Here is a 45,481-nt window from a genome sequence, read left to right on the forward strand (position 1 = left end):
GCCGGCGGCGGCCGGGGTGCCGGCACGCCGGCGGCCCCGCACCCGGCCGTCCGGGCCGACCAGCGCGGCGAGGGTCTTCGTCCCGCCGATGTCGACGCCGACCCACGGGCCGGGGGCGGTCATCCCTTCAGGCCGGTGTGTGCGAGGCCCTCGACGAACTGCTTCTGGGCGACGACGAAGACCACCAGCACCGGCAGGGCGGTCATCGAGGCGGCGGCGAGCTGCACGTCCCACATCGGCCCGCCGTACGCGTCGACGAACTGGGTGAGCGCCTGCGGCAGGGTGAACTTCTCCGGGGAGGAGAGGAACACGATCGGCTCCAGGTAGAGGTTCCAGCTGTGCAGGAAGGTGAAGATGGCCACCGCGCCCAGGGCGGGCCGGGACAGCGGCAGGGCGATCTTCCAGAAGGTGGCGAACCGGCCCAGCCCGTCGACGCGGGCCGCCTCCTCCAGCTCGCCGGGGAGCGCGATGAAGAACTGCCGCATGATGAAGGTGGCCAGCACGCTCGGCGCGCCGAAGATCGGCACCAGGAGCAGCGGCCAGTGGGTGTCGATCAGGCCGAGCTTGAAGAACATCTGGAACAGCGGCACGATCGTCACCTCGCTCGGGATGAGCAGGCCGGCGAGGACCACCAGGAACAGCACGTTCTGCCCGCGGAACCGGATCCGGGCGAACGCGTACCCGGCCAGCGCGGACACGGCGAGCGTGCCGACCGTGACCACCAGGGCGATGTAGAGGCTGTTCAGGTACTGCCGGCCGAACGGCTGCAGCTCGAACACCCGGTGGTACGCCTCCAGCCGCGGGTTGCTCGGCCAGAGCTGCGGCGGGAAGGCGAAGATGTCCGCCACCGGCTTCAGCGACGAGGTGACCATCCACCAGGTCGGGAAGACGAACGGGACGGCGAGCACCAGCAGCACCCCGTAGAGCACCAGCTTGGCCCGGGGCGACAGGTCACGACTCATGGAAGACCCACCTCCTGCGCATCTGCCACTGCAGCACGGTGAGCGCCAGGACGATCGCGAACAGCACGATCGACAGGGTGGCGCCGTAGCCGAAGTGATGGAACTGGAACGCCTGCTGGTAGAGGTAGTAGACGAGCACGGTGGTGGAGGTGCCGGGCCCGCCCTGGGTGAGCACCGCGATCTGCGCGAAGACCTGCAACGAGCCGACCACCGTGATGATCGAGGTGAGCAGGATCGTGGGGCTGATCAGCGGCACGGTGATCCGCCAGAACTGGCGCAGCCGGCCGGCCCCGTCGACCTCGGCGGCCTCGTACAGCTCGGCGGGCACGCCCTGGAGCGCGGCCAGGAACAGCACCATGTTGAGGCCGACGTTCTTGAACACCTGCACGACGATCACGGACACCATCGCGGTGCCCTCGCCGCGCAGCCAGTTCGGCCCGTCCACGCCGAGCGTGTCGAGCAGGCCGTTGATCCCGCCGTTGTCCTGGAGCAGGAAGCCCCAGACGATGGTCCAGGCCACCAGGGAGACCACCACGGGGGAGAAGAACAGGGTGCGGAACAGGATCGTCCCGCGCAGTTTCTGGTTGAGCAGCACGGCGAGCAGCAACGCCAGCGCGAGGTTGCCCACCACCAGCCCGACCGAGAAGACCCCGGTGGCCCGCAGCACCGGCCCCAGGTTGGGATCGTCGGCGAGCGCGGTGTAGTTGTCCGCGCCGACGTAGTCGAACGTGCCGGCGAGCACGTTCCACTCGTGCAGGCTGTACCAGATCACCAGGATCAGCGGCAGGATCACGAAGACCGCGCTGCCGAGCAGTTGCGGGGCGACGAAGAGGTATCCGGTGAGCTGGTCCCGGCGCCGGGTGGTCCACCAGGGGCGCCGGGTCCGGCCCGGGGCGGGGCGGGTCTGCGCGACCCGCCCCACCCGGGTGTCCGTCCGGGACATGGTCACTTCGCCAGCAGCGGCTGGATCTTGGCGCAGACGCCGTCGAGCACGGCCTTGACGTCCGCGTTCGGCTGCCACAGCGGGTCCAGGCCGGCGCGGACCTGCTGGCTCAGCTCGGCCTGCCCGGCGTGGTTGGGCTTGACCACACCGTTGGTGATGCCGTCGATGACGACCTTCTGCAGCTGCTCCGGCTTGAGCTTCGGGTTCGTCTTGGCGAGCGTCTCGGCGGTCAGCTGCGACTGTCGGGGCGGCGGGAAGAACTGGGCGAGCTTCGCCGAGTTCGTGGGGTTGGTGAGGAAGGTCAGGAAGTCGGCCGCCTGCTTGGCGTGCGGGCTCTTCTTCAGCACCCCGAGGCCGGCCTGGCCGACCACCGCGTAGTCGCCCTTCGGTCCGGCCGGCAGCGGCACCAGGTCCCACCCGAAGCCGCCCTCCTTGAGCAGCGAGGCCCGGGAGATCTGGGTGATGGTCATGGCCGCGTCGCCGGCGAAGAAGTCGGCCGTGGTGCCCGGGCCGGGCAGCGCCTTGCCGGTGAAGATCGCCTTGTGGAGGGTGGTCATGGCGTCGACCATCTCCGGCGAGCCGAACCCGCAGGACTTCCCGTCCTCGGACCACGCCTGGGCGCCCCAGCCGGTCCAGAAGGTGGACAGGTTGTCCCAACCCTTGTAGTCGAAGTCCCGGATGACCAGCCCGGCCTTGCCGGACTTCCCGGCCGTCGCGGCGGCGGTGGCCAGGGCGTTGTCCCAGGTCCACTGCCCGGCCGCGATCAGCTCGGCCGGGGTCTTCTGCCCGGCCTTCTTGACCAGGTCGGTGTTGACGAACACCCCGAACGGCGAGGTCGAGAAGGGGTACGCGTAGAGCTTGCCGCCGTCCTGCCAGAGCTTGAGCGTGGCGGGGGAGAGGTCGTCGTACTGGTAGCCCTCGGCCTTCTTGAGCGTCTCGTCGAGCGGCAGCAGCGCCCCGGAGGCCACGAAGTCGGGCGCCGAGTTCTCGAAGATCCACGCCAGGTCGGGGGCGTTGCCGCCGGCGATCTGGGTGGTCAGCGTGGTGGTGTAGGTGTCGAACGGCAGCGGGTCGAACTTGATCTCCGCCACGTCCGGGTGGTTCTTGCGGTACTCGTCGGCGATCTCGTTGAACAGCTTGAGGTGGGCCTCGTTGGCCGACCAGACGGTCATCCGCAGCTTTGCCGGACCGCTGTCGGCGGCCTCGCCACCGCCGCCGCAGGCGGTCAGGGCGAGCGCGCCGGCCAGCGCAACGGCGACGCCGCGCAGGGCCTTTCCTGATCTCACAATCTTCTCCTCATCGGGGGTGTGTTCAGTAGCCCGCGATCCGCGGCCAGCGCTGTTCCACGCCGGCCGCGGTGAGGCGGTCCTGGAAGTCGGCCAGCAGACGGGGGGTGTTGCGGACCGCGCGCGGGGACTCGCCCCGCGCCAGACAGAAGTCGGCGAGCAGGCCGGCGACCTCGCCGACGTTCCACTCGACCGGGTGCAGCCGGTAGCTGCCGTTGGTGACGTGGGTGGTGCCGATGTTCTTGCCCGCCGGCAGCAGGTTCTCCATCCGCCGCGGGATCAGCGCGCCGAGCGGGATCTCGAACGGGCAGGAGCCGACGTCGATGTAGTTGTCGCCGCCGGTCGACGGGTGCAGGTCGATCCGGTACATGCCCACGCCCACCGCGTCCGGGTAGCTGACGGCGCCGTGGTCGCCCCGGACGGCCAGGGACAGGTCCTGCTCGACGACGGTGTACTCGGCCCGGATCCGGCGGGACTCGCGGATGTACGGGGCCTGGGCCAGGCCGTCGGCGCTGCCGGTCACGTCGCCGCGCAGCCGCAGCCCGGGGAAGCCGGTGCCGCCGTCCGGCCGGGGCGCCTCGGTCTGCAGCCAGTACAGCACCGAGTACGACAGCTCCCGCGCCTTGGCCAGGTGCCAGGAGGCGTTCGGCACGTCGATGACCGGTGCCTCGAAGTAGTCGATCATCGGCCAGTTGACCAGCGTGATGTCGCTGCCGTACGCGCCGTCGACGAAGTTGCGCCGGGCGGCGATGCGCCGGAACGTCCAGAGGTTGCCGTCGCCGGGGTTGACCCGCTGGTCGGCGTTGACGGCCAGCGGGTCGTCGTCGGGGTTCGGGGTGAAGCTGCGCTCGACGATCTCCAGCGTCCGCGGGTGCGGCGAGCGCCAGGACAGCATCCGGTCGCCCCAGAAGTCGGGCTTGTAGTCGCGCCAGAAGTCGTACCCGGCCGGGCGGTCGATGGTGTGGTCGCCGTCGACGTGGTCGATGGCGAAGCAGACGGAGACGGCCTGCATGTTCATCGGCTGGGCCTCGGCGGGCGCGCTCGGCTCGCCGGTCTCCTCCCGCGACTCGAACCCGGTCACGTACTCGGTGCCGGACAGCGGCAGCAGCTCACCGGTCTCGGTGGCGTCCAGCGTGTACGGCGCGGTGATCTCGATCCGCTGGTCGCCGTCGCGGTGCGCCACGGTGACCCCGACGACCCGGTCGCCGTCGGTCGCCACCGCCACCGGCCGGTACGGCTGGAGCACGGTCAGCAACCCGGCGCCCCGGTACGGCGCCAGCATCTCCTCGATCACCGCGACGGCCACCCGCGGCTCGTGGCAGAGGCGGCTCACCCAGCCGGCGCCCGGGTTGAGGTCCGTCCAGCGGCGGGAGCGCTCGGTCAGCGGGTAGTGCCGGCGGTAGTAGTCGCGAATCCCGGTGCGCAGCGCCCGGTAGCTGGCGGTGGCGCCGAACTGCTCGATCCACGAGTGCTCGTCCGGCGGTACCGCCTGGCTGGTGAGCTGCCCGCCCAGCCAGTCGAACTCCTCGGTCAGGACGACGGACCGGCCCGCGCGGGCGGCGGCGAGTGCCGCCGCGACGCCGCCGAGCCCGCCGCCCACAACGAGGACGTCCGCACGCATCTGTGCCACTTGCTTCCTTCCAGTTGGCGGTCGCCGCTCAGCGGCGCTCGACCGCCGGATCGGGGGTGCCGAGGGTCTCGCCCTCGACGGGTTCGCAGGGGAGAAGTCGCTGCGGCAGGCCGGTGGCGCTGCCGTCGATCACGCCGGCCAGCACCTCGACCGCCTGCCGGCCCATCTCCTCGCGGGGGATGTGGAAGCCGCTGAAGGTGATCTCGGTGGGCACCGGCGTGGTGGGGTCGCCGAGGGTGAGCACCGACAGGTCGCCGGGCACGCTCAGCCCGCGCCGCCGGGCGGCCAGGTCCAGCGCGACCGCGGTGGCGTAGTCCTCGGCGAAGACGGCGGTGGCCCGGTCGTCGAGCAGTTCGTCGAGGATCCCCTCGACCTCGCGTCCGGCCGCGCTGAGCTGCCGGGCGCTCTCCGCGTCCGCCGCGTGTTGGACGAAGCCCCGGCGGCGGTCCTCGGAGGACTCCGCGGTCGAGCCCAACCCCAGGTAGGCCAGCCGGCGGTGGCCGTGGGCGAGGGCCCGCTCGACCGCCTCCCCGACGGCGCTGGCGTAGTCGGCACCGACGTAGGGGACCGGGCCGCCCGCGTCGTCGCGGCGCCCGACCGCCACGTACGGGTAGCCGTCGCGGTTGAGCCGGTGCAGTTCCGCGGCGTCGATCTCGCGACCGAGCAGGATGCAGCCGTCCGCCAGCCGGAGCCGGTTGTCCTGGTGGAAGATCCGCCGCCGGCCGTCGACCACCGGCGCGCTGGTGAACAGCAGCAGGTCGCAGCCGGCACGTTCGGCGTACTCCTCGATGCCGACCAGGAACGGGTGGAAGAAGTCGCGGCTGCCGCTCGGGAAGGCCGGTTCGTAGGTGAAGACGCCGATGATCCGGTTGAACCGAGCGGCCAGGCGGCGGGCCACCGGGTCGGCGGCGTAGCCGGTCTCCGCGATCACCCGCAGCACCCGGTCGCGGGTCCCGGGCGCGATGCGCACGTCCGCGTCGGCCCGCTTGTTGAGCACCAGGGAGACGGTCGCCTGGCTGACACCGGCCAGCCGCGCGATGTCACGCTGTGTGAGGCGCTTGGGGGTCGAGGTCACGGGGGCCTTCCCGGTCGGGTTAATGCGTATTAACGAACGGCGTCGGGAGGAAGCCTCGCGGTCCGGGGAGTGCGGTGTCAAGACCTGGCCGGAACATTTCCGGGGGATGAACTCCCTGAACTAATGCGGATTAGCGATGACCAGCGGGAAGTCGGCAAGGCCGCCGTGCGCGGCGACCGGATGCGCGGAGGGCGGTCTTGACAGCTGCCGCCCGGGGAGGGCAGCATCCGAAAGGAATTAAGGCTAATACGTATTATCAGGGTCGATCGGCGCCCCCGCGTCGACGATCATCGCGCCGCTCCTCCGCCGACCGTCACCGTGCGTGCCTACGGTCGGCGTCGCTCCACCGTGGACACCCCCACCGCCGTCAAGGACAGGAAGGCCGACATGCCGACTGCACCCGGTTCGTCCCGCCGCCGCGCCGCCGTGGCCGCGGCCGGCGCGGGCCTGCTCGTCGCCGCGCTCGGCGGCGCCGCACCCGCCGCCGCCGAGCCGACGTTCGAGTTCCCGCACTTCAGCTACGCCGGTACGGCGTTCGACAAGAGCGCCCTCGCCTACAACCCGACGAACGAGTTCATCTTCCCCAGCGTGATCCGGGCCGCCGACTACTTCGCACACCCGCTCGGCACGTACTACCTCTACTACGCCCCGCACGAGCGGCCCGGCGGCATCGCCCTGGCGTACGCCGACTCGATCGACGGCCCGTGGACCGAGTACCGGGCCAACCCGCTGGTCAGCAACAACTGGCCGCCGTACTACTCCGCGGTCAGCCACATCTCGTCGCCGCACGCGATCTGGGTCGAGGGGGAGCGGAAGCTCTTCCTCTACTTCCACGGCGAGAACTCGATCACCCGGTACGCCACCTCCACCGACGGCATCCACTTCGACTACGGCGGCACGGCGGTCAGCCGGGACGCCACCACCGGCGGCGAGACTTCGTACGCCCGGGTGTTCGAGCAGTCGGTGCCCCGCCTGGGCAGCCGGTACCTGATGCTGTTCATGGACAACCCCACGGCCGCGGCGCCCGGCCCGACCGGCCCGGTCTCCCGGCGGATCCGCTGGGCGGTCTCGCCGGACGCGCGCACCTGGACCATCCAGCCCGACCCGATCGTCACCCCGCAGGGCAATGAGGGCCCGAACGCCTCCGGACCGTTCTTCCTCCGCTGGCAGGGACGCAACCTGGTGATCTTCCACGCCACCGACGGCAACATGCACGCCGTGGACGTCGGCGAGGACTTCGACCGGGAGGTGCACCTCGGGACCGTGCACGACTCGCTCGACGTGGCGCCGGACCTGGGCCGCTCGGCCGCCCCGACCTTCTACTTCGACGGCCGGACCGCGCACATGTACTACGAGGCCGGGGGCCGGCTGACCGCGACGATCGGGCACGCCGTGGCCACCCTGCCCGAGCCGGTGCCCACCCGCCCGCTGGACTGCGCGGTGGACCGGCCGGTGCTGTGGCCGCCCGACCACCGGATGGTGGACATCGCCGTGTCGGTGGACCTGCCCGACGGGGTGCTCGGGCCGCACGCCCTGACCCTGGCCGAGGTGACCGGCGGCGACGGCGCCGACATCGAGGGCTTCGTCGCCGGCGCGCCGGGCACCACCGGCCGGCTCCGCGCGGAACGGCCCGGCGACGGCGGGGACCGCGTCTACACCCTGCGGTACGCGGGCCACGACGAGATCGGCCGGCCGGTCGGCTGCACGGTGACCGTCACCGTGCCGCACGACCAGCGAGCGGGCTGACCGTGACGACGGCCGCCGCCCCCCACGCGGGGGTCGGCGGCCGTCGTGGTCCGGACTCAGCGCAGGCCGGCGGCCGCGAGCAGGTTGCCCTCGGGCAGGACGGGCCGGGACCGGCCGAGGGCCATCCGCTGCTCGGCCCGCTCCGCGGTGAACGCGGCGTCCTGGGCGATGGCGGCGGCGTACGCGGCGGCGGTGCGGGACGCGATGGCTGACCAGCCGTACCGCTCGTGGACCATGGCGCGGGCGCGCCGGGCGAGCAGCCGGGCGGTGTCCCGGTCGGCGAGCAGCGCGTGCACCGCCTCGGAGAGCCCGTCCGGGTCCTGCGGGGCGAAGGTCAACCCGGTGACGCCCGGCTCGACGATCTCGGCCAGCCCGCCGGTGCGGGACACCGCGAGCGGCGCGCCGGCGGCGGCCCCCTCCAGGGCCACCATCCCGAACGGCTCGTAGATGCTCGGCACCGCGAAGCAGTCGGAGGCGGCCATCACGGCGGGCAGCTCGGTGCCGCCCAGGAAGCCCGGCATGCTCACGGTGGCGCCCAGCCCGAGCCGGTGCACCTCGGCCTCCAGGGTCGCCCGGTAGGGCCCGTCGCCGACGATCACCGCGCGCAGCCCGGGGTGCCGGTCGCGCAGCCGGGGCAGCCCGGCCAGCAGGTGCTGCACACCCTTCTCGTAGACCAGCCGGCCCGCGAAGGTGACCAGCGGGCCGTCCCCGGCGAACCGGGCCCGGGCGGCGGCGACCGCCGAGCCGGGCACCCGCCAGCGGTGCGGCTCCACCCCGTTGGGGACCACGTCGACGCGGGCCGGGTCCACCCCGAACAGCGCGCCCACCTCGTCGCGCATGTAGCCGGAGCAGACGATCACCCGGCCGGACTCGGTGGCCAGCCAGTGCTCGACGCCGTGGATGGTGCGGTTCATCTCCTCAGGCAGCCAGCCCTGGTGCCGGCCCGCCTCGGTGGCGTGGATGGTGCTGACCAGCGGGACGTCCAGGTGCTCGCGCAGCGTCATCGCGGTGTGCGCCACCAGCCAGTCGTGGGCGTGGATGACGTCGTACGCGCCGGACTCGGCGGCGCGCAGGGCGGCCCGGGTGAGGGTGTGGTTGAACGCCATGGTCCAGGCCAGCAGCGAGCCGGTGGCCAGCGGGAAGGTGACCGGATCCTCGGCGGCGCGGACGATCCGCACGCCGTCGGCGTACTCCTCCAGCGGCGCGCCCTCGGCGTGCCGGGTGACGACGGTGACCTCGTGGCCGGCGGCGGCGAGGGCGACGGAGAGCGCGTGCACGTGGCGACCGAGGCCACCGACGAGCACCGGCGGGTACTCCCACGACAGCATGAGGATGCGCCGCGCCCGGGGCGGCACGCCGGGCTGCGGTGGGATGGTCGGGCGGGAGGTGAGGGTGGGCCGGTGGGTCCGGTCCGTCGCGGTGGCGGGCTGCGCGCCGACCCGCAGGGTGGTCACATCGATCTCCGTCCAAGCGTGCTGGTACGCGCCGCCGTCACTGGCGGCGTGGGGCGCGTGGTGGGGACGGCCGAACGGCCGGGCGGGACCGCGCGCGGGCACGCGCGTCCGGGATCCAGGAAAAGCCATCCGGCGCGAACCCGCATCCCGAAAAGGGCGATCGTGACGGATGACACCCGAAGGTCCAGCCGGCCTCAGGTGGGTGGATTTCGGTTACGGTCCGAACGGGTGGATTGGCGGAGCGTGGGGCGGGGCATTAGCGGCGTGCGCACCGGCGGCCCGCCCGTCCGGTGCGCTCATGATCATGGCGAAGGAGCGACATGCAGGTCTGGCCGGGCGAGAGCTACCCCCTCGGCGCCACCTACGACGGGATGGGCACCAACTTCGCGATCTTCTCCGAGGTGGCGGACAAGATCGAGCTCTGCCTGTTCGACGAGTGGGACACCGGCGCCGAGCTCCGGGTCGAGCTGCGCGAGGTCGACGCGTACGTCTGGCACGCCTACCTGCCGGGCATCGAACCCGGCCAGCGCTACGGCTACCGGGTGCACGGGCCGTGGGACCCGGCCAACGGGCTCCGGTGCAACCCGCACAAGCTGCTCCTGGACCCGTACGCCAAGGCCGTCGACGGGGAGGTCAGCTGGGACCCGGCCGTCTACGACTACGAGGTGGGCGGCGACCCGGACCGGCGCAACGACTCCGACTCGGCGCCGTTCATGCCGAAGTCGGTCGTGGTGAACCCGTACTTCGACTGGGGCAACGACCGGCCGCCGCGCACGCCCTACCACCATTCCGTGATCTACGAGGCGCACGTGCGCGGGCTGACCATGCGCCACCCGGACATCCCGGAGGAGCTGCGCGGCACGTACGCGGCGATCGCCTCACCCGTGATGATCGACTACTTCAAGCGGCTCGGGGTGACCGCGGTCGAGCTGATGCCGGTGCACGAGTTCGTGCACGACCACCGCCTGGCCGACCTGGGGCTGCGCAACTACTGGGGCTACAACACCATCGGCTTCTTCGCCCCGCACCACGGCTACTCGGCGCTGGGCCGGCTCGGCCAGCAGGTGCAGGAGTTCCGCGGCATGGTCAAGGCGCTGCACGCCGCCGGCATCGAGGTCATCCTCGACGTGGTCTACAACCACACCGCCGAGGGCAACCACCTCGGGCCGTCGCTGAGCTTCAAGGGCATCGACACCCCGAGCTACTACCGGCTCTCGCAGGAGGATCGCCGCTACTTCGTCGACTACACCGGCACCGGCAACAGCCTCAACGTGCGCAGCCCGCACTCGCTCCAGCTGATCATGGATTCGCTGCGCTACTGGGTCACCGAGATGCACGTCGACGGCTTCCGCTTCGACCTGGCGGCCACCCTGGCCCGGGAGTTCTACGAGGTGGACCGCCTCTCCACCTTCTTCGAGGTGGTGCAGCAGGACCCGGTGGTCGGCCGGGTCAAGCTGATCGCCGAGCCGTGGGACGTCGGCCCCGGCGGCTACCAGGTCGGCAACTTCCCGCCCCAGTGGACCGAGTGGAACGGCAAGTACCGGGACACCGTGCGGGACTTCTGGCGCGGCGAGCCGGCCACGCTGGCCGAGTTCGCCTCCCGGATCTCCGGCTCCGCCGACCTCTACCAGGACGACGGGCGCCGCCCGTTCCACAGCATCAACTTCGTCACCTGCCACGACGGGTTCACCCTCAACGACCTGGTCTCCTACAACGACAAGCACAACGAGGCCAACGGCGAGGAGAACCGGGACGGGGAGAGCCACAACCGCTCCTGGAACTGCGGCGTCGAGGGGGAGACCGACGACCCGGGCGTGCTGGCCCTGCGCGCCCGCCAGCGGCGCAACTTCCTGGCCACCCTGATCCTCTCCCAGGGCGTGCCGATGCTCGGCCACGGCGACGAGCTGGGCCGCACCCAGCGCGGCAACAACAACGCCTACTGCCAGGACAGCGAGCTGGCCTGGGTCGACTGGGAGCGGGCCGACGAGGAAATGGTCGCGTTCGTCCAGCGACTCACCGAGTTCCGGATGCGGCACCGGGTGTTCCAGCGGCGCCGCTTCTTCACCGGGCTGCCGGTCGGCGGCCGGGCCGCCGGCACCGCCCTGCCCGACCTGGCCTGGTACACCCCGGACGGCCGGGAGATGACCGGCGAGGACTGGGGCAACGACTTCGGCCGCTCGGTGGCCCTGTTCGTCAACGGCGAGGGCATCCCGGAACGCGGCCAGTACGGCCAGCGCCACCGGGACGACTCCTTCCTGCTGCTGTTCAACGCGCACGACGCGCCGCTGGACTTCACCCTGCCGCCGGCCGAGTTCGGGCAGCGGTGGGAGCTGGTCATCAGCACCGCGGACCCGGATCCGGAGAAGACCCCGGTGGTCGAGGCGGGCGGGAGCGTCTGCGTCCCCGACCGCTCGCTGCTGGTCCTGGAGAGGACGGCCTGACCCATGCCCGACACCCCCCACCCCCACGACACGACGGCGACGACGACGCGGGTGGGGTCGACCTACCGTGTCCAGGTCCGCCCCGGCTTCGACCTCGACGCCACCGCCGGCCTCGCCGGCTACCTGGCCGACCTGGGCGTCACCCACCTCTACAGCGCGCCCCTGCTCACCGCCACCCCCGGCTCCCAGCACGGCTACGACGTGGTCGACCACCGCGCGGTCAACCCGGAACTCGGCGGCGAGGGCGGCCGGCAGCGGCTGGTCCGGGCGCTGCGCGCGACCGGGCTCGGCCTGGTCGTGGACATCGTGCCCAACCACGCCGGGGTGGCCCGGCCGGCGGCCAACCCGGCCTGGTGGGACGTGCTGCGCCGGGGCCGGGCCTCGGCGTACGCGGACTGGTTCGACATCGACTGGGACCGCGGCCGGCTGCTGCTGCCGGTCCTCGCCGACACCTCCGATGCCCTGGACGACCTAAAGGTGGTCGACGGCGAGCTGCGCTACCACGAGCACCGCTTCCCGATCGCCGACGGCACCGGGGACGGTGCCCCGCGCGAGGTGCACGACCGGCAGCACTACGAGCTGGTCAACTGGCGGCGTGGCGACACCGAGCTGACGTACCGCCGGTTCTTCGCCGTCTCCGACCTGGCCGGACTCCGGGTGGAGGACCCGGAGGTCTTCCGCGCCACCCACGCGGAGATCCTGCGCTGGGCCGCCGCCGGCGACCTCGACGGCATCCGGGTCGACCACCCGGACGGGCTCCGCGACCCCGCCGGCTACCTGGCCCGGCTGCGCGCCGCCGCGCCCGGTGCCTGGCTGGTGGTGGAGAAGATCCTGGAGTACGGCGAGGAGCTGCCGGACTGGCCGGTCGACGGCACCACCGGCTACGACGCCCTGCCCGCGGCCGGCGGGCTCTTCGTCGACCCGGAGGCCGAGGCGGACTTCACCGCGCTGGACGGCCGGCTCACCGGCCGGCACACCTCCTGGGCGGACCTCACCCACGACACCAAGCTGGCGGCGGCCACCCGGCTGCTCGCCGCCGAGCTGAGCCGGCTCGCCGCGCTCGTCCCCGAACTGCCCGCCGAGCAGGTCCGGGCGGCCCTCGCCGAGCTGGCCGCCTGCTTCCCGGTCTACCGCGGCTACCCGCCGGAGGGCGCCCGGCACCTGGCCGCCGCCCGCGCCGAGGCCGGCCGCCGCCGCCCCGACCTGACCGCCGTGCTGGACGCGGTCACCGCCCGGCTCCGCGACCCGCACCATGAGCTGGCCGCCCGCTTCCCGCAGCTCTCCGGCGCGGTGATGGCCAAGGGGGTGGAGGACACCGCCTACTACCGGTGGAGCCGGTTCGTCGCGCTCAACGAGGTGGGCGGCAGCCCGGCCCACTTCGGCGTGCCGCCGGCCGAGTTCCACCGCTTCGCCGCCGCCCGGCAGGTGCGCTGGCCGGCCAGCATGACCTCGCTCTCCACCCACGACACCAAGCGCGGCGAGGACGTCCGGGCCCGGCTCGCGGTCCTGTCCGAGCTGCCCGGACGCTGGGCCGAGCGGGTGGCCGACTGGATGTCCCGGGCGCCGCTGGCCGACCCGGCGCTGGCCCACCTGCTCTGGCAGACCGCCGTCGGAGCCTGGCCGATCGAGCGGGAGCGGCTGCACGCGTACGCGGAGAAGGCCGCCCGGGAGGCGTCGGTGTCGACCAGCTGGGCCGACCCCGACCCGGCGTTCGAGCACGAGTTGCACGCCCTGGTCGACCGGATGTACGACGACCCGGAGCTGCACGCCCAGCTCACCGCGTTCGCCGACGAGATCACCCCGGCCGGCCGGTCCAACTCGCTCGGGCAGAAGCTGGTCCAGCTCGCCATGCCGGGCGTGCCGGACACCTACCAGGGCACCGAGCTGTGGGAGAACTCGCTGGTCGATCCGGACAACCGCCGCCCGGTCGACTTCGCCGTACGCCGGGAACTGCTGGCCCGGCTCGACACCGGCTGGCGGCCCGCGGTGGCCGCCGACGGTGCGGCCAAGCTGCTCGTGGTCTCCCGCACCCTGCGGCTGCGGCGGGACCACCCGGAGCTGTTCACCGGCTACCGGCCGGTGCCCGCGCACGGCCCGGCCGGCGCGCACGCGGTGGCCTTCGACCGGGGCGGCGCGATCGCGGTGGCCACCCGGCTGCCGCTGCGGCTGGCCCGTGCCGGCGGCTGGGGCGACACGACGCTGGCGATTTCCGGCAACAGTGTTACGGACCTGTTCACCGGTCGGGTCTACAGTGGGTCTGAGCTGCTGATGCACGATCTGCTGAGCACCTATCCCGTCGCCCTCCTCGCTCCCACCGACTCCGTGGAGGCAGCCGCATGACCGAGTTCACGGTGTGGGCGCCCGAAGCCGCCCGGGTCCGGCTGCGCCTGCCCGGCGTCGCCGACCACGACATGCGTCCCGCGCCGGAGGGCTGGTGGCGGGTCGAGGTGCCCGGCGCCGGACCGGGCACCGACTACGCGTTCCTCCTCGACGACGACGAGCGGGCGCTGCCCGACCCGCGGTCGGCCTGGCAGCCGCAGGGCGTGCACGGGCCGAGCCGGCGCTACGACCACGCCGCGTTCGGCTGGACCGACCAGGGCTGGACCGGGCGGCAGCTGCCCGGCAGCGTCCTCTACGAGCTGCACATCGGCACCTTCACCCCGGAGGGCACCTTCGACGCGGCGATCGGCCGCCTCGACCACCTGGTCGACCTCGGCGTCGACCTGATCGAGCTGCTCCCGGTCAACGCCTTCAACGGCGAGCACAACTGGGGCTACGACGGGGTCTGCTGGTACGCGCCGCACGAGCCGTACGGCGGGCCGGACGGGCTCAAACGCTTCGTCGACGCGGCGCACGCCAGAGGGCTGGGGGTGATCCTCGACGTCGTCTACAACCATTTCGGGCCCTCCGGGGCCTACGCGCCGCGCTTCGCGCCGTACCTGACCGAGCAGAGCAACACCTGGGGCCGCACCGTCAACCTGGACGGGCCGCACTCCGACGGGGTGCGCCGCTACATCGTCGACAGCGTGCTCATGTGGCTGCGCGACTACCACGTCGACGGGTTGCGGCTGGACGCCGTGCACGCCATGCCCGACTCCCGGGCCACCCACCTCCTGGAGGAGGTCGCGGCCGAGGTGGAGACGCTCTCCACCCACCTGGGCCGGCCGCTGTCGCTGATCGCCGAGAGCGACCTCAACGACCCGAAGCTGATCACCCCGCGGGAGGCCGGCGGGTACGGGCTGCACGCCCAGTGGAACGACGACGCGCACCACGCGCTGCACACCCTGCTCACCGGGGAACGGCAGGGCTACTACGGCGACTTCGGCTCCCTCGAATGCCTCACCGACGTGCTGACCGGCGCGTTCTTCCACGCCGGCACCTGGTCCAGCTTCCGCAACCGCAGCCACGGCCGGCCGGTCGACCGGCAGCGCACGCCGGGGCACCGGTTCGTGGCGTACCTGCAGAACCACGACCAGATCGGCAACCGGGCCACCGGCGACCGGATCTCCGCCACGCTCTCCGCCGGGCTGCTGCGCGTCGGCGCCACCCTGCTGATGACCGCGCCCTTCACCCCCATGCTGTTCATGGGGGAGGAATGGGCCGCCAGCACCCCCTGGCAGTTCTTCACCAGCCACCCCGAGCCGGAGCTGGCCACCGCCGTGGCGACCGGGCGCCGGCGGGAGTTCGCCGCGCACGGCTGGCCGCCGGGCGACGTGCCCGACCCGCAGGACCCGCAGACCTTCGTCCGGTCCCGGCTCGACTGGGCCGAGCTGGACAAGCCCGAGCACCGGGAGATGTACGACTTCTACCGGCGGCTCATCGCGCTGCGCAAGCACCGTCCCGACCTCTCCGACCCGCGGCTCAGCCACGTCGAGGTACGTCACGGCGACCAGTTCCTGCTGATGCGGCGGGGCGGCTGCCTGGTGGTGGCGAACCTGGCCGGCAAGGCGCAGCGGATCAACCTGCCCGGTGTGGTGCGCCGGGTGCTGCTCGCCACCTCGGAAGGGGTAACCGTCATGCGGGACGGGGTCGAACTGCCGGCGGAGTCGGCCGCGATCGTCGCGCTCTGAGGAGCGTAGGACAATCCTCGGAGAAATCTCGGCGCGCGTGTCGGATCGGGGCGGCGGCGTTCGTAGCAGGGGTGACAGGCGGCCCGACGGGGCGGCCACCCGGCGACAGGAGATGATCCCCATGGCGCAGTACCTGATGTCCGTGCTCACCGACACGGCCGACCTCGCCACCGAGGCGGAGATGGCCGCGATCGACGTCTTCAACGAGCGGCTCCGGGCCGACGGCCACTGGGTCTTCGCTGGCGGCCTCGCGTCGCCCGGCACGGCCACCGTCGTCGACGGCCGGGACGGGGATCCGGTGTTCACCGACGGGCCCTACGTGGAGTCGAAGGAGCACGTCATCGGCTTCTGGATCATCGAGGCGCCCCACCTCGACGTGGCGCTCCGGCTCGCCGCCCTGGGATCGAAGCACTGCAACCGGAGGGTCGAGCTCCGGCCGTTCCTGGGTTGATGACCGACGTCGACGAGGTGATCACCCGGGTCCACCGCGAGGAGTGGGCCCGGGTGGTCGCGACCCTGGCCCGGCGCTTCGGCGACCTCGACATCGCCGAGGAGATGACCGCCGAGGCGTTCGCGACCGCCGTCGAGCGCTGGCCGGTCGAGGGCATCCCGCCGAGTCCCGGCGCGTGGCTCACCACCACCGCCCACCGCAGGGCCATCGACCGGCTCCGGCGTGAGGCCAGGCGCGAGGAGAAGCACAAGGAGGCGCTGATGCTGTCCGACACCCCTGAGCCGCTCGGCGCCATCGACGACGACCGGCTCCGCCTCGTCTTCACCTGCTGCCACCCCGCTCTCGCCATGGAGGTACGCATCGCGCTGACCCTCCGGATGGTCGGCGGGCTCACCGTGCCCGAGATCGCCCACGCGTTCCTGGTCCAGGAGACCGCCATGGGGCGGCGGATCACCCGCGCGAAGGCGAAGATCAAGGCAGCGAGGATCCCCTTCGGCGTGCCGTTGCGTGAGGACCTCCCGGCCCGGCTCACCGGGGTGCTCGCCGTTCTCTACCTGATCTTCAATGAGGGCTACCTGGCCTCGGGCCCCGGGACGGAGGCGGTCCGCGGCGACCTGACCGCCGAGGCGATCCGGCTGACCCGGCTGGTCCGGGGCCTGATTCCGGCGGACGGCGAGGTTGCCGGCCTCCTGGCGCTGATGCTCCTGACCGAGGCCCGCCGGGCGGCGCGGGTGTCGGCGAGCGGTGAACTCGTGACCCTGGCGGAGCAGGACCGCGGCGCCTGGGACCGCGAGCTGATCGCCGAGGGCCACGCCCTGGTCCGCGCGCGCCTCGCCTCCGGCCAGGCGCCCGGGCGTTACCAGATCCTCGCGGCGATCAACGCCGTCCACACCGACGCCCGCGACGTGCGGGACACCGACTGGTCTCAGGTCGTCGCGCTCTACGACCAACTGGTCCGCCTCGACCCCTCCCCGATCGTGCGGCTCAACCGGGCGATCGCGGTCGCCGAGCTCGACGGCCCGGAGGTCGCCCTCGCGGAGGTGGACGGTCTGCCGCTGGACAGCTACCACGCCTTCCACGCCACCCGCGCCGCCCTGCTGCGCCGGCTGGGCCGGAGCGCGGAGTCGCGGGCGGCGTACGACCGGGCCGTCGGCCTGGCCGGCAACACCGCCGAGACGGCGTACCTCATCCGCCGCCGCGACCAGCTGGCCGGCCCGTCGACCGTGTCGCCGTGACGCGGGACCGGCCTGACCGGGCGCCGGTCCCGCACCGCCCGGTCAGGCCCAGGGGGCCGTCGGGTACCAGGGAATGATCTCGCGGCGGGCGAGCAGCCGGACGTCCCAGTAGAGGAACGTGAAGGCGCCGGCGACCAGGAACGCGACAGCGGTCAGCACCGCGAGGCGGCTCGGCCGGGCCGCGAACCAGCGTTGCAGTCGGGAGCCGGCGAACCAGGCCAGCAGCAGGAACAGCACCGCCATGATGACGATGTTGCCGATCGACTGGAGGGTGAACGCCGCCGCGCCGTAGAGCGGGTTGCCGCTCTCGGCGGCGTCGCGGAACATCTGGCGGAACAGGGCGAAGGGCCGTCCGATCAGGAAACCGGCGATCAGCGCGCCCATGAAGACCATCGGCGCGTTCGGGTGGCGCGGCGCGATCCGCGCGAACGGGTCCGGCACCACGCCGAGCGATGCCAGCCCGAGATAGACCATGACCAGCCCGATCACTCCGAACACCGCCATCGACTGGATGCTGCGCGGCGACAGCCCGCCGGGAGTGGTCGGCGCGGTGGAGAACTGCGGCATCGACGTGCCGACGAGACCGACCACGGCGCCGTACGCCGCCGACACCGTCACCATGCCCACCGCCATCCAGCCGAGCGGCCGCAGCGGCGCGGCGAACCGGCTCCACCGGCCGCCGGTGCTCCCGGTCAGCGGGGCGAGGGCGCCGAACGCGGCGATGTTGCACGCGGTGAAGGTGCCGGCGATGCCGGAGACGAAGGCGAACAGCACGCCTGCGGCGATCCCCTGGATCGGCGTCTCCTTCGCGTCGTGGCCGAGCAGGGTGTTGGCGACGTTGTCACCGACGGTCTGGTCCACGAACTCGGCCGACCAGACGACGGTCAGCAGGAACCCGCCGAGGACGGCCAGCAGGGCGACGAGGCCGCGCCGCCGGGGGAAGTGACCGTTCACGAAGGTGGAGGTGCCGACCCGCACGGGGGTGCGGGTGAGCCGGATCTGATCGTCGGGGTGCCGTGGGGGTCGGTGGGTCTGCGTCACGGAGCGCTCCTCGCGGTCGGGGACGGAACCGGACGCGACGCCGACGCCGGTGACGACGACGGTGGAACCAACCGACGGTCGGGAGCACCGGCCACGGCGCCGCCGGGCATCGGCCCGTGCGGGTCAATGCCCGGTCCCATCCTCGGGGCGGACCACCGGCCTGGCTTCCTCCCCCGTGCGGAATCCGGGGGCGCCCGGGGCGGCGGAGCGGGCCACGGGCGGCTAGCGTGCCGGCACCTGGCGCGACGGCTGGCTCTACAGCCGGCTGCGCGACGGCCCGTCCCCGCTCTGATCGGGAACGGTCAGGGCAGCGGCCACTCGTGGACCGGGCGGTTGCTGTGCATCAGGTCGACGTAGTGGCGGACCACCTCGCGCAGCGCCTCCGGCCGGTCCAGGTGGTCGGCGGACTCCAGCCGGTGCAGCGTCTCCACCTGCCAGGTCGCGCCGTTGCGGCCGGTCAGGCAGCGCTGCTCGACGATGCCGAGCAGCCGGTCCCGCTCGGCCGGGTCGAGGCCCCACCGGTCCAGCCCGTGGTGGGCCAGCGGCAGCAGCCGGCGCAGCACCAGTTCGGTCACCGGCAGGTAGCCCAGCCCGGGCCAGAAGACCTGGGCGTCGATGCCGTGGCGGGCGCAGCTGGTGAAGTTCTCCTCGGCCGCGCTGAACGACATCTGCGACCAGAGCGGCCGGTCGGATTCCGCGAGGGCGCGGACCAGGCCGAAGTAGAAGGCGCCGTTGACCACGGTGTCCAGCACGGTCGGCCCGGCGGGCAGCACCCGGTTCTCCACCCGCAGGTGCGGGCGCCCCTTCAGCACGTCGTAGACCGGGCGGTTCCACCGGTAGACCGTGCCGTTGTGCAGCCGCAGCTCGGCGAGCCTGGGCACGCCGCCGGCGGCCAGGGTCTCCGCCGGGTCCTCCGGGTCGCAGACCGGCAGCAGCGCCGGGAAGTAGCGCACGTTCTCCTCGAACAGGTCGAACACGCTGGTGATCCAGCGTTCGCCGAACCAGACCCGGGGGCGTACCCCCTGGGCCTTGATCTCCTCGGCGCGGGTGTCGGTGGCCTGCTGGAACAGCGGCACCCGGGTCTCCCGCCACAACTCCCGGCCGAACAACAGCGGCGAGTTGGCGCCGAGCGCGACCTGGACGCCGGCGATCGCCTGGGCGGCGTTCCAGTAGTCGGCGAACTGGGCCGGGCTGACCTGCAGGTGGAACTGGGTGCTGGTGCAGGCGGCCTCGGGGGTGATGGTGTCCGCGGTGGTGGCCAGCCGCTCCACCCCGCTGATCGAGATCCGCAGGTCCTCGCCGCGCGCGGCGAAGATCTGCTCGTTGAGCAGGGCGTAGCGGGGGTTGGCCGACAGCGTGGCGGCGGTCAGGTGCTCCGGGCGCAGGGTCGGCAGGATGCCGATCATCACCATGTGCGCGCCGACCGCGCGGGCCTTCTCCTCGGCGGCGTTGAGGCTGGCCCGGACATGCTCCTCGAACTGCGCCGTGCCGGTGCCGGTGAGCCGGCGCGGCGCGACGTTGATCTCCACGTTGAACTGGCCCAGCTCGGTCTGGAAGCTCGGATCGGCGATCGCCTCCAGCACGTCCGCGTTGCGCATGGCCGGCTGGGACTCGTCGTCGACCAGGTTCAGCTCGATCTCCAGCCCGGTCATCGGCCGCTCCACGTCGAAGCGGGACTCGCGCAACATCTCGGCGAACACGTCCAGGCAGCGCCGCACCTTGTCGCGGTAGCGGGCCCGGTCCTCCCGGCTGAAGGTGCGCACGCCGACGTCCTCGCCCATGGTCACCACCCTGTCACCGTTGGTCCCCCTAACCTCGCACGTCGCGGCGGGGCGGGGAAAGACCCGAGAGACCCATTACTACCCAGCTCTCGCGCCGGTGATCCCCGTCGCGTCCGGCTTGTGGCCGGTCCGTCCGTCCGGTGCGGGTGGCTACCATGGCCGGATGCGCGAGACGACCATCCGGCTGTTCGTGGCGGCGGCGATCGCCGAGGCCTGCTCCTGGGCCGCCCTGCTGGCCGGCATGGCCGTCAAGTACGGGCCGCCGCGCAACGAGATCGGCGTGCACGTCTTCGGCCCGGTCCACGGCGCGCTCTTCGTGGCGTACGGGCTGCTCGTGCTCGTGGTGGCCCGGCAGCGGCGCTGGTCGCTGTGGCACACCGCGATCGCGCTGGCGTGCGCCGTGCCGCCGTTCGCCACGGTGCTCTTCGAACGCTGGGCCCGCCGCCGCGGCCCCCTCGCCACCCCGGTCCCCACCGACCGCCGGCTCACTCCGGTCGGCTGAGCGGCGCGGCCCACCCGGCCAGGAAGTCGCCGAGCAGGGCGGCCAGCTCCGCCGGGGCCTCCTCGGCCATGTGGTGGCCGGACGGGACCGAGGCCGCCCGCACGTCGTCGGCCCAGTCCCGCCAGATCGCCGCCGGGTCGCCGTACAGGTCGACCATGTCGTCCCGCTCGGACCAGGCGAACAGCACCGGACAGCCGATCCGCCGGCCGGCGGCCCGGTCCGCGTCGTCCGCCGCCCGGTCCGGGCCGAGACCGGCCCGGTAGTCCTCGCACATCGCGTGCACCGTGGCCGGGTCGTGGATGGCCCGGCGGTAGTCGGCGTACGCCTCCGCGCCCATCGCCTCCGGGGAGCCGCCGTACCAGGCGTCCGGGTCGGCGTTGATCACTTCCTCGGCCGGCTTGGCGAGCTGGCCGAGGAAGAACCAGTGCCACCAGCGGGCCGCGAACCGAGCGTCGCAGCGCGCCAGGGCCTCACCGATCGGCACCCCGTCCAGCACGCCGAGTCGGGTCACCCGGTCCGGGTGGTCCAGTGCGGTCCGCATGGCCACGTACGAGCCCCGGTCGTGGCCCACGACCGCCGCCCGGGGGTGGCCGAGCGCGTCCAGCAGCGCCACCACGTCGCGGGCCATCGCCCGCTTCGAGTAGGCCGTGTGCGCCGGGTCGCTCGGCGGCTTCGACGAACCACCGTATCCGCGCAGGTCCGGGCAGATCACGGTGTGCCGGGCGGCGAGCAGCGGCGCGACCCGGTGCCAGGTGGCGTGGGTCCGCGGATGCCCGTGCAGCAGCACCACCGGCGGCCCGGAGCCGCCGTGCCGGACCCGCAGCCGGACCGGGCCGAGGTCGATCTCCGACAGGGTGAATCCGGGGAACATGAGCGAGCCGGGTGCCCCGCTGGCGGCGGCGGAAACCTCAGCCGAGCGCCGAGCCGGCGGCGATGCCCGCGACCAGCAGCACGCCGAGCACCGCCTGGAGCAGCAGCGCCGGCCCCAGGTGCGACCAGACCGTCGCGGTACGCGGGGTCAGCAGCTGGCCGGTGGTCAGGTTGACGATCCGCTCGATCCGGGGCGGCAGGTCGGCGTCGCGCTGCGGGCGCAGGGTGAGCTGCACGTGGTCGCCGGGATGCAGGGCGCTCTGCGGCAGGTGACCGTGCAGCTCCACCTCCACCAGCCGGTTGGCGGCGTCGCGTACCCGCACCGGGGTGACCAGGAACTCGGGCCCCTGCTTCAGCTCCTTGAAGCTGCGCCGGGCGCCGCCGCCGCCGCTGCTGAGCAGGGCGCGCACCACCCGCAGCAGCAGGCCCACCACACCCGCCGCGGTCAGCACCGCGACCAGCACCGGCTGCCCCACCCGCACCTCGCGGGCATAGCCGTCCAGGAGGCGGACCAGCCGGCCGGTGACGATCCGTTCCGTCGGGTGGACGGCGCGGCGAATGTGCAGCTCCGTGTCCATGTTCACCACCGAGAGTCCCGTCGCGTTCACTCATCGTATCGATTCTCCGAGTTGAACGACGTGAATGAACGCCGGTCACGCGACCCGGTCCACAAGGTGACATCCGGAGTCGCGCGGGTATGCGTGCGGCCGAGCTGGAAAGGGGTCGAGCATGCAGCTGTCCTTCCTGCGCCCGCTCTACGACCGTCCCGGGCCCTGGTGCTCGGTGTACCTGGACGCCTCCCGGGACACCCACGACGCGCGTCCGCAGGTCGACCTGCGCTGGCGCGCGCTCAAGGGCGACCTGATCGGGCAGGGCGCCGACCAGGCGACCGTCGAGGCGGTCGAAGAGGTGGTCCGGCGGCACGACCCGATGCCCGGCGACTACGGCATCGCGGTCTTCGCCACCCGGGGGCGGGTGGTGCTCACCGAGTACCTCTCCGCGCCACCGTTGCGCGACCTGGCGAGCTGGTCCGCGCTGCCGCACACGATGCCGCTGGTCGCCCAGCGCGGCGAGCAGATCGCCTGGGTGCGGGTGCTGGCCGACCGGACCGGGGCGGACGCCGTCGCGGTCAGCGCCGGCGGGGTGCCGCGCCGGGCCTCGGTGACGGGGCGGGAGAGTTGGCAGCTGCGCCGGGTGCAGCCGGGCGGCTGGTCGCAGTCCCGCTACCAGCGGGCCGCCATGGAGGCCTGGCACCACAACGCCGGTGACGCCGCGGCGGCCACCGCCGAACTGGCCGACCGGGTGGGCGCGGACGTGGTGGTGGTTGCCGGGGACATCCGGGCCACCGGGATGATCGCCGCCCAGTTGCCCGAGCGCTGGCAGGACGTGCTGGTCCGCACGGACGCCGGCTCCCGCGACTACATCGGCGCCGACGACACCCTGATGGACGACGTCACCGTGCAGACCATCGCCGAGGTCGCCGACCAGCGGATCGCCACCGCGCTGGACCGCTTCGGCGTGCAGGAGGACGTCGGCGCCGGTCTGGAGGCGGTGGTCTCCGCCCTGCAACGCAACCAGGTCGACACCATGCTGATCGTCGACGACGCGTCCGCGGACGGCGAGCTGTGGGTCGGGCCGGAACCGACCGAGATCGCCACCGACCCGCGGCAGCTGGCGGACATGTCCGTGGCGGACCCGCAGAAGGTACGCGCCGACGCCGCGCTGCTGCGCGCGCTGATCGGCACCGACGCCGAGCTGACGGTGCTCGCGCCGGAGGAGGCGCCGGAACTCACCGACGGGGTCGGCGCCGTGCTGCGCTACGTCGACGCCAGCACGCCCGGGCGGGGCAATGGCTGACCGCACCGTGGCGGACCTGGTCGTCGAACGGTTGCGGGCCTGGCGGGTGCCCCGGGCGTTCGGCTACCCGGGGGCGGCGATCGCCCCCCTTGTCGACGCGCTCGACGCGGCGGGCGGGGACCCGGAGTTCATCCCCGCCCGGCACGAGGAGACCGCCGCGTTCATGGCCACCGGGCACGCCAAGTTCACCGGCGAGATCGGGGTGTGCCTGGCCACCCAGGGGCCCAGCGCGGTGCACCTGCTCAACGGCCTCTACGACGCCAAGCTGGACAGCAAGCCGGTGGTGGCGATCGTCGGCGAGGACATCACCGGGCCGCTGGGCGGGGCGCACGAGGAGATCGGGTTGAGCCGGCTCTTCGGCGACGTCTGCAACCAGTTCGTCCGCTACGGCCGGGCGCCCGACCAGGTGCCGGTCCTGCTGGACCAGGCGTTCCGCACCGCGGCGGCGACCCGCAGCCCGACCTGCGTGGTGCTGCCGTACGCGTTGCAGGTGGCCGCCGTCCCCGACCTGCTGCCGCAGGTGGCCGGCGTGATGTCGGCGACCCCGGGCGAGCCGCTGGCCCGGGTGCTGCCGCACGACGCCGACCTGGACGCCGCCGCCTCGCTGCTCGGCGCCGGCCAGCGGGTGGCGATCCTGATCGGCCAGGGCGCACACGGCGCGGCCGGGGAGGTCGTGGCCCTCGCCGACCGGCTCGGTGCGGGCGTGGCCACCTCGCTGCTGGGCAAGCCGGTGCTGGACGAGCGCCTGCCCTTCCACGCCGGCGTGCTCGGCGAGGTCGGCACCACGGCCGCCGCGCAGCTCATGGGGGGCTGCGACACCCTGCTCATGGTGGGCACCAACAACCCGTGGACCGACTGGTTCCCGATGCCGGGCCAGGTCCGCACCATCCAGATCGACATCGACGGGCGACGCATCGGCACCCGCTATCCGGTGGACGTGCCGCTGGTCGGCGACGCCGCCGAGACGCTGCGCGCGCTGCTGGCCCGGGTTCCGGACCGGCCCAACGCCCAGTGGCGGGGCACGGTGGAGAGTTCGGTCGACCGGTGGCGGGAGGCCGCCGCCGAGCGGGCCGCCGCCCCCGCCGAGCCGATCAACCCGCAGCTCGTGCTGCAGGAACTCTCCACGCGGCTGCCGCGCCGCGGCTCGGTCGCGGTGGACGTCGGCTCGGTCATCTACTGGTACGCCCGGCACCTGGAACTGCCCCCGGGCGTCCGGGCCCAGCTCTGCGGCACGCTCGGCTCGATGGGCTGCGCCCTGCCGTACGCGGTGGCCGCGAAGCTGGCCCGCCCGGACGAGCCGGTGATCGCGCTGCTCGGCGACGGGGCCATGCAGCTCAACGGGCTGGCCGAGTTGATCACCGTGGCGCACCACTGGCAGGAGTGGCGGGATCCCCGGCTGGTGGTGCTGGTGCTGAACAACCGCGACCAGTCCGGGATGGGCGGCGGTCGCCCGCCCGGAGCGTTCGCCGACCGGCGGCCCGACGTGCCGTACGCCGGCTGGGCCCGGCTGCTCGGCCTGCACGGGGTGCGGGTGGACCGCCCCGACCTGGTCGGTCCCGCCTGGGACGAGGTGCTCGCCGCGGACCGGCCCAGCGTGCTGGAGGCCGTGGTCGACCCGGCGGTGCCGCTGGATCCGCCCGAGCCGGCCCTGGCCGACCTGCGCGGGCTGTTCGCCGACGGGGACGCGGCCCGGCGGGTGCGGGAGCGGGTGCTGAAGACGGGGACGGCCGTCGAGGCGGAGGACCTCGTCTAGCGGGACCTGACCGGGCACCAGGTCGGCACCGTCGCCACGGAGGGCGGTGCCGACCGTCGTCGTGGCTCGGCCGCCCGGCCGATCCGCGCCGGCGCCGCGTTCGCCCCCGTTCCGCCCGCGACGGCGGGCCACGGCGGAACGGCTCCGCTGCGTGCCGCGCGCGGTGCCGCCGCCGGCCCGTTGATTAGCCCGACCCGTGGAGGGATGCCCCGTTTAGACCCCAGAGGGACGGGAAGCCGGGCCGCGTGGTGATGCGGAAGGTGCCCGTGGGGTCGACGGCCGACGGCGGGCTGGGCGGCGACCGGGTGGTGGCGCTGGGCAGCGCCGCCCGCCTCCTGGTCGCCGTGACGGCCCGGGCGCTGCGCGGCGACGACTGCGGTGACCTCGGCCACCCGGGCCCGCCGCTGGCCCGGCGTGGTGTTCGGCTCGCCGCACGGCGCGGCGGCCCATCTGGCGGTGGCGCTCGGGGTGCCCTGGCTGCCCGCCGGGTTCGAGGTGGCCGCGCACTGGAACCGGGGCGCGGTGGACCGCCCGGACGCCGCGCTCGACCACGGGGCGGCGCTCGCCGGCCGGCTCCTCGCCGGCAACGCACGGGTGCACATCCGGCAGGTGCACTGCCCGGCCAGCCGGGGCGCGTCGGCGGGCGCCATGGTGACCCTCGCGCTGCGCTGGAGCGCCCTGCCCGCGGCGTACGCCCGGTTCCTGGCCGAGGGGCTGGAGCCCGGGGCGCCGGTGCTGCTGCTGCACGACGCGCGCACCTGGCCGGTACGGGACGACGGGAGCGGGCACAGCTTCCAGGTCGGCTCCCCGGCCAGCGGGCTGGACCCGGTCGACTTCCACCCGGACGCGCACGCGCTGCGCCAGGTGCTCCGCTCGACCGGCGGTGACGGGGCGCGGTGGACGCCGCCGGACGTCACCTCCCCGGCGGCCTTCGCCGAGAACGGCGTGGAGTCCGGGTTCGAACACGACGCCCGGGAGTGGGGCGGCCGGCACGGGCACCCGCTGCACCGGATCGTCGTCCCGCAGCCGGACGTGCTGAGCGCGGCGACCGCCGACCTGTACCGGCGCTGGCTGCGCCGGGCCGGCAAGACCGGCGACCGCCTGGTGGTCGAGTGCGGACGGCTGCTCGACCCGTGGCAGGTGGTCCGGGCCGGGCTGGTGCCCTACTGGTGCGAGAACGCGACCCGCCGGCGGGTGCAGGGCGTGGAGTGGTGGCTCGCCGGCAGCGAGCCGTTCAGCTCGGTGGACGTGCTGCCCGAGCCACCCGGGGTCCGCTCGCCGGCCGTCGCGGGGCTGCCGCAGTGGCTCGCGGTGGCCGGGTTCGGGCGCCGCCGGCGGGCCCTGGACCGGGGCTCGGCGCGCGGCTACCCGGTCGCCGCCGTAGCCACCCGACGTGCCACGGAGGTGTTGCGCAACCAGCCTTACGACCTGCCCGTGCCGCCGCTCCTGGGGATGACCGAGGCCCTCGCCGCGCTGCGCGACGCGGGCGCCCACCAGGGGTTGCTGGTCTCCTGACGCCGGCGTCCGGCGGGTCGCCGGCCAACCTGGCGAAACATCCTCGCGATCCTGCGGTCCGTGATTGAGTACCTACGGAGCGGGAACACCGCTCGCCGCGGAACGGCCCACGACGCCGTGCGGCGGGCGGCCGCCGCTTCCGGCGTTCCGTCACGTAACCCAACTTCCGGCCCGGTGCGTGGCCCGACCACGCGCACGACCGGTTCCGATCCGGGCGGGGGACCTTCCTGAGGGAGGCGCGGATGTTCGGACAGACCACCACAACCACACCACCACCCACCGAGCGGGGCCTGGAGGACCTCGACGCGGCGGCGCTGGCGTACGCGGCACGGATCGCCGGCCTGCCACCGGAGCGGCGGCAGGAGGCGCGGGACGATCTGGTCCGCTTCGCGCTGCCCTTCGCCGGCCGGCTGGCCCGCCGTTACCGGGGTCGCGGGGAACCGCTGGAGGATCTGGAGCAGGTGGCCCGCCTCGGCCTGGTCAACGCCGTCGACCGGTACGACCCGGAGCGGGGCTCGTTCACCGCGTACGCGGCCATCACCATCGTCGGCGAGATCAAACGGCACTTCCGGGACCGCACCTGGGGCGTGCACGTGCCGCGCCGGCTGCGCGACCTGATCCTGGAGGTCGGGCAGGCGACCGCGGCGCTGACCAGCGAGCTGTCCCGGGCGCCCACCGTCGCGGAACTGGCCGAGCGGCTGGAGACGCCGGAGGAGGAGATCCTCGCCGCGCTGGAGTCGGCCGCCGGCTACAGCCCGGCCTCGCTCAACGCGCCGGTCGGCGGGGAGAGCTCCGCCGAGTTCGGCGACCTGGTCGGCGAGTCGGACAACGCCCTGGAGTCCGTTGACGACCGGGTCACGGTCAGCGGCCTGCTGCACCGGCTGCCCTGGCGCGAGCGGCGGATCCTCGCCATGCGCTTCTACGGCAACCAGACCCAGGCGGAGATCGCGGCCCGGTTCGGCATCTCGCAGATGCACGTGTCCCGGCTGCTCTCCCGGGCGCTGACCTGGCTGCGCCAGGCGATGCTCGCCGACGCCCCGCCACCCTGGCAGAACGGCGCGGCCGAGTCCGAGCCGGCCAAGACGAGGATCTCGGTGCGGCAGAACGGCGACCGGGTGGTCGTCGAGGTCGGGGGAGAGGTCGACCGGGACGGCGCCGACCAGCTCCGCAAGGCCATGCTGGAGGCGGTCACCGGGCAACCCCGCGAGGTGGTGGTCGACCTGGTGGGCGCGGGCGGCTTCGACGCCGGCGGGATCGCCGCGCTGATGGCCGGCCGGGACGCCGCCGTGCGTACCGGGGTGCCGCTGCGGCTGACCCGGGTGCAGCCCGCGGTGCGCCGCTCGCTCGCCGCGGCCGGCCTGCCCGCCGCCGACTGACCGACCGACGTACGACGAGAGGAAGGGCCGGCGCCCGACGGCGCCGGCCCTTCCTCCTCCTGTCCTGGCCCCCTCAGCTCTCCGGGGTGTCGCCGTGCCCGCGGGGGTGCTCCCAGCGGGGGTTCGACGGCCTGCTGCGCTGCGGACCCAGCTGGGTCTCCTCCGGCTCGTCGGCCTCCTCGAAGCTGGGCCGGCGCACCTCCTCCGGCTCCGGTACGTCGACCGGCCGCGCGCCGGACTGCGGGGCGGGCTGGTACTCGACGGCCTCGCGGGCGCCGTGCGCGCCCTCGGCGGCCGGCGACTCGGGGAGGTGCCGCTCGTGGTGCAACTCCTCCATGAAGTGCTGCGGGGGCTTGGTGGTGCGCTGCGGCAGGTCGCGGCCCAGGTCGGCGACGAGCGGGCCGTACTTCAGGTCGAAGGCCGGCCGCTCGGAGCGGATGCGCGGCATCCGGTCGAAGTTGCGCAGCGGTGGCGGGCAGGTGGTGGCCCACTCCAGCGAGTTGCCGAAGCCCCACGGGTCGTCGACCGTGACCTTGGCGCCGTACCGCCAGGACCTCCAGGCGTTGTAGATGAAGAACAGGGTGGACGCGCCGAGGATGAACGAGCCGATCGTGGAGATCTCGTTCAGCCCGGTGAAACCGTCCCCGGGCAGGTAGTCGGCGTACCGCCTTGGCATGCCCTCGGCGCCCAGCCAGTGCTGCACCAGGAACGTCATGTGGAAACCGATGAACATCGTCCAGAAGTGCATCTTGCCCAGCCGCTCGTCGAGCAGCCGCCCGGTCATCTTCGGGAACCAGAAGTAGACCCCGCCGAAGGCCGCGAACACGATGGTGCCGAAGAGCACGTAGTGGAAGTGCGCGACCACGAAGTACGTGTCGGAGACCTGGAAGTCGGCCGGCGGGCTGGCCAGCAGCACGCCGGTCAGGCCGCCGAACAGGAAGGTGACCAGGAATCCGACCGCGAAGAGCATCGGCGTCTCGAAGGTGATCTGCCCCTTCCACATGGTGCCGATCCAGTTGAAGAACTTCACGCCGGTGGGCACCGCGATGAGATAGCTCAGGATGCTGAAGAACGGCAGCAGCACCTGCCCGGTGACGAACATGTGGTGCGCCCAGACGGTCATCGACAGCACGGTGATCGCGATGGTGGCGAGCACCAGACCGGTGTAGCCGAAGATCGGCTTGCGGGAGAAGACCGGGATGATCTCGGTGATGATGCCGAAGAACGGCAGCGCCACGATGTAGACCTCGGGGTGGCCGAAGAACCAGAACAGGTGCTGCCAGAGCAGCGGCCCGCCGGTGGTCGGGTCGTAGACGTGTGAGTGCAGTATCCGGTCCGCGCCCAGCGCCAGGAGTGCGGCGGCGAGCAGCGGGAACACGAAGATCACCAGGACGCTGGTGAGCAGCAGGTTCCAGGTGAAGATCGGCATCCGGAACATCGTCATGCCGGGCGCGCGCAGGGTGATGATCGTCGTGATCATGTTGACCGCGCCGAGGATGGTGCCGAGGCCGGAGACCACCAGCCCGACCACCCACAGGTTCCCGCCGACCCCGGGGCTGTGCTGTGCGGTGCTGAGCGGCGTGTACGCGAACCAGCCGAAGTCCGCCGCGCCGCCCGGGGTGGCGAAGCCGCCCAGCACCATCGTCCCGCCGAACAGGTACAGCCAGTAGGCCAAGGCGTTCAGTCGTGGGAACGAGACGTCGGGTGCGCCGATCTGGAGCGGGACGATGTAGTTGCCGAAGGCGAAGACCAGCGGTGTGGCGAACAGCAGCAGCATGATCGTGCCGTGCATGGTGAACAGCTGGTTGTACTGCTCGGGGGAGAGCAGCTGCATCCCGGGCCGGCCCAGCTCGGCGCGGAGCAGCAGGGCCAGCACCCCGCCGATCAGGAAGAAACCGAACGAGGTGATCAGGTACATCAGCCCGATCAGCTTCGCGTCGGTGGTGCGCAGCAGTCGCCACAGCGAGTTGCCCTTGACCGCCTCCCGGACCGGGCCGGGATAGCCGCCGAACTGGGCCGGGGCGAGGATGGCCGGCCCCCGGTCTCGTGGCTCCGTGACTACCCGTTCAGGCATGGCTTCTCACCCCGTGTGACGACAGACAGGACAGGCACGCGTACCCGACCCTCTGCCCATCAAACCAGGCGAGAGTGGAGAATTCGGTCAGTTCGCCGGCAGCATGGCCCAGACCACCTTGCCCGCGCCCGCCGGGCTGGCGCCCCAGCGCTGGGTCAGCTCGCGGACCAGCATGAGGCCGCGCCCGCCCTCGGCGCGCAGGTCCCAATCGGTCGCCGCCCGCGGGCCGGCCGGGCTGCCGTCCATCACCGCCACCCGCAGGTACGGCCGGCGCAGGGTCAGCGTCACCTGCATCGGCGTGCCGGCGTGCCGGACGACGTTGCCGACCAGTTCGCTGAGGACCAGCGAGGCCGGGCCGGCCAGTTCCGGGATGTTCCACCGGGCGCACGCGTCGGTGACCAGCTCGCGGGCCCGCCGGCAGGCCCCGGCCACCGGCTCCAGCCGGGCCCGCAGCCGCGGGGCCGCCGCCGCTCCGGCCAGCGCCGTCGCCTCCGCGCAGTCGCGGCGGACCGGCACCACCCGGCAGGCGGTGGTCTCGGCGAGCCAGGCCGCCGTTTCCGGCGGCGGGGCCGACAGCACCATCGGCACGGCCGGCCAGTCCGCGGCCCGGCGGGCCGCGGCGGCGAAGACGGAGAGGGCGAGCGGGTCCGTGACGTCGAGCTTCTCCAGGTCGACCACGAGGGCGTCCGGCTGCGCCGCCAGGCACCGGTCCAGCACCGTGTGCACCGAGCGCATCGTGCCCAGGTCGAGCGTGCCGGCCAGCCGTACGACGGTGACCGGCGACTCGTCGCGGACCTCGCACCTGATCCGGGTCGACATCCCAGGCCCTCGTTTCCGTCTCGTCGGAGGATCTGGGAAGTACCCGGGCCCGGGGCGGGTGAAACCGGACATCCGCCCTCGGGCGGGGCCCGGTCAGCGGCGACCGCGGTTCCGGGTGGTGAGCAGCCCGAGGGCGATCATGCCGACCCCGAGCAGGAAGTGCAGCCAGTTGTCCGCGCCGTTGAGCGGGATGAAGTTCGCGCCGCTGTTGTGGTCGACCACCAGGCCGTAGAGCCAGAGCACGAGGTAGATCGCCCCGCCGCCGATCAGGAACGTCCGGGCCCCGGAGACGGTCCGGGCCAGCAGCAGTCCGGCGACGCCGAACAGCAGGTGCACGATGTTGTGCAGCACCGAGACCTGGAACAGCCCGAGCAGCTTCGCGTCGGAGTCGTGCCCGGCGAACTTCAGGTCGCTGAAATGGGTGGTGATGCCGGGGATGAAGCCCAGCACGCCGATCACCAGGAAGATCACGCCGACGGTCGCCGCGGCCCGGCGTACCGGTGCCCGGCCGTCGGCCGGGTTGCGTCGCCCACGGGAGTGCGCCATCGAGTTCGTCATGCCGGCCTCCTAGCTGACAGGGACCGGGCGGCTTTCCCCGGCCCGTCGGGGGCAAACGCGCACCCGGCCCGGACCGTCCGGGAACGGTCCGGGCCGGACGCGCTACGGCTCAGGCGAGCTGCAACGGCCGGGCGGCGAGCTGGCGGACCTGCTCGTACAGGTCCACGTAGCGCTGGGCCATCAGCTCCGGGGTGAACCGGGCGGCCGCCTCGTGCCGGCACTCGTCCTCGTCGAGCAGCCCGGCGGCCAGCACCAGTTCGCCGAGCTCCTCCTCGTCGGTGGTGAGCAGCCCGGTCCGGCCGTGCTCGATCAGCTCCGGCAGGCAGCCCCGGGCGGTGGCCACCACCGGCGTGCCCATCGCGAGCGACTCGACCACCGCGGTGCCGCCGGGCTCCTCCCAGCGCAGCGGGAACAGCGAGGCCCGCGCCCCGGCCACCAGGTCGTCACGCTCCTGCCCGGCGACCGTGCCGACCCAGCGCACCAGGTCGCCGTCGACGTGGGGGGCCACCTCGTCGTAGAAGAACCGCACGTCCGGGTTCTGCCGGGCCTCGTCGCCCGCCGCGGCCAGGTCCTCGGGCCGGTGGTACGGGCCGACCGGGCCGGCCAGCACCAGCGGGAAGCCGACCTTCCGGGCCAGCCGGGCGCCCAGGTCCTGCCCCTTGCCCGGGTTGATCCGGCCCAGGATGACCACGTGCTCGCCCTTCTCCGCCGCCGGCCGGCGGTCCGCGCCGACGGCGAGCGGGGTGGACAGGTGCACATGGCCGACCGAGTGCTCCTGGAGGGCCCGCGGCGCCCGGGCGAGCTGCGAGGCGGACACGCCGTTGACCCGCACCCGGTCGCCGCCGTCCAGGTTGCCGTACAGCTCCGGGTGCTTGGCCAGGTCCCAGTGCAGGGTGTGCAGCGCCGGCGGGGCGTCGGGGCCCATGGCGGCCAGGGTGGCCAGCCCGACCGCCTCCACGTGGTCGTGCACCAGGTCGATGTCGTCGCGGCCGTGCAGCGCGCGAACCACCCCGTTCAGGTGCGCCTGGGACACCCCGCAGACCTGGTTGTAGGGCCGTTGCAGGGCGTGGAACTGCCCGTCCGGGAAGACCGAGATCTTCTCGTCGACCGGCAGCGTGCTGCTCTCCACCGAGGCGAGCACCACCCGCACGCCGAGCTTGCGCAGCTCCGGCACCAGGGTGGCGATCACGTTCTCGATCCCGCCGTAGCCGGGCGGCGGCACGGACAACCAGGGACCCGCGTTCATCAGGACGGTGAGAGTCATGCGCTGTCCCTTTCCTCAGCGGCGCTCACGCCGCGACCCGCCGCCGCGGCACCCGGTGGCGCAGCTGCGCCAGCGGCGGCCGCTCCTCGATCGAGACGTCGCTGACCACGATCTCGCGGTCCAGGTTGGGCAGCGCCTCCGAGCCGCCCCGCCGGAACTGGGTCAGCAGGGCGGTCGGCTCCAGGCCCGGCACCGCCCAGCCGCGCCGCTGCAACCGGGACCAGACGGTCAGCATGATCTGCGCCGACATCCGGCCCAGCGCCGCGGTGTCCTGGTGACGGTGCTTGCGCTCACCCAGGTCCACCTGGGCCAACGCGTCCAGCCCGACCAGCTCCAGCAGGTCGATGAGCATGGCGGTCTCCACGCCGTAGCCGGAGACGAAGGGCACCCGCTCCAGCACCTCGCGGCGGCCGGCGTACTCGCCGGCGAGCGGCTGCACGAAGCCGGCCAGCTCCGGCCAGAACAGGTTGAGCAGTGGCCGGGCCATCAGCTCCGTCACCCGGCCCCCGCCGTCGGCCTCCACCCCGGTGGCCCCGACCAGCGGCCGGTGGTAGAAGCCCTTCACGAAGTCGACCGACGGGTCGGTGAGCAGCGGCCCGAGCAGTCCGGTGACGAAGTGCGGCCGGAACTCCCGCAGGTCGGCGTCGACGAACGCGACCACGTCGCCCTCGGCCGCGGCCAGCCCAGCCCAGAGCGCGTCACCCTTGCCGGTGAGCCGGGGCAGCCCACGCGTCATCGCGTCCTGGCTGACCACCTCGGCGCCGGCCGCCCGGGCCACCTGCGCGGTCCGGTCGGTGGACCGGGAATCCACCACGATCAGCTCGTCCACGAGCGACACCCGGTCCATGAGGTGCTCCCGGATCGTCGACACGATCGCCCCGACGGTTGCCTCCTCGTTGCGCGCCGGCAGCACCACGCTGACCCGGCTGGCGCCCTTCGCCCGCAGCAGGCGCCGGGCCGGCCAGTTGTCGGCGGACGTCGTGCGGTACGTGGCCCAGGCCTCCACCACAGGTGAGACGATCGAATCTGTATCCCGCACGGGCACACCCCCAGGTTGTGGCGGAACCACGGGCTTCTGGTTTTCCCAATTCAACGCCCGTGCTAACCGGATCATGCCTAACAGCCTGATCACGACCTGGGTACCGGCCGGTTCCCGCCCGGTGAACGTTTGATTGCGCGTCCGTCCGCGTTTGACCACGGGGCCGCCCGGGGAGTGCTCTCGGCAGACTGTCGTAGCGGCGAGAGGGTCGAGAGCATGCGCGCGTGCCGGGTGGGACTGGTCGGAGCCGGCGGGGTGGCGCAACGCCATGCCCGGGTGTTGACGGGCTTCGACGACGTGGAACTGATCGGGGTGACCGACGTCGCCCCGGACGCCGCGGAGGCGCTCGCCGGCGCGCACGGCGCCCGGACCTTCCGCGACGTGGACGAAATGCTCGCCGCCGGCCCGGACGCGGTCTACGTCTGCGTGCCGCCGTTCGCGCACGGCCCGGTCGAGGAGGCGGTCATCGACGCCGGGGTGCCGATGTTCGTGGAGAAGCCGGTGGCGGTGGACCTGGAGACCGCGGAGCGGGTCGCCGCGCTGGTCGAGCGGCGCGGCCTGCTCACCGGGGTCGGCCACCACTGGCGCTACCTGCACGTGGTGGAGGAGGCCCGGCAGATGCTCGCCGACCGTCCGGTGCGGATGGTCAACGGCGCCTGGTTGGACAAGGTGCCGCCGGTCGCCTGGTGGGCCCGCCGGGACCGCTCCGGCGGGCCGGTCGTCGAGCAGGCCGCACACGTCCTGGACCTGGTCCGGCTGCTGGTCGGCGAGGCGACCGAGGTGACCGCGTACGGCGACGGCACCCCGCCGCCGGTGGAGGGCGCGGACATCGACTCGGTCACCGCGGCCACCCTGCGCTTCGCCTCCGGTGCGGTCGGCACCCTCGCCGCGGCCTGCGTGCTCGGCTGGAAGCACCGGGCCGGCCTGGAGATCCTCGCCGACGGGCTGGCCCTGTCGCTGGCCGAGGACGGCCTGACCATCTGCGACGCCGACGGCGAGCGGCACCTGCCCGCCGACCCGGACGGCGCCCGGGTCGCCGTCGACCGGGCCTTCGTCGACGCGGTCCGGGGGGTCGGCGACGACGTCCGGGTCCCGTACGCCGAGGCGCTGCGCACCCAGCGGCTGGCCCTCGCGGTGGCCGAGTCGGCGCGTACCGGGCGGGCGGTGGCGCTGCCCACCGGGCCGGCCGCGCGGCTGACCGCCGCGGTCGCCGACGCGACGCCGCCCGAGCCGACGGGGGTGACCGTCGATGCGTGAGCGGGTGGTGGTGGTCAGCGGACCGGGCCGGGTCGAGCTGGTCGAGCAGGACGCGGCGGAGCTGCGCGAGGGCACCTTCCGGGTGGAGACCCTCTACAGCGGGGTGTCCGCGGGCACCGAGCTGAGCTACGTCAAGGGCACCAACCCCTATCTCCACGTCACCTGGAACGCCGACCTCGGGCTCTTCCAGCCGGGTGGGGCCAGCACGCCGTACCCGGTCACCCGGCTCGGCTACATGCAGGTCGGCCGGGTGGTGGAGAGCCGTACCCCGGCCGTCGCCGTGGGCACGGTCGGCGCCATGACGTACGGCCACCGCAGCGGGTACGTCGCCGACCCGGTCGCCGAGCGGTTCGTGCCGCTGCCCGACGACCTCGACCCGCTGCTCGGCGTCTACGTCGCGCACATGGGGCCGATCTGCGCCAACGGCCTGCTGCACGCCGCCGCGGACCTGTGCGGCACCGACGTCCGCTCGCTCGGCGACGGGGTACGCGGCCGGCGGGTCGCGGTGGTCGGCAGCGGGGTGGTCGCGCTGCTCACCGCGCTGTTCGCGCGGCGGCACGGTGCCGCCTCCGTGGTGGTCCTCGACCCCACCCCGGCCCGGCGCGAGGTGGCGGAGGCGCTCGGCCTGGAGACCCTCGACCCGGACGCGGACGACCCGGCCGTGGTCCTGAAGACCCGGTGGAACCACGCCGCCGGCGACCGGGGCGCGGACGTGGTCTTCCAGTGCCGGGGCCAGGACTGGGCGCTCCAGCTCGCGCTGCGCCTGCTGCGCCCCCAGGGCACCGTGATCGACCTGGCGTTCTACCAGGCCGGCGCGGACGCGGTCCGGCTCGGCGAGGAGTTCCACCACAACGGGCTGTCGCTGCGCTGCGCCCAGATCGGCCGGGTGCCGCGGGGGCTGGCCCCGACGTGGGACCGGGAGCGGCTCTCCGCGGAGACCATCGAGCTGCTGCGCCAGTACGGCGACCTGATCCGCAAGCACCTCGTCTCCGCGGTGGCACCGCTGGAGGAGGCGCCGGCGCTGCTCACCGGCCTGGCGCAGCGGCGCCGCTCCGAGCTTCAGGTGGTGCTCACCGGCTGAGCCTGGGCCGGCCCGGTTACCGTGCTGCCATGACCACCGACGCCGGGAGCCCGCCCGGGCTCGCCGCCCTGCTGCCGTACCTGCGCGCCCACCGCGGCACCCTCGTCGCGGTGGGCGCGCTGTCGTTCACCGGCGCCGGGGCGGCGCTGGGCCAGCCCCTGCTCACCCGGGGCGTGCTGGATCGGATCACCGCCGGCCGCCCGGCCGCCGGGTTGGTCGTCGCCCTGGTGGCGCTCGTGGTGGTCGGCGCGCTGCTCGGCGGGCTCCGCGACTACCTCCTCCAGCGCACCGCCGAGGGCCTCGTGCTGGGCACCCGACGGCGGCTCGCCGGGCACGTGCTGCGGCTGCCCATCGCCGAGTACGACCGGCGCCGCACCGGCGACCTGCTGTCCCGGGTCGGCGCCGACACCACGCTGCTGCGGGCGGTGGTCACCTCCGGCCTGTTCGAGACCGTCACCGGGGCGGTCATGGTGCTCGGCGCCGGCACCGCCATGCTGCTGCTGGACCCGCTGCTGTTCGGGGTGACCCTGGCCGCCGTCGCGGTCGGCGTCGGCTTCGCCCTCACCGTCGCCCGGCGGGTGCGCGGGCTGGCCCGCCAGGCCCAGGAACGGGTCGGCGAGATGACCTCCGCCGTCGAGCGGGCCATCTCGGCGGCCCGGACCATCCGGGCCAGCCGCGCCGAGCGGCGGGAGACGGCCACCGTGACGCGGAGCGCGACCGAGGCGTACGCGGCCGGGCTGCGGGTGGCCCGGGCGCAGGCGGTGGTCGGGCCGGCCAGCACGGTCACCGTCCAGGGCGCGTTCCTGCTGGTGCTGGCCGTGGGCGGGGCCCGGGTGGCGGCCGGGGCGATCAGCGTGGGCGACCTGGTGGCCTTCGTGATGTTCCTGTTCTTCCTGGTGCTGCCGCTGGGGCAGGCGGTGCACGCGTACACCCAGCTGCAGAGCGGGCTCGGCGCGCTGGCCCGGATCGAGGAGATCCTCGCCGTGCCGGGGGAGGGGGCGGACGACCGGCCGGCCCCGGTGACCGGCCGGCCCGGCGCGACCGGGCCGGCGGCGGTGGAGTTCGACCGGGTCGACTTCGGCTACCCGGGTGGCCCCCCGGTGCTGCACGAGGTGACCTTCACGGTGCCGGCCGGCACCCGTACCGCCCTGGTCGGCCCGTCGGGCGCCGGCAAGTCCACCCTGCTCGCCCTGGTCGAGCGCTTCTACGAGGTGACCGGCGGCGCGTTGCGCCTGGACGGGGTGGACGTGCGCGACCTGCCCCGGGACGCGCTGCGGGCCCGGCTCGGCTACGTGGAGCAGGAGGCGCCGGTGCTCGCCGGCACGCTCCGGGACAACCTGCTGATCACCGCGCCGGAGGCCACCGACGACCGGCTGCGCGCCGTGCTCGACGAGGTCAACCTCGGGCACCTGGCCGAACGGACGGCCGACGGGCTGGACGTGCAGGTCGGGGAGGGCGGCGTGCTGCTCTCCGGCGGCGAGCGGCAGCGGCTGGCCATCGCCCGGGCGCTGCTGGCCGGGCCGCCGGTGCTGCTGCTCGACGAGCCGACCAGCAACCTCGACGCCCGCAACGAGGCCGCGCTGCGCCGGGCCATCGACGCCGTCGCGGTGCGCCGCACCCTGTTGATCGTGGCCCACCGCCTCTCCACCGTGGTGGACGCCGACCAGATCGTGGTGCTGGACGGCGGCCGGGTGGTCGCCGTCGGCACGCACGACGAGCTGACCTCGACCAACCCGCTCTACCGCGAGCTGGCCACCCACCAGCTCCTCGTCGGATGATCAGGAAAAGCGCCCTGACCTGCGGAAACGCGTCGCAATCCGGACACGGCCCGGCGCCCGCGCCGGGCGGGGGTCACAATCGGCTCCGGTTCGCGTACCGTTGCCGCTCATGGGTGTGTCGCAACGTCTGAAGAGCAGGTTCCGGCGGTTCCTCGAGCGCCCGGGGACGACGGTCGACCTGGCCCCGCTGGAGAAGCTGCTGCCGGCGATCGAGGCCCGCGAGGCGGAGCTGGAGAAGCTCTCCGACGCGGAGCTGACCGAGGCGGCCGGGCAGGCCGCGGGCTACGAGGAGATCTGTGCGATCGGCCGCGAGGCGGCCCGCCGCAGCCTCGACCAGCGGCCGTACGACGTCCAGCTGCTCGGCGCCATGGCGCTGCTCTCCGGCAAGGTCGCCGAGATGGCCACCGGTGAGGGCAAGACGCTCACCGCGACCATCGCCGCGTACGGGCACGTCCGGATGGGCAACGGCCCGGTGCACGTGCTCACCGTCAACGACTACCTGGCCCGCCGCGACGCCGAGTGGATGGGCCCGGTCTACACCCTGCTCGGGCTCAACGTCGGTTGGGTCAACGAGGCGTCCACCCCCGAGGAGCGGCGTGCCGCCTACGCCTGCGACGTCACCTACGTGTCGGTCAGCGAGGCCGGCTTCGACTTCCTCCGCGACCAGCTCGTCACCGACCTGGCCGACCGGGTCCAGCCGACGCTGAAGACCGCGGTCGTCGACGAGGCCGACTCCATCCTCATCGACGAGGCCCGGGTGCCGATGGTCCTGGCCGGCGCGGTCCCCGGCGAGCAGGACCCGGTGCACGCCGCCGCCGCGCTGGTCCGGGGCCTGCGCAAGGGCCGGCACTACACGATCGCCGAGGACGGCCGCAGCGTCGCCTTCACCTCGGCCGGCCTGGCCACCGTCGAGGCCAAGCTCGGCGGCATCGACCTCTACGACGAGGAGCACGTCGCGCAGCTCTCCGCGGTCAACGTGGCGCTGCACGCGCACGCCCTGCTGCACCGCGACGTCGACTACATCGTCCGGGACTCCTCGGTCGAGCTGATCGACGAGATGCGCGGCCGGGTGGCCCAGCGCCGCCGCTGGCCGGACGGGCTCCAGGCGGCGGTCGAGGCCAAGGAGGGCCTGGACGCCACCGCCGAGGGCGAGGTGCTCGGCACCATCACCGTGCAGGCCTACATCGCGCTCTACCCCACGGTCTGCGGGATGACCGCGACCGCGGTCCTCGTCGGCGACCAGCTCCGCGAGTTCTTCGGCCTCGAGGTGGCGGTGATCCCGCCGAACACCCCGTGCATCCGGGAGGACGAGCCGGACCGGATCTACGCCACCCGGGCCGAGAAGGAGGAGGCGCTGATCGACGAGATCAGGCGCTGCCACGAGGCCGGCCGCCCGGTGCTGGTCGGCACCCTCGACGTCAAGGAGTCCGAGGGTCTCGCGGCCGGCCTGCACGCCGCCGGGGTGCCCTGCGTCGTCCTCAACGCCAAGAACGACGACGAGGAGGCGGGGATCATCGCCGAGGCCGGCGCGTACGGCGCGGTGACCGTCTCCACCCAGATGGCCGGCCGGGGCGTCGACATCCGGCTCGGCGGCAGCGACCAGGCCGACCGGGAGCGGGTCGCCGAGCTGGGCGGCCTCTACGTGATCGGCAGCGGCCGCCACGACAGCCGCCGGGTCGACGACCAGCTGCGCGGCCGGGCCGGCCGGCAGGGCGACCCGGGTGGCTCGGTCTTCCTCGTCAGCCTGGAGGACGACCTGGTCGTCCGGCACGCCGGCGACACCGTCCCGCCGTCGCCCCGGATGAACGCCGACGGCCTGGTCACCGACCCGCAGGTCGACTACGCGGTGGAGCACGCCCAGCGGGTCGCGGAGGGCGTCAACCACGAGATCCACCGCAACACCTGGCGCTACAGCCAGGTGATCGAGCAGCAGCGCAAGGCGCTCGCCGAGCGCCGGGAGCGGCTGCTCACCAGCGACATCGCCGCGCTGATGCTGCTGGAGCGGGTGCCGGAGAAGGCCGGCGAGATGGACGAGGACCTGCTCGCCGAGGTGGCCCGCACGATCGCCCTCTACCACCTGGACCGGCTCTGGGCCGACCATCTGGCCGAGCTCTCCGAGGTGCGCGAGGGCGTGCACCTGCGGGCGCTGGGCCGGCTCGACCCGCTGGACGAGTTCCACCGCAGCGCGGTGCCGGCGTTCAACGAGCTGATTCCGGAGATCGAGACGCGGACGATCGCCACCTTCGAGGAGACCGAGTTCGACGACGGGTGGGAGCCGGACTCCGCCAAGCTGGTGCGGCCGACCGCCACCTGGACCTACCTGGTGCACGACAACCCGTTCGGCTCCGAGCTGGACCGGCTGATCGCCTCGGTGGGGCGGCGGCTCATCTCCGGCTCCCGCTGACCGTCCGCGAGGGGTCCCGTCCGGTGCGTACCGCGCCGGAAGGGACCCCTTTGCGCGGTTTCGTTCCTGGTTTGGGAGGGTAGTAGGGCGGGGCTTCGAGTCAGGGAGAAGAGTGGACATGGGACAGGCAACGGCGCCGGACGGGGACACCGCGTGGACGGTCGCGGGGGTGGCGGAGGCCGTGGCCCGGTGAACCTCGACACGCGGGAGCCCATGATCGACACGCTCGGGGTGCTGGAGACCGCCGCGCTGCTGCGGGAGCTGACCGCCGGCCTGATCGCGGTCGCCGGCTTCGACGAGGCGCTGGACCGGCTGGTCCGGATCGCCCGGGACGCCGTACCGGGGGTGGACTGCTGCGGTTTCACGGCGCTGCGCGCCGGTGAGCCCGCCGGGGTGGCCGCCTCCGACCCGGCGCGGGCGGAGCTGGACGACCTGCGGCACGGCCCGGACACACCGGCCATGACCGCGATCCGGCGCCGCGAGATGGTCACCGCTGCCGACCTGGCCGCGACGTCACCCTGGCCGGCCTGGACGGAGCGGGCCCGCGGGCTCGGCCTGCACGGGGTGATCTCCGCGCCGGTGGACGTGGACGAGCAGGTCATCGGCGCGATCAACCTCTACGCCGAGTCGGCCGGCGCGCTCACCCCCCGGCACCAGCTCACCGCCATGCTGCTCGCCGAGCACGCCGGGCTGTTGCTGGCCGCCGCCCGGGACCGGGAGCGGCAGGCCGCCCGGGCCGACCAGCTCGACACCGCGTTGCTGGCGGAGGGGGTCCTCGGGCAGGCCGTCGGAGTGATCATGACGCAGCGCGGCTGCCCCGCCCCGGAGGCGTTGGACGTGCTCCGCAGCGCCGCCTCCTCGTTGGACATACCGCTGCGCGAGGTGGCCGAGCGGCTCGTGCTCACCGTCTCCCGGCCCCGGGACAACTGAGCGACATTCGTTTCGCCCCGGTGGGCCTCGGGTAGCACCCTGGACTGGTGAGCTGATCCGACCTGGGGAGGAACCGATGGAGAGCCGGCTGCGGGTGCAGGGCCATCCGATCCAACCGATGCTGGTGACGTTCCCGTTCGGACTCTTCGTCAGCGCCGCGGTCTTCGACCTGGCCGACGTCGCCGGCGGTCCGGCCTTCCTCGGCGAGGTGGGCTACTGGACGGCGGTCGCCGCCCTGGTCGCCGCCGGGCTCACAGCGGTCGCCGGCATGGTCGACCTGTGGGACGTGCGGGCCGACCAGACCCGCCGGACCGCGATCACGTTCAACCTGGTCAACGCCGCGATGGCGGCGCTGTTCCTGCTCACCTGCCTGATCCGGGCGCAGGCGCCGCAGCGCGGCGCGACCGGCGTCGAGGTGGCCACCGAGCTGCTCGCGCTGGCAGTGGGCTCGGTGGGGGTGCGGCTGGGCGCCCGGCTGATGCGCCAGTTCGATCGGGGCCGGGCCGCCGACCCGACCGGCTTCGAGGCGCTCCGCGACATCCCCGGCGCCACCGTGGAGATCATCCGCCCGAAGGCCTGAAAACGCCTTGCCGCCCGCCGCCCCCGGCCGCCAGGCTCTGCCGATGAGCACGGTGCGGAACGCCGACGAGTTGATCGCCGAGGGCGCGGCGGCGCCGGTCGAGGGCTGGGACTTCGCCTGGCTGGCCGGGCGGGCCACCGAGGAGCGCCCGCCCTGGGGCTACGCCCGCCTGGTGGGCGCCCGGATGGCCACCGTCCGCGCCGCACTGGACATCGACACCGGCGGGGGAGAGGTGCTGGCCGAGGTCCCCGTCCCGCCGCCGCTGCTGGTCGCCACCGAGGCGTGGCCGCCGAACGTGCCGGTGGCAAGGCGGACGTTGGGCCGGATCGGGGCGGCCGTGGTCCAGGTGGCCGACCGGCCGCCGCTGCCGTTCCGTGACGCCTCGTTCGACCTGGTGGTCAGCCGGCACCCGGTGCAGACCTGGTGGGACGAGATCGCCCGGGTGCTGCGCCCCGGCGGCGGTTACCTGTCCCAGCAGATCGGTGCCGGCACCGTCCGCGAGCTGAGCGAGGCGATCCTCGGGCCGCTGCCGCCGCCGGCCAGCCGCCACCCGGAGCAGGCGGTCGCCGCCGCCGAGGCCGCCGGGCTGACCGTGGTGGACCTGCGCACGGCCACCCTGCGGACCGTCTTCCATGACGTCGGCGCGGTGGTCTGGTTCCTGCGCAAGGTGGTCTGGACCGTGCCCGGCTTCACCGTGGACCGCTATCGGGCCGAGCTGCGCCGCCTGCACGAGCGGATCCGCGCCGAGGGCCCGTTCGTGGCGCACGCCCGCCGCTTCCTCATCGAGGCCCGGCGCCCCTGACCGGCCGGCGTCAGTGCGCGGCGGCGTGGTGGGCGGCCAGCACGTCGGCGCCGAAGTCGCTGGCCGGGCGGCGCAGCACGGTGTGCGCGTGGTTGCCGTCCTCGGTGGTGTTGTCGTACTCGATCAGCAGGTCGTCGCCCTGGATCCGGTAGTAGTGCCGCTGCCCCGGCCCGACCGGGCCGGCCCAGGCGAAGTGCAGCTCGCCGCCCGCCAGCCGGCCCGCCTCCCGGGCGGCCAGCTCCGGCGGGAGCCGGTCCAGGTAGAGCGCGACGAGCTGGTCGAGCAGCGCCCGGCCGGTCGGGGTGAGCCGGTCCCGGGGCACGCCGAGCGGGTCGAGCCGCCCGGGTGCGCCGGGCCTTGTGGCGCTGATGATGTCGCCCGGCGCCTCGTCGGCGACGACCGCGGCGGCCCGTCCCGCCGGACCGAGCGCGTCGAGCAGCTCCCGGGCCAGGTCCTCCTCCGGCCCGAGCGGTCGGGAGACCGGCCGGCCGGCGTGCCGGACGGTGGCCGGGTTGGCGCCGAGGAAGATCGGGGCGGGGGAGACCTGGTCGTCGACCACGGTCATGCTCACCGACAGGTGGTGTCCCTCGAACCGCCACGCCCACCGGTCGTCGCGCGCCGGGTCGCCGAAGACGGCCACCCAGTAGTCGCCGCTGTGCCGGCCGCGCCGCCAGTCCTCCGCCCGGTCGAGCACCTCCTCCAGCGCCACCACGGCCATGGCCTGGGCGTACGCGGCGGGGCTGAGCGCGGTGGCGAGCAGCCGGTGGGCGGCCTTGCGGGCGGTGACGTCGAGGTCGGCGAGGCTGGCGCCGGGCCGGGGCCGGGGCCGGTACTCCAGCCACCGGCGGGCCGGCTCGTCGTCGAAGTCGTGCCGGGCCCGCTGCCGGGCCGGCTCGTCGAGCGCCGCCAGCAGCGCGCCGGCCGCCGCGCGCATCTGCTCGGGTACGGGATCCTCCACCGCACCTGTATACCGCCTCGCCGCCGGCCGCGTCGGGCGCGCCGGCACCTCGCCCGGGCCGGTCAGCTCCGGCCGAGGAGGGCGAGCATCTCGGGAAGGTCGAAGAAACGGGCGGTCTCGACGGCCGACGGGTCGCCGTACTCGGGGTCGGCGCCGGCGTCGAGCAGCGCCCGGACCGCCTCGGCGTTGCGGCGGAACACCGCCGCGGCGAGCGCGGTCTGACCCCGGTCGTTGGTCCGGGCGGGGTCGGCGCCGCGGGCGAGCAGCGCGCCCACGGTCTCCGGGTGGGCGTGGTACGCGGCCAGGATGAGCAGCGTGTCGCCCTTGTCGTTGGTCAGGTTGACCGGCAGCCCCGCGTCCACGTTCGCCGCCAGCTCGTCGGTCGTCCCGGCGCGGGCCAGGTCGAACATCCGGTGGGCGAAGGCGAGCGTCTCGGCGTCGAGTTCGTCGGGCATCCGTCCAGGCTAGTGGGCGCCTCGCCGGTACCGCCTGGTAGCTTGCCGAGCCGGCACAGGGGGCGTGGATGGACGATCGGGTGTACGTCGGCAACGCGGCGGTGGACGGGGCGACCGACGCGGGCTGGCTGCTGGGCCACTTCAAGCCGCTCGGCGATGTCCGGCACAGCACCGAGGTCGAGGTGAAGTGGGGCGTGCACCCGGCGGGGGAGACCCGCTCGCGGTGGGCCACCGGCGAGCGGCGTACCGCCCTGCTGGTGCTGATCAGCGGCGCGTTCCGGATCGAGCTGCCGGACCGCACCGTGGTGCTGCGCGCCCCCGGCGACTACGTGGTCTGGGGCCGGGGCGTCGACCACTCCTGGTACGCCGAGCGCGAGTCGGTGGTGCTCACCGTGCGCTGGCCGTCGGTCCCCGGCTACCGGGTGGACCCGCCCGTCCTGCGTTGACCGCCCGGCCCGCGGACCGGACCGTCCCAGCATTCGATATTACCTACTAAACCTATAGGGTTTAAAGCCTATAGTGAGGGGCATGCGCCGCCCGTACCGTGAGGACGCCCCGCCGATGACCAGCTCCGACCCGTCCGACCTGCTCGCCGTCGCCGCCCGCTGGGCCGACCCGGCCCGCTGGCCCGTGCCGCTGCGCTTCGACCGCGCCGAGCGGTGGTACGCGCGGCTCGCCGCCGACGACGAGCACGAGGTGTGGGCGCTGAGCTGGCTCCCCGGGCAGGGCACCGACCTGCACGACCACGGCGGCTCCTCGGGCGCGTTCCTGGTCGTCGCCGGCACCCTCGTCGAGGAGACCGTCGGCGGCGGCCGGTTGCGCCCCCACCGGCTCACCGCCGGCGCCGGCCGGCGCTTCGGCCCCCGGCACGTCCACGTGGTCACCAACCGGACCGACCAGCCGGCGGTCAGCGTGCACGCCTACCGGCCCGCGCTGCGCCGGATGACCCGCTACCGCCTCGTCGCCGGGCAGCTCCTGGTCGCCGAGGTGGCCGAGGCCGGCCTCGCCTGGTGAACCGGCCCGCACCCCTGTCCCCGAGACCCGCCGCACGGAAGGACGCCACGATGGCGCAGCCCCCCACCCGCACCGAGAGCTGTCCGGTCCCGCCACCCGGCTCGCGGAGCATCGACGAGATCCTCGCCGCCGCCCGCGCCCGGTTGCGCCGGCTCGACCCCGAGCGGGCCCACCTGGCGGTCCGGGGCGGGGCGCTGCTGGTGGACATCCGGCCGGCCGGCCAACGCGCCGCGCACGGCACCGTCCCGGGTGCCCTCGCCGTCGAGCGCAACGTCCTGGAGTGGCGCTTCGACCCGCGCTGCGCGGCGCGGCTGCCGCAGGCCGTCGACTACGACGTGCCGGTGATCGTCCTCTGCCAGGAGGGCTACACGTCCTCGCTGGCCGCCGCCGCACTCCAGGACCTCGGCCTGCACCGGGCCACCGACGTGGCGGGCGGCTTCGCCGCCTGGCGCATCGCCGGCCTGCCCACGCTCGGCCCCA

The 45,481-nt window shown here is 73.8% G+C and carries 37 protein-coding genes and 1 pseudogene; 21 read left to right on the top strand and 17 right to left on the bottom strand.

The genetic code is table 11. The annotated features are described in order from the left end of the window. Positions 1-119: 119 nt before the first annotated feature. The 5 genes from B0E53_RS06035 to B0E53_RS06055 are packed head-to-tail and all read right to left on the bottom strand — an operon-like array spanning position 120 to position 5,896. Entirely contained in the window at positions 120-962 is an 843-nt protein-coding gene (locus B0E53_RS06035) for a carbohydrate ABC transporter permease (protein WP_107075076.1), read from the bottom strand. Continuing rightward, positions 952-1,905 carry a sugar ABC transporter permease gene (locus B0E53_RS06040; RefSeq protein WP_107075077.1) on the bottom strand — a complete coding sequence of 318 codons (954 nt, stop codon included), beginning with the start codon at positions 1,903-1,905 and terminating at the stop codon, positions 952-954. Before B0E53_RS06040 ends, B0E53_RS06035 begins: the two co-directional genes overlap by 11 nt. A 2-nt stretch (positions 1,906-1,907) precedes the next feature. Next, positions 1,908-3,191: a sugar ABC transporter substrate-binding protein gene (locus B0E53_RS06045; protein ID WP_107075078.1), complete on the bottom strand. Its 1,284-nt coding sequence runs from the start codon at positions 3,189-3,191 to the stop codon at positions 1,908-1,910. Positions 3,192-3,216: 25 nt separating this feature from the next. Further along, positions 3,217-4,812, bottom strand: coding sequence for an FAD-dependent oxidoreductase (locus tag B0E53_RS06050; protein WP_107075079.1), 1,596 nt, complete (start codon positions 4,810-4,812; stop codon positions 3,217-3,219). A 37-nt stretch (positions 4,813-4,849) separates the two neighbouring features. Beyond that, a complete protein-coding gene (locus B0E53_RS06055) occupies positions 4,850-5,896 on the bottom strand; it encodes a LacI family DNA-binding transcriptional regulator (RefSeq protein WP_107075080.1) in 1,047 nt (348 codons plus the stop codon). A 387-nt stretch (positions 5,897-6,283) separates the two neighbouring features. On the opposite strand from B0E53_RS06055, the gene B0E53_RS06060 reads away from it, so the two are divergent. Continuing rightward, positions 6,284-7,642, top strand: coding sequence for a hypothetical protein (locus tag B0E53_RS06060; protein WP_210405951.1), 1,359 nt, complete (start codon positions 6,284-6,286; stop codon positions 7,640-7,642). Between the two features lie 56 nt (positions 7,643-7,698). On the opposite strand, the gene B0E53_RS06065 is transcribed toward B0E53_RS06060, so the two are convergent. Then, positions 7,699-9,096, bottom strand: a complete 1,398-nt coding sequence (locus B0E53_RS06065; protein WP_107075081.1) for a glycosyltransferase family 4 protein — start codon at positions 9,094-9,096, stop codon at positions 7,699-7,701. A gap of 320 nt (positions 9,097-9,416) precedes the next feature. Between B0E53_RS06065 and glgX the strand changes: the two genes are divergently transcribed. The 5 genes from glgX to B0E53_RS06090 all read left to right on the top strand — a co-directional run bounded on the left by glgX (position 9,417) and on the right by B0E53_RS06090 (position 17,293). Further along, entirely contained in the window at positions 9,417-11,537 is a 2,121-nt protein-coding gene (gene glgX / locus B0E53_RS06070) for a glycogen debranching protein GlgX (protein ID WP_107075082.1), read from the top strand. Positions 11,538-11,540: 3 nt separating this feature from the next. Beyond that, on the top strand, positions 11,541-13,877 hold the full coding sequence (gene treY, locus B0E53_RS06075; RefSeq protein ID WP_107075083.1) for a malto-oligosyltrehalose synthase: 2,337 nt from the start codon (positions 11,541-11,543) through the stop codon (positions 13,875-13,877). Then, positions 13,874-15,607 carry a malto-oligosyltrehalose trehalohydrolase gene (gene treZ / locus B0E53_RS06080; protein WP_107075084.1) on the top strand — a complete coding sequence of 578 codons (1,734 nt, stop codon included), beginning with the start codon at positions 13,874-13,876 and terminating at the stop codon, positions 15,605-15,607. The genes treY and treZ overlap by 4 nt, the downstream gene beginning before the upstream one ends. A 121-nt stretch (positions 15,608-15,728) precedes the next feature. Beyond that, positions 15,729-16,058 carry a YciI family protein gene (locus tag B0E53_RS06085; RefSeq protein ID WP_107075085.1) on the top strand — a complete coding sequence of 110 codons (330 nt, stop codon included), beginning with the start codon at positions 15,729-15,731 and terminating at the stop codon, positions 16,056-16,058. Then, positions 16,058-17,293 (top strand): RNA polymerase sigma factor, encoded by a 1,236-nt coding sequence (locus B0E53_RS06090; RefSeq protein WP_107075086.1) that lies wholly within the window; start codon positions 16,058-16,060, stop codon positions 17,291-17,293. Before B0E53_RS06085 ends, B0E53_RS06090 begins: the two co-directional genes overlap by 1 nt. 42 nt (positions 17,294-17,335) lie before the next feature. Here the strand turns inward: B0E53_RS06090 and B0E53_RS06095 are convergent, their stop codons facing one another. Next, positions 17,336-18,334 carry a hypothetical protein gene (locus B0E53_RS06095; RefSeq protein ID WP_246835264.1) on the bottom strand — a complete coding sequence of 333 codons (999 nt, stop codon included), beginning with the start codon at positions 18,332-18,334 and terminating at the stop codon, positions 17,336-17,338. 302 nt (positions 18,335-18,636) lie between these two features. Beyond that, complete coding sequence (locus tag B0E53_RS06100) at positions 18,637-20,115, bottom strand: glutamate--cysteine ligase (RefSeq protein WP_107075109.1); 1,479 nt, start codon at positions 20,113-20,115, stop codon at positions 18,637-18,639. A 163-nt stretch (positions 20,116-20,278) separates the two neighbouring features. Here B0E53_RS06100 and B0E53_RS06105 point away from each other — a divergent pair, with 163 nt between their 5' ends. After that, positions 20,279-20,617, top strand: coding sequence for a DUF3817 domain-containing protein (locus tag B0E53_RS06105; protein ID WP_107075087.1), 339 nt, complete (start codon positions 20,279-20,281; stop codon positions 20,615-20,617). Here B0E53_RS06105 and B0E53_RS06110 read toward each other — a convergent pair. After that, on the bottom strand, positions 20,601-21,488 hold the full coding sequence (locus B0E53_RS06110) for an alpha/beta hydrolase (RefSeq protein ID WP_107075088.1): 888 nt from the start codon (positions 21,486-21,488) through the stop codon (positions 20,601-20,603). The two genes, B0E53_RS06105 and B0E53_RS06110, sit on opposite strands and share 17 nt — an antisense overlap. Before the next feature lie 37 nt (positions 21,489-21,525). Further along, positions 21,526-22,074 carry a hypothetical protein gene (locus B0E53_RS06115; RefSeq protein WP_210405955.1) on the bottom strand — a complete coding sequence of 183 codons (549 nt, stop codon included), beginning with the start codon at positions 22,072-22,074 and terminating at the stop codon, positions 21,526-21,528. Between the two features lie 142 nt (positions 22,075-22,216). On the opposite strand from B0E53_RS06115, the gene B0E53_RS06120 reads away from it, so the two are divergent. From B0E53_RS06120 to B0E53_RS06135, 4 genes and pseudogenes are all read left to right on the top strand, one after another. Next, positions 22,217-23,344 carry a Vms1/Ankzf1 family peptidyl-tRNA hydrolase gene (locus tag B0E53_RS06120; protein ID WP_107075089.1) on the top strand — a complete coding sequence of 376 codons (1,128 nt, stop codon included), beginning with the start codon at positions 22,217-22,219 and terminating at the stop codon, positions 23,342-23,344. After that, positions 23,337-25,097: a thiamine pyrophosphate-binding protein gene (locus B0E53_RS06125; protein WP_107075090.1), complete on the top strand. Its 1,761-nt coding sequence runs from the start codon at positions 23,337-23,339 to the stop codon at positions 25,095-25,097. Before B0E53_RS06120 ends, B0E53_RS06125 begins: the two co-directional genes overlap by 8 nt. A gap of 251 nt (positions 25,098-25,348) precedes the next feature. Next, positions 25,349-26,612: pseudogene (locus B0E53_RS06130) on the top strand (hypothetical protein). A gap of 242 nt (positions 26,613-26,854) precedes the next feature. Further along, complete coding sequence (locus tag B0E53_RS06135; protein ID WP_107075091.1) at positions 26,855-27,988, top strand: SigB/SigF/SigG family RNA polymerase sigma factor; 1,134 nt, start codon at positions 26,855-26,857, stop codon at positions 27,986-27,988. 73 nt (positions 27,989-28,061) lie between these two features. Here B0E53_RS06135 and ctaD read toward each other — a convergent pair whose 3' ends face one another. The 5 genes from ctaD to B0E53_RS06160 form a co-directional block, all read right to left on the bottom strand. Next, positions 28,062-30,062 (bottom strand): cytochrome c oxidase subunit I, encoded by a 2,001-nt coding sequence (ctaD, locus tag B0E53_RS06140; protein ID WP_107075092.1) that lies wholly within the window; start codon positions 30,060-30,062, stop codon positions 28,062-28,064. 87 nt (positions 30,063-30,149) lie between these two features. Beyond that, complete coding sequence (locus B0E53_RS06145) at positions 30,150-30,881, bottom strand: ATP-binding protein (RefSeq protein WP_107075093.1); 732 nt, start codon at positions 30,879-30,881, stop codon at positions 30,150-30,152. 93 nt (positions 30,882-30,974) lie between these two features. Further along, positions 30,975-31,427 (bottom strand): DUF4383 domain-containing protein, encoded by a 453-nt coding sequence (locus tag B0E53_RS06150; protein ID WP_210405956.1) that lies wholly within the window; start codon positions 31,425-31,427, stop codon positions 30,975-30,977. Between the two features lie 121 nt (positions 31,428-31,548). Further along, positions 31,549-32,703 (bottom strand): glycosyltransferase, encoded by a 1,155-nt coding sequence (locus B0E53_RS06155; protein WP_107075095.1) that lies wholly within the window; start codon positions 32,701-32,703, stop codon positions 31,549-31,551. Positions 32,704-32,728: 25 nt separating this feature from the next. Next, complete coding sequence (locus B0E53_RS06160; protein ID WP_246835265.1) at positions 32,729-33,709, bottom strand: glucosyl-3-phosphoglycerate synthase; 981 nt, start codon at positions 33,707-33,709, stop codon at positions 32,729-32,731. A gap of 249 nt (positions 33,710-33,958) precedes the next feature. Between B0E53_RS06160 and B0E53_RS06165 the strand changes: the two genes are divergently transcribed. From B0E53_RS06165 to B0E53_RS06195, 7 genes are all read left to right on the top strand, one after another. Next, the gene (locus B0E53_RS06165) at positions 33,959-34,999 is read left to right on the top strand and encodes a Gfo/Idh/MocA family oxidoreductase (RefSeq protein WP_107075097.1); all 1,041 of its coding nucleotides are present in this window, start codon (positions 33,959-33,961) and stop codon (positions 34,997-34,999) included. After that, positions 34,992-36,080 carry a zinc-binding dehydrogenase gene (locus tag B0E53_RS06170; RefSeq protein ID WP_107075098.1) on the top strand — a complete coding sequence of 363 codons (1,089 nt, stop codon included), beginning with the start codon at positions 34,992-34,994 and terminating at the stop codon, positions 36,078-36,080. The genes B0E53_RS06165 and B0E53_RS06170 overlap by 8 nt, the downstream gene beginning before the upstream one ends. A gap of 29 nt (positions 36,081-36,109) precedes the next feature. Further along, positions 36,110-37,858 (top strand): ABC transporter ATP-binding protein, encoded by a 1,749-nt coding sequence (locus B0E53_RS06175; RefSeq protein WP_107075099.1) that lies wholly within the window; start codon positions 36,110-36,112, stop codon positions 37,856-37,858. A gap of 109 nt (positions 37,859-37,967) precedes the next feature. Then, positions 37,968-40,262 (top strand): accessory Sec system translocase SecA2, encoded by a 2,295-nt coding sequence (gene secA2, locus B0E53_RS06180; protein ID WP_107075100.1) that lies wholly within the window; start codon positions 37,968-37,970, stop codon positions 40,260-40,262. A 189-nt stretch (positions 40,263-40,451) separates the two neighbouring features. Continuing rightward, positions 40,452-41,192, top strand: a complete 741-nt coding sequence (locus B0E53_RS06185) for a GAF and ANTAR domain-containing protein (protein ID WP_107075101.1) — start codon at positions 40,452-40,454, stop codon at positions 41,190-41,192. 76 nt (positions 41,193-41,268) lie between these two features. Continuing rightward, positions 41,269-41,772 (top strand): DUF2231 domain-containing protein, encoded by a 504-nt coding sequence (locus B0E53_RS06190; protein ID WP_107075102.1) that lies wholly within the window; start codon positions 41,269-41,271, stop codon positions 41,770-41,772. Between the two features lie 43 nt (positions 41,773-41,815). Further along, positions 41,816-42,574 carry a class I SAM-dependent methyltransferase gene (locus tag B0E53_RS06195; protein WP_107075111.1) on the top strand — a complete coding sequence of 253 codons (759 nt, stop codon included), beginning with the start codon at positions 41,816-41,818 and terminating at the stop codon, positions 42,572-42,574. Between the two features lie 10 nt (positions 42,575-42,584). Here B0E53_RS06195 and B0E53_RS06200 read toward each other — a convergent pair whose 3' ends face one another. Both B0E53_RS06200 and B0E53_RS06205 read right to left on the bottom strand, forming a co-directional pair. After that, positions 42,585-43,532 carry a DUF3500 domain-containing protein gene (locus B0E53_RS06200; protein ID WP_210405952.1) on the bottom strand — a complete coding sequence of 316 codons (948 nt, stop codon included), beginning with the start codon at positions 43,530-43,532 and terminating at the stop codon, positions 42,585-42,587. 62 nt (positions 43,533-43,594) lie between these two features. Then, positions 43,595-43,987 carry an ankyrin repeat domain-containing protein gene (locus tag B0E53_RS06205; RefSeq protein ID WP_107075104.1) on the bottom strand — a complete coding sequence of 131 codons (393 nt, stop codon included), beginning with the start codon at positions 43,985-43,987 and terminating at the stop codon, positions 43,595-43,597. Positions 43,988-44,055: 68 nt separating this feature from the next. On the opposite strand from B0E53_RS06205, the gene B0E53_RS06210 reads away from it, so the two are divergent. The 3 genes from B0E53_RS06210 to B0E53_RS06220 form a co-directional block, all read left to right on the top strand. Then, entirely contained in the window at positions 44,056-44,433 is a 378-nt protein-coding gene (locus tag B0E53_RS06210; protein ID WP_107075105.1) for a signal peptidase I, read from the top strand. 115 nt (positions 44,434-44,548) lie between these two features. Then, a complete protein-coding gene (locus B0E53_RS06215; RefSeq protein ID WP_107075106.1) occupies positions 44,549-45,001 on the top strand; it encodes a cysteine dioxygenase family protein in 453 nt (150 codons plus the stop codon). Positions 45,002-45,051: 50 nt separating this feature from the next. Then, a partial coding sequence (locus tag B0E53_RS06220; protein ID WP_107075107.1) for a rhodanese-like domain-containing protein occupies positions 45,052-45,481 on the top strand: 430 nt, incomplete at its 3' end.

Origin of the sequence: Micromonospora sp. MH33 (genome assembly GCF_003013775.1) — a bacterium.
GTDB lineage: Bacteria > Actinomycetota > Actinomycetes > Mycobacteriales > Micromonosporaceae > Micromonospora > Micromonospora fulviviridis.

Bases quoted from the DNA above. Each gene is read 5' to 3' on its own strand.
- B0E53_RS06110 (WP_107075088.1), bottom strand. From the start codon at position 21,488: ATGTTCCCCGGATTCACCCTGTCGGAGATCGACCTCGGCCCGGTCCGG.
- B0E53_RS06105 (WP_107075087.1), top strand. From the start codon at position 20,279: ATGCGCGAGACGACCATCCGGCTGTTCGTGGCGGCGGCGATCGCCGAG.
- B0E53_RS06100 (WP_107075109.1), bottom strand. From the start codon at position 20,115: ATGGGCGAGGACGTCGGCGTGCGCACCTTCAGCCGGGAGGACCGGGCC.
- B0E53_RS06210 (WP_107075105.1), top strand. From the start codon at position 44,056: ATGGACGATCGGGTGTACGTCGGCAACGCGGCGGTGGACGGGGCGACC.
- B0E53_RS06040 (WP_107075077.1), bottom strand. From the start codon at position 1,905: ATGTCCCGGACGGACACCCGGGTGGGGCGGGTCGCGCAGACCCGCCCC.
- B0E53_RS06215 (WP_107075106.1), top strand. From the start codon at position 44,549: ATGACCAGCTCCGACCCGTCCGACCTGCTCGCCGTCGCCGCCCGCTGG.
- B0E53_RS06125 (WP_107075090.1), top strand. From the start codon at position 23,337: ATGGCTGACCGCACCGTGGCGGACCTGGTCGTCGAACGGTTGCGGGCC.
- B0E53_RS06145 (WP_107075093.1), bottom strand. From the start codon at position 30,881: ATGTCGACCCGGATCAGGTGCGAGGTCCGCGACGAGTCGCCGGTCACC.
- ctaD (WP_107075092.1), bottom strand. From the start codon at position 30,062: ATGCCTGAACGGGTAGTCACGGAGCCACGAGACCGGGGGCCGGCCATC.
- B0E53_RS06090 (WP_107075086.1), top strand. From the start codon at position 16,058: ATGACCGACGTCGACGAGGTGATCACCCGGGTCCACCGCGAGGAGTGG.
- B0E53_RS06155 (WP_107075095.1), bottom strand. From the start codon at position 32,703: ATGACTCTCACCGTCCTGATGAACGCGGGTCCCTGGTTGTCCGTGCCG.
- B0E53_RS06195 (WP_107075111.1), top strand. From the start codon at position 41,816: ATGAGCACGGTGCGGAACGCCGACGAGTTGATCGCCGAGGGCGCGGCG.
- B0E53_RS06205 (WP_107075104.1), bottom strand. From the start codon at position 43,987: ATGCCCGACGAACTCGACGCCGAGACGCTCGCCTTCGCCCACCGGATG.
- secA2 (WP_107075100.1), top strand. From the start codon at position 37,968: ATGGGTGTGTCGCAACGTCTGAAGAGCAGGTTCCGGCGGTTCCTCGAG.
- B0E53_RS06150 (WP_210405956.1), bottom strand. From the start codon at position 31,427: ATGGCGCACTCCCGTGGGCGACGCAACCCGGCCGACGGCCGGGCACCG.
- B0E53_RS06175 (WP_107075099.1), top strand. From the start codon at position 36,110: ATGACCACCGACGCCGGGAGCCCGCCCGGGCTCGCCGCCCTGCTGCCG.
- treZ (WP_107075084.1), top strand. From the start codon at position 13,874: ATGACCGAGTTCACGGTGTGGGCGCCCGAAGCCGCCCGGGTCCGGCTG.
- B0E53_RS06060 (WP_210405951.1), top strand. From the start codon at position 6,284: ATGCCGACTGCACCCGGTTCGTCCCGCCGCCGCGCCGCCGTGGCCGCG.
- B0E53_RS06120 (WP_107075089.1), top strand. From the start codon at position 22,217: ATGCAGCTGTCCTTCCTGCGCCCGCTCTACGACCGTCCCGGGCCCTGG.
- B0E53_RS06085 (WP_107075085.1), top strand. From the start codon at position 15,729: ATGGCGCAGTACCTGATGTCCGTGCTCACCGACACGGCCGACCTCGCC.
- glgX (WP_107075082.1), top strand. From the start codon at position 9,417: ATGCAGGTCTGGCCGGGCGAGAGCTACCCCCTCGGCGCCACCTACGAC.
- B0E53_RS06190 (WP_107075102.1), top strand. From the start codon at position 41,269: ATGGAGAGCCGGCTGCGGGTGCAGGGCCATCCGATCCAACCGATGCTG.
- B0E53_RS06135 (WP_107075091.1), top strand. From the start codon at position 26,855: ATGTTCGGACAGACCACCACAACCACACCACCACCCACCGAGCGGGGC.
- B0E53_RS06050 (WP_107075079.1), bottom strand. From the start codon at position 4,812: ATGCGTGCGGACGTCCTCGTTGTGGGCGGCGGGCTCGGCGGCGTCGCG.
- B0E53_RS06035 (WP_107075076.1), bottom strand. From the start codon at position 962: ATGAGTCGTGACCTGTCGCCCCGGGCCAAGCTGGTGCTCTACGGGGTG.
- B0E53_RS06165 (WP_107075097.1), top strand. From the start codon at position 33,959: ATGCGCGCGTGCCGGGTGGGACTGGTCGGAGCCGGCGGGGTGGCGCAA.
- B0E53_RS06170 (WP_107075098.1), top strand. From the start codon at position 34,992: ATGCGTGAGCGGGTGGTGGTGGTCAGCGGACCGGGCCGGGTCGAGCTG.
- treY (WP_107075083.1), top strand. From the start codon at position 11,541: ATGCCCGACACCCCCCACCCCCACGACACGACGGCGACGACGACGCGG.